This is a genomic window from Pseudomonas sp. LM13, from assembly GCF_041381355.1.
Taxonomy (GTDB): domain Bacteria; phylum Pseudomonadota; class Gammaproteobacteria; order Pseudomonadales; family Pseudomonadaceae; genus Stutzerimonas; species Stutzerimonas frequens.
Map to the genome: position 1 here is coordinate 52,780 of NZ_JACBXH010000002.1, position 55,326 is coordinate 108,105.

Annotated in this window: 53 protein-coding genes (2 of these 53 cut by a window edge); 25 read left to right on the forward strand and 28 right to left on the reverse strand. The window is 65.9% G+C overall.

What is annotated here, in order from left to right:
• Together HZR81_RS03005 and HZR81_RS03010 are read right to left on the reverse strand one after the other, a co-directional pair.
• A protein-coding gene (locus HZR81_RS03005) for an exonuclease SbcCD subunit D C-terminal domain-containing protein (protein ID WP_500127281.1) crosses the window boundary here: on the reverse strand, window positions 1-887 show its 5' portion. It extends 349 nt beyond the left edge of the window; only the first 887 of its 1,236 coding nucleotides appear in the window; the start codon lies at window positions 885-887; its stop codon lies off the left edge, out of view.
• Window positions 888-1,698: 811 nt separating this feature from the next.
• On the reverse strand, window positions 1,699-2,571 hold the full coding sequence (locus tag HZR81_RS03010; protein WP_500127282.1) for a helix-turn-helix transcriptional regulator: 873 nt from the start codon (window positions 2,569-2,571) through the stop codon (window positions 1,699-1,701).
• Between the two features lie 315 nt (window positions 2,572-2,886).
• Here HZR81_RS03010 and HZR81_RS03015 point away from each other — a divergent pair, with 315 nt between their 5' ends.
• The gene (locus HZR81_RS03015; protein WP_014595808.1) at window positions 2,887-3,102 is read left to right on the forward strand and encodes a hypothetical protein; all 216 of its coding nucleotides are present in this window, start codon (window positions 2,887-2,889) and stop codon (window positions 3,100-3,102) included.
• A 6-nt stretch (window positions 3,103-3,108) separates the two neighbouring features.
• Here the strand turns inward: HZR81_RS03015 and HZR81_RS03020 are convergent, their stop codons facing one another.
• From HZR81_RS03020 to HZR81_RS03035, 4 genes are read right to left on the reverse strand one after another with little or no spacing between them, the layout of a single operon-like run.
• A complete protein-coding gene (locus tag HZR81_RS03020) occupies window positions 3,109-4,425 on the reverse strand; it encodes a sensor histidine kinase (RefSeq protein ID WP_500127283.1) in 1,317 nt (438 codons plus the stop codon).
• Window positions 4,422-5,087 carry a response regulator transcription factor gene (locus HZR81_RS03025; protein WP_500127284.1) on the reverse strand — a complete coding sequence of 222 codons (666 nt, stop codon included), beginning with the start codon at window positions 5,085-5,087 and terminating at the stop codon, window positions 4,422-4,424. The genes HZR81_RS03020 and HZR81_RS03025 overlap by 4 nt, the downstream gene beginning before the upstream one ends.
• The gene (locus HZR81_RS03030) at window positions 5,087-5,392 is read right to left on the reverse strand and encodes a PepSY domain-containing protein (RefSeq protein ID WP_500127285.1); all 306 of its coding nucleotides are present in this window, start codon (window positions 5,390-5,392) and stop codon (window positions 5,087-5,089) included. Before HZR81_RS03030 ends, HZR81_RS03025 begins: the two co-directional genes overlap by 1 nt.
• A gap of 9 nt (window positions 5,393-5,401) precedes the next feature.
• The gene (locus tag HZR81_RS03035) at window positions 5,402-5,710 is read right to left on the reverse strand and encodes a PepSY domain-containing protein (RefSeq protein WP_063544129.1); all 309 of its coding nucleotides are present in this window, start codon (window positions 5,708-5,710) and stop codon (window positions 5,402-5,404) included.
• A 162-nt stretch (window positions 5,711-5,872) separates the two neighbouring features.
• Here HZR81_RS03035 and HZR81_RS03040 point away from each other — a divergent pair, with 162 nt between their 5' ends.
• Entirely contained in the window at window positions 5,873-6,232 is a 360-nt protein-coding gene (locus HZR81_RS03040) for a copper-binding protein (RefSeq protein ID WP_500127286.1), read from the forward strand.
• A 1-nt stretch (window position 6,233) separates the two neighbouring features.
• Here the strand turns inward: HZR81_RS03040 and HZR81_RS03045 are convergent, their stop codons facing one another.
• Entirely contained in the window at window positions 6,234-7,013 is a 780-nt protein-coding gene (locus HZR81_RS03045) for a DUF899 domain-containing protein (RefSeq protein WP_500127287.1), read from the reverse strand.
• 217 nt (window positions 7,014-7,230) lie between these two features.
• Here HZR81_RS03045 and HZR81_RS03050 point away from each other — a divergent pair, with 217 nt between their 5' ends.
• The 3 genes from HZR81_RS03050 (at window position 7,231) to HZR81_RS03060 (ending at window position 9,387) form a co-directional block, all read left to right on the forward strand.
• Window positions 7,231-7,494, forward strand: coding sequence for a PepSY domain-containing protein (locus HZR81_RS03050; protein ID WP_500127288.1), 264 nt, complete (start codon window positions 7,231-7,233; stop codon window positions 7,492-7,494).
• A 163-nt stretch (window positions 7,495-7,657) separates the two neighbouring features.
• Complete coding sequence (locus HZR81_RS03055; protein ID WP_500127289.1) at window positions 7,658-8,542, forward strand: RluA family pseudouridine synthase; 885 nt, start codon at window positions 7,658-7,660, stop codon at window positions 8,540-8,542.
• A gap of 65 nt (window positions 8,543-8,607) precedes the next feature.
• Window positions 8,608-9,387, forward strand: a complete 780-nt coding sequence (locus tag HZR81_RS03060) for a DNA-formamidopyrimidine glycosylase family protein (protein ID WP_500127290.1) — start codon at window positions 8,608-8,610, stop codon at window positions 9,385-9,387.
• A gap of 248 nt (window positions 9,388-9,635) precedes the next feature.
• Here the strand turns inward: HZR81_RS03060 and HZR81_RS03065 are convergent, their stop codons facing one another.
• The 5 genes from HZR81_RS03065 to HZR81_RS03085 all read right to left on the reverse strand — a co-directional run bounded on the left by HZR81_RS03065 (window position 9,636) and on the right by HZR81_RS03085 (window position 16,105).
• Window positions 9,636-10,532, reverse strand: coding sequence for a ribose-phosphate pyrophosphokinase (locus HZR81_RS03065; protein WP_500127291.1), 897 nt, complete (start codon window positions 10,530-10,532; stop codon window positions 9,636-9,638).
• Complete coding sequence (locus tag HZR81_RS03070) at window positions 10,532-12,112, reverse strand: thymidine phosphorylase family protein (RefSeq protein ID WP_500127292.1); 1,581 nt, start codon at window positions 12,110-12,112, stop codon at window positions 10,532-10,534. The genes HZR81_RS03065 and HZR81_RS03070 overlap by 1 nt, the downstream gene beginning before the upstream one ends.
• Window positions 12,113-12,220: 108 nt before the next feature.
• Window positions 12,221-12,991, reverse strand: a complete 771-nt coding sequence (locus tag HZR81_RS03075; RefSeq protein ID WP_500127293.1) for a 3-hydroxybutyrate dehydrogenase — start codon at window positions 12,989-12,991, stop codon at window positions 12,221-12,223.
• Window positions 12,992-13,101: 110 nt separating this feature from the next.
• Window positions 13,102-14,493: a GntP family permease gene (locus tag HZR81_RS03080; protein WP_500127294.1), complete on the reverse strand. Its 1,392-nt coding sequence runs from the start codon at window positions 14,491-14,493 to the stop codon at window positions 13,102-13,104.
• Between the two features lie 271 nt (window positions 14,494-14,764).
• Window positions 14,765-16,105, reverse strand: coding sequence for a short-chain fatty acid transporter (locus HZR81_RS03085; protein ID WP_161611465.1), 1,341 nt, complete (start codon window positions 16,103-16,105; stop codon window positions 14,765-14,767).
• Window positions 16,106-16,212: 107 nt separating this feature from the next.
• Here HZR81_RS03085 and HZR81_RS03090 point away from each other — a divergent pair, with 107 nt between their 5' ends.
• Entirely contained in the window at window positions 16,213-16,647 is a 435-nt protein-coding gene (locus HZR81_RS03090; protein WP_500127295.1) for a DUF192 domain-containing protein, read from the forward strand.
• A gap of 38 nt (window positions 16,648-16,685) precedes the next feature.
• On the opposite strand, the gene HZR81_RS03095 is transcribed toward HZR81_RS03090, so the two are convergent.
• The 3 genes from HZR81_RS03095 to HZR81_RS03105 all read right to left on the reverse strand — a co-directional run bounded on the left by HZR81_RS03095 (window position 16,686) and on the right by HZR81_RS03105 (window position 19,225).
• Window positions 16,686-17,801 (reverse strand): methyl-accepting chemotaxis protein, encoded by a 1,116-nt coding sequence (locus HZR81_RS03095; protein WP_500127296.1) that lies wholly within the window; start codon window positions 17,799-17,801, stop codon window positions 16,686-16,688.
• Window positions 17,696-18,604, reverse strand: a complete 909-nt coding sequence (locus tag HZR81_RS03100) for a cache domain-containing protein (protein ID WP_500127297.1) — start codon at window positions 18,602-18,604, stop codon at window positions 17,696-17,698. Before HZR81_RS03100 ends, HZR81_RS03095 begins: the two co-directional genes overlap by 106 nt.
• A 150-nt stretch (window positions 18,605-18,754) precedes the next feature.
• Entirely contained in the window at window positions 18,755-19,225 is a 471-nt protein-coding gene (locus HZR81_RS03105) for an Lrp/AsnC family transcriptional regulator (RefSeq protein ID WP_125869407.1), read from the reverse strand.
• 241 nt (window positions 19,226-19,466) lie between these two features.
• On the opposite strand from HZR81_RS03105, the gene HZR81_RS03110 reads away from it, so the two are divergent.
• The 10 genes from HZR81_RS03110 (at window position 19,467) to HZR81_RS03155 (ending at window position 34,706) form a co-directional block, all read left to right on the forward strand.
• Window positions 19,467-22,937, forward strand: a complete 3,471-nt coding sequence (locus tag HZR81_RS03110) for an indolepyruvate ferredoxin oxidoreductase family protein (protein ID WP_500127298.1) — start codon at window positions 19,467-19,469, stop codon at window positions 22,935-22,937.
• 254 nt (window positions 22,938-23,191) lie between these two features.
• Entirely contained in the window at window positions 23,192-24,286 is a 1,095-nt protein-coding gene (locus HZR81_RS03115; protein ID WP_500127299.1) for a Glu/Leu/Phe/Val dehydrogenase dimerization domain-containing protein, read from the forward strand.
• 128 nt (window positions 24,287-24,414) lie between these two features.
• Complete coding sequence (locus tag HZR81_RS03120; protein WP_500127300.1) at window positions 24,415-25,824, forward strand: sodium-dependent transporter; 1,410 nt, start codon at window positions 24,415-24,417, stop codon at window positions 25,822-25,824.
• A gap of 405 nt (window positions 25,825-26,229) precedes the next feature.
• Window positions 26,230-27,315 (forward strand): 4-hydroxyphenylpyruvate dioxygenase, encoded by a 1,086-nt coding sequence (gene hppD, locus HZR81_RS03125; protein ID WP_500127301.1) that lies wholly within the window; start codon window positions 26,230-26,232, stop codon window positions 27,313-27,315.
• A 197-nt stretch (window positions 27,316-27,512) separates the two neighbouring features.
• Entirely contained in the window at window positions 27,513-28,652 is a 1,140-nt protein-coding gene (locus tag HZR81_RS03130; protein WP_500127302.1) for a homogentisate 1,2-dioxygenase, read from the forward strand.
• Window positions 28,652-29,635 carry a fumarylacetoacetate hydrolase family protein gene (locus HZR81_RS03135; protein ID WP_500127303.1) on the forward strand — a complete coding sequence of 328 codons (984 nt, stop codon included), beginning with the start codon at window positions 28,652-28,654 and terminating at the stop codon, window positions 29,633-29,635. The genes HZR81_RS03130 and HZR81_RS03135 overlap by 1 nt, the downstream gene beginning before the upstream one ends.
• Window positions 29,625-30,284 (forward strand): maleylacetoacetate isomerase, encoded by a 660-nt coding sequence (maiA, locus tag HZR81_RS03140; RefSeq protein WP_042924629.1) that lies wholly within the window; start codon window positions 29,625-29,627, stop codon window positions 30,282-30,284. The genes HZR81_RS03135 and maiA overlap by 11 nt, the downstream gene beginning before the upstream one ends.
• A gap of 81 nt (window positions 30,285-30,365) precedes the next feature.
• A complete protein-coding gene (locus tag HZR81_RS03145) occupies window positions 30,366-31,826 on the forward strand; it encodes a sodium-dependent transporter (RefSeq protein ID WP_500127304.1) in 1,461 nt (486 codons plus the stop codon).
• Window positions 31,827-32,011: 185 nt separating this feature from the next.
• Complete coding sequence (locus tag HZR81_RS03150; protein WP_500127305.1) at window positions 32,012-33,901, forward strand: methyl-accepting chemotaxis protein; 1,890 nt, start codon at window positions 32,012-32,014, stop codon at window positions 33,899-33,901.
• Between the two features lie 121 nt (window positions 33,902-34,022).
• On the forward strand, window positions 34,023-34,706 hold the full coding sequence (locus HZR81_RS03155) for a type 1 glutamine amidotransferase domain-containing protein (protein WP_500127306.1): 684 nt from the start codon (window positions 34,023-34,025) through the stop codon (window positions 34,704-34,706).
• Between the two features lie 3 nt (window positions 34,707-34,709).
• Here HZR81_RS03155 and rimA read toward each other — a convergent pair whose 3' ends face one another.
• The 3 genes from rimA to HZR81_RS03170 form a co-directional block, all read right to left on the reverse strand.
• Window positions 34,710-35,522, reverse strand: coding sequence for a S6 modification regulatory phosphodiesterase RimA (gene rimA, locus HZR81_RS03160; RefSeq protein ID WP_500127307.1), 813 nt, complete (start codon window positions 35,520-35,522; stop codon window positions 34,710-34,712).
• Window positions 35,523-35,591: 69 nt separating this feature from the next.
• Window positions 35,592-36,500, reverse strand: a complete 909-nt coding sequence (locus tag HZR81_RS03165) for an NAD-binding protein (RefSeq protein WP_500127308.1) — start codon at window positions 36,498-36,500, stop codon at window positions 35,592-35,594.
• Complete coding sequence (locus tag HZR81_RS03170; protein WP_500127309.1) at window positions 36,497-37,285, reverse strand: cation:proton antiporter domain-containing protein; 789 nt, start codon at window positions 37,283-37,285, stop codon at window positions 36,497-36,499. Before HZR81_RS03170 ends, HZR81_RS03165 begins: the two co-directional genes overlap by 4 nt.
• A gap of 207 nt (window positions 37,286-37,492) precedes the next feature.
• On the opposite strand from HZR81_RS03170, the gene rhlE1 reads away from it, so the two are divergent.
• On the forward strand, window positions 37,493-38,818 hold the full coding sequence (gene rhlE1 / locus HZR81_RS03175) for an RNA helicase RhlE1 (protein ID WP_500127310.1): 1,326 nt from the start codon (window positions 37,493-37,495) through the stop codon (window positions 38,816-38,818).
• Between the two features lie 49 nt (window positions 38,819-38,867).
• Here the strand turns inward: rhlE1 and HZR81_RS03180 are convergent, their stop codons facing one another.
• Window positions 38,868-39,455: a LysE family translocator gene (locus HZR81_RS03180; RefSeq protein ID WP_500127311.1), complete on the reverse strand. Its 588-nt coding sequence runs from the start codon at window positions 39,453-39,455 to the stop codon at window positions 38,868-38,870.
• A 108-nt stretch (window positions 39,456-39,563) separates the two neighbouring features.
• On the reverse strand, window positions 39,564-40,403 hold the full coding sequence (locus HZR81_RS03185) for an AraC family ligand binding domain-containing protein (RefSeq protein ID WP_500127312.1): 840 nt from the start codon (window positions 40,401-40,403) through the stop codon (window positions 39,564-39,566).
• Between the two features lie 215 nt (window positions 40,404-40,618).
• Here HZR81_RS03185 and adhP point away from each other — a divergent pair, with 215 nt between their 5' ends.
• The gene (gene adhP / locus HZR81_RS03190; protein WP_500127313.1) at window positions 40,619-41,641 is read left to right on the forward strand and encodes an alcohol dehydrogenase AdhP; all 1,023 of its coding nucleotides are present in this window, start codon (window positions 40,619-40,621) and stop codon (window positions 41,639-41,641) included.
• Window positions 41,642-41,669: 28 nt separating this feature from the next.
• On the opposite strand, the gene HZR81_RS03195 is transcribed toward adhP, so the two are convergent.
• Window positions 41,670-42,920, reverse strand: a complete 1,251-nt coding sequence (locus HZR81_RS03195) for a BaiN/RdsA family NAD(P)/FAD-dependent oxidoreductase (protein WP_500127314.1) — start codon at window positions 42,918-42,920, stop codon at window positions 41,670-41,672.
• A gap of 52 nt (window positions 42,921-42,972) precedes the next feature.
• Window positions 42,973-43,893 carry a histone deacetylase family protein gene (locus HZR81_RS03200; RefSeq protein WP_500127315.1) on the reverse strand — a complete coding sequence of 307 codons (921 nt, stop codon included), beginning with the start codon at window positions 43,891-43,893 and terminating at the stop codon, window positions 42,973-42,975.
• A 70-nt stretch (window positions 43,894-43,963) separates the two neighbouring features.
• Between HZR81_RS03200 and HZR81_RS03205 the strand changes: the two genes are divergently transcribed.
• The 3 genes from HZR81_RS03205 (at window position 43,964) to HZR81_RS03215 (ending at window position 46,051) form a co-directional block, all read left to right on the forward strand.
• Window positions 43,964-44,518 carry a GNAT family N-acetyltransferase gene (locus tag HZR81_RS03205; protein ID WP_500127316.1) on the forward strand — a complete coding sequence of 185 codons (555 nt, stop codon included), beginning with the start codon at window positions 43,964-43,966 and terminating at the stop codon, window positions 44,516-44,518.
• A gap of 76 nt (window positions 44,519-44,594) precedes the next feature.
• Window positions 44,595-45,464: an acyl-CoA thioesterase II gene (gene tesB / locus HZR81_RS03210; RefSeq protein WP_102840480.1), complete on the forward strand. Its 870-nt coding sequence runs from the start codon at window positions 44,595-44,597 to the stop codon at window positions 45,462-45,464.
• The gene (locus HZR81_RS03215; protein WP_063544190.1) at window positions 45,461-46,051 is read left to right on the forward strand and encodes an HAD family hydrolase; all 591 of its coding nucleotides are present in this window, start codon (window positions 45,461-45,463) and stop codon (window positions 46,049-46,051) included. Before tesB ends, HZR81_RS03215 begins: the two co-directional genes overlap by 4 nt.
• A 231-nt stretch (window positions 46,052-46,282) precedes the next feature.
• Here the strand turns inward: HZR81_RS03215 and ypfJ are convergent, their stop codons facing one another.
• Together ypfJ and HZR81_RS03225 are read right to left on the reverse strand one after the other, a co-directional pair.
• Window positions 46,283-47,137 (reverse strand): KPN_02809 family neutral zinc metallopeptidase, encoded by an 855-nt coding sequence (ypfJ, locus tag HZR81_RS03220; protein ID WP_500127317.1) that lies wholly within the window; start codon window positions 47,135-47,137, stop codon window positions 46,283-46,285.
• A gap of 127 nt (window positions 47,138-47,264) precedes the next feature.
• Complete coding sequence (locus HZR81_RS03225; RefSeq protein ID WP_125869424.1) at window positions 47,265-47,699, reverse strand: DUF411 domain-containing protein; 435 nt, start codon at window positions 47,697-47,699, stop codon at window positions 47,265-47,267.
• 193 nt (window positions 47,700-47,892) lie between these two features.
• On the opposite strand from HZR81_RS03225, the gene HZR81_RS03230 reads away from it, so the two are divergent.
• Window positions 47,893-48,432: a DUF4345 domain-containing protein gene (locus tag HZR81_RS03230; protein ID WP_253747384.1), complete on the forward strand. Its 540-nt coding sequence runs from the start codon at window positions 47,893-47,895 to the stop codon at window positions 48,430-48,432.
• Between the two features lie 6 nt (window positions 48,433-48,438).
• Here the strand turns inward: HZR81_RS03230 and HZR81_RS03235 are convergent, their stop codons facing one another.
• The 4 genes from HZR81_RS03235 to HZR81_RS03250 form a co-directional block, all read right to left on the reverse strand.
• Window positions 48,439-49,134: a Crp/Fnr family transcriptional regulator gene (locus HZR81_RS03235; protein WP_500127318.1), complete on the reverse strand. Its 696-nt coding sequence runs from the start codon at window positions 49,132-49,134 to the stop codon at window positions 48,439-48,441.
• A gap of 98 nt (window positions 49,135-49,232) precedes the next feature.
• A complete protein-coding gene (locus tag HZR81_RS03240; RefSeq protein ID WP_500127319.1) occupies window positions 49,233-50,018 on the reverse strand; it encodes a type IV pili methyl-accepting chemotaxis transducer N-terminal domain-containing protein in 786 nt (261 codons plus the stop codon).
• Between the two features lie 162 nt (window positions 50,019-50,180).
• Window positions 50,181-50,789, reverse strand: coding sequence for a two-component system response regulator NarL (narL, locus tag HZR81_RS03245; protein WP_230725413.1), 609 nt, complete (start codon window positions 50,787-50,789; stop codon window positions 50,181-50,183).
• On the reverse strand, window positions 50,767-52,743 hold the full coding sequence (locus HZR81_RS03250; protein WP_500127320.1) for a histidine kinase: 1,977 nt from the start codon (window positions 52,741-52,743) through the stop codon (window positions 50,767-50,769). The genes narL and HZR81_RS03250 overlap by 23 nt, the downstream gene beginning before the upstream one ends.
• Window positions 52,744-53,010: 267 nt before the next feature.
• On the opposite strand from HZR81_RS03250, the gene HZR81_RS03255 reads away from it, so the two are divergent.
• The 3 genes in view from HZR81_RS03255 to HZR81_RS03265 are tightly spaced (at most 15 nt apart) and all read left to right on the forward strand, a layout consistent with a single transcriptional unit that may run on beyond the window.
• Window positions 53,011-54,612: an MFS transporter gene (locus HZR81_RS03255; protein WP_063544204.1), complete on the forward strand. Its 1,602-nt coding sequence runs from the start codon at window positions 53,011-53,013 to the stop codon at window positions 54,610-54,612.
• Between the two features lie 15 nt (window positions 54,613-54,627).
• Window positions 54,628-55,086, forward strand: coding sequence for a universal stress protein (locus HZR81_RS03260; protein ID WP_011912084.1), 459 nt, complete (start codon window positions 54,628-54,630; stop codon window positions 55,084-55,086).
• 14 nt (window positions 55,087-55,100) lie between these two features.
• Window positions 55,101-55,326, forward strand: the 5' portion of a protein-coding gene (locus tag HZR81_RS03265) for an MFS transporter (RefSeq protein WP_063544206.1). Its footprint extends 1,262 nt past the window's final position; the window shows 226 of its 1,488 coding nt (coding positions 1-226); its start codon is at window positions 55,101-55,103; the stop codon falls past the right edge of the window.

The following is a 55,326-nucleotide window of genomic DNA, read 5'->3' on the forward strand; positions in this document are numbered from 1 at the left end:
ATTTCGGCCAGGGGCGCGCGGCCGATGCGGATCATTTCCACCGCACGCGGCACCGCCAGGCTGTCGACCTGTTTCAGGGCCTCGCCATCGAGCTCGACGAGCAGCACCTGATGCGGGTAATTGACCTCGGCGAAGGACAGCGGCAGCGGCGAGCCGCTATAGCGGATGCGCGCCTGCCCGGCGACCTGCTGCGGCTTGTGCAGATGGCCGAGGGCGACATAGGCGACGGACTCGGGAAACAGGCTGGCCGGCAGGGCCTCGGCATTGCCGATGACGATATTGCGCTCGGACTCCCCCGACACCGCGCCGCCGGCCATGTGCGCATGGCTCATGGCAACCAGCGCCTGGCCGGGCTGGCGCACGGCCTCGGCGGCGGCGATGAGGCGTTCATGCACCTGGCGAATGCCGGCCATGTAGTCGTCGCCCAGTTCCAAGCCAGTGACCTCGGCCGGGCGCAGGAAGGGCAGGGTGAGACACCAGGCGGCGGTATTGCCATTGGCGTCGTGCAGCGGCACCAGCAGCCGCTGATGGTCGAGCTGGCCCTCGGCGACCCAGCTGATGCGGCCAACGGCATGGGTATTGAGGCGTTTCATCAGCGGCGCCGGCAGCTCGATGCGCCCGCCCGAGTCGTGGTTGCCGGCGATCATCACGATGTCCAGCTGCGGGAGCTTTTCGTGGGCGTGGACGATGAAGTCGTAGAGGCGCTCCTGGGCCTTGAGTGGCGGGTTGACTGTGTCGAACACGTCGCCGGCGATTAACAGGGCGTCGGCGCGGTGGGCTACCAGCTGGTCGAGCAGCCAGGCCAGGAACTGCGCGTGCTCGTGGTCGCGGTCCTGGCCGTGGAGGGTCTGGCCGAGGTGCCAGTCGGAGGTGTGGATCAGGCGCATGCGAGGGAGTTTTCTTCGTAGGTGTCGCGACGGGCCGCGGCTGGGTGGAGGAGGCTGGGCGCAGCGTTTGTGCAGCGTATCCGTAGGCGCGGAGGAGCGTGTCGAGTCTCTGCTGGCGAAGCTTTTGGACGTTGGCTTCGCGGGATACAGCCTATCGCGGTGATGGGAAGGTGCATTGGTTTCGCCCTGCTGGGCGAGTCCCTTTTGGCAGTCGCCCCAAAAGGAACCAAAAAGTCTTGCCCCTGCATCCGGGTCTCGCTGCGCTCGACTTCCCTCATTCCATCCACGTTCCGGGGGCCGGCGTACAAGGGCCATCCATGGCCCTTTACGCCTCTCGCGGCATCCATGCCGCTCACTCCTCTCCACGCGGATTCCATTCGGCCTCCTGAAAGGGGCGTTCGGCGTCGCCTGGCAGATTTTTGACTGGTAAACGAGCGAAGCGGCCTCCCGCTATTAATAAACTTACAGACGGCTCGGTCTCGAATCCCCTTCAGGAGGCCGAGCGTAGGTGCTGCGCAGGGGGGCGCGAGGCATGGATGCCGAGCGAGGAGCGATGGGCCAGGGATGGCCCTTCGCGACGACCCCCGGAGCAGCGCCGGAGCGAGGGAAGTTTTGCGAAGCAAAACCCGTATGTAGGGGTGGCCTTCTTTTTGGTTACTTTTTCTTGGCCAGACAAGAAAAAGTGACGCGCCGTGCAAGGCGCAACCTGCAGGTCGGGCCGAGGAAAGCGCGGCGTCGTACGCATAGGTCTGCGCCGGCAACAGTTCGTGAGCAAGCTCGCTCCTGCAAGTGGCCACGTTACGCCTAACCCTCACGAGTACAACCACCCCTTCAACGCCTGCAGATTCCCCACCTGCAGCTGCTGCGCCGCCGCATTCGCCTGCACGGTATTCGGGTCGATGCCGAAGCGCTGCAGCACGTACTGCACCAGCGCCCCGCGCGTCTCCACCGGCAGCTGGCCCTCGACCATGCCGAAGTCCACCTCGATGATCGCCTTCTGCGCCGGGCTCAGTCGTGCATCCGGCTCGATCAGCACGGTTACCGGTGTGTTCCACGCCTCGTCCTGCTCGCGGGTGTGTTCGCTTTCGTCCATCAGGTCCGGCTCGCCACGGAAGCGGCTGAGCACGAAGTCGCGGTACGCGCGGTTCTTTTCGCAGTAGGCCCGCACGTGCCAGCGCATGCCGGTGAAGACCAGTGTGTGGGGGGCCATCACGCGGATTTCCACCTCCGGGTTGGCCAGCGAGACGTACTCGCTCTCCAGCCGCAGCCCCTCGCGGCAGGCCTGCAGGATCGGCCGCAGCACCTCGGGGCGGATGCTGCGGTCCGGCACCTGCAGCACTTCCGTATGTGCATAGGCCAGCGCCAGGCCTTCGATGTGCGGGGCGCGCACGCGGTTCTGGTCGAGCAGGTGCAGGTAGGCGCTGGCGCTGCCGTCGATGAACAGCGGCTGGAAGGTCTTGCTCGGCTTGTAGCCCTTCAGGTGGCGGTCATATGTCAGGTTTTTCGGCGCATGTTCGTTCAGGTAGGTATTGATGTCCTTCGAGGCCTGCTGGCGGCTGATGCCGAAACTCTGCATCAGGTGGCCCGTGGTCAGGCGGCCTTCCCACCAGGCAATGGTCTCGATCAACCGGTAGCGCAGCGCCAGGTCCCAGCGTATCTGACTGATCGATTGCTTCCTTTTCATCGCCGTTGCACCTGTACCAAAGGTTTACATGCCTATGTCGAGCGGGTCGACGTGTCGCGCAACGCTACATATATTCAAGGCGTGTTTCAACTCGATACGGGTGACCGACATGAATCTGCTGATCGCTGCACTGACATGGTCCGGCGTGGCGTTCGTCGCGATGGCATTGCTGGCCTGGCTGGCGTACGCCGACGGCGAACGAAAGGGCTGAGACAGGTTGCAGTTTGTTGAAGGCTGAACGCTTCCCGATGGACGGCTGGAATCTCCGAGCCTGGTACAGGGTCTTTGTGTCAGGCTCACCTGTAGAGATGCTCCATGAAGACTTTGTCCCGTCACCTGGCCGAAACCTTCACTTCGCAATACCGCACCCGTGTCGAACCGAAGGCGGATGGCCGTCTGGAGGTCCATGTCGGCTACCCGATCAACGGCACCCACGCCACGCGCATCGTCGCCGGGCACCAGGTTCAGAACACGCTGCTGGTGGAAACCATCCTCGAAGACATGCGCAACGAACTGGCCCGCCCGCAATAGTCCCGCTTAGCGCATCGCGGGCAGTGCGATACGCACGCGCAGCCCGCCCAGCGGACTTTCCTCCAGGCTCCACTCGCCACGCCACGCCGTCAGGATATCGCTGACGATCCCCAGCCCCAGGCCGTGGCCTTCTGCGCGCTCGTCCAGCCGCACGCCGCGGTTGATGACCATCTCCCGTTGTTGGGTTGGAATGCCCGGCCCGTCATCGTCCACCAGCAGCACGAAGCCGTCGCGCGATCGCTCGATGGTCAGCTCGACGCGGCTGTTCGCCCACTTGCAGGCGTTGTCCAGCAGGTTGCCCAGCAGCTCGAGCATGTCCTCGCGATCACGCGGCAGGCGGCAGCCAGCCGGGGCGTGCCAGCGCAGCTCGAGGTCGGAGCGGTGGATCATCGCCAGGGTGTCGAACAGCGCCGGCAGTTCGGCGTCGCAGTCGAAATGGGCACCGGGCAGCACATCGACCGACAGCCGCGCGCGACCCAGCTCGCGGCTGACCCGTTGCTGGATCTGCTCCAGCTGCTCCTGCAGGCTGGCCTGCAGTTCGGGGTGGGCGGCCAGTTCGTCGCGTTGCACCAGGCTGCCGAGCACCGCCAGTGGCGTCTTCAGCGCATGGCCGAGGTTGCCCAGTGCGTGCCGTGAACGTTGCAGGGTCTCCTCGGTGTGGCTGAGCAGATGATTGATCTGCTCCACCAGCGGCTGCAGTTCGACCGGCGCCTGCTGATCCAGTTGCTGGCGCTGGCCCTGTTGCAGCTGGGCGATCTGCTGCCGGGCACGCTCCAGCGGGCGCAGCGCCAGGCCCATGGCGTAGCGCTGCAAGAGCAGCAGGGCGAGCAGCGCGAAGCCGACCAGTCCCAGGCCGCTCAGCCGCACGCGGGCGAAGCTGTCGAGAATCGGCGTGTAGTCCTGCGCCACGCTGATGACGATTGGCTGTCCGTCGCGGCGGTACTCGGCGCGGTAACCCAGCAGGCGCTGGCCTTGCGGGCCATCCATGAGCTGCTCGGTCAGCCCCGGGCGCTCCGGCCATTGCGGCGTGGCGTCCCAAAGCGAGCGTGAGCGCCAGGTGCGGCCGGGCAGTTCGATCTTGAAGTAGTGACCGGAAAACGGCCGCTGATAACGTGGGTTGAGGCGCTGCACATCCAGCTGGTCGCCGTTCGGTCCTTTCACCAGAGCGATCAGCAGCCCCTCGGTTTCCTCGCGCAGGTCGGTTTCCAGGCTGCGCCGGAGGCCTGACTCGAACAGCCAGAGGCTGGTCTGCACCAGCACCAGCGCCACCAGCAGCAGGGTGGCGATCAGCGCCAGGCTGAGGCTGCGCTGGATCGACTTCACGGCTGGCCGCCGAAGCGATAGCCCTGGCCGCGGCGCGTTTCGATCAGCTCGCGGCCGAGCTTGCCGCGCAGCCGGTTGATGTGCACCTCGATGACGTTGGAGTCGCGTTCGGTTTCGCCGTCGTAGAGGTGTTCGGTGAGCTGGGTCTTCGACAGCAGCTGGCCGGGGTGCAGCATGAAGTAGCGCAGCAGGCGGAACTCGCCGGCGGTCAGTTCGATGTCCTTGCCGTCCTTGCGGCAACACTGGCGCGATTCGTCCAGTTCCAGGCCGCCAGCCTGCAGCAGCGGCTGGTTGGCCAGGCCGTGGGCACGGCGCAGCAGCGCCTGGATGCGCAGCAGCAGCTCCTCGGGATGAAAGGGTTTGGTCAGGTAGTCGTCGGCACCGGCCTTGAGGCCGTCGATTCGTTCGGCCCAGGAGCCGCGGGCGGTGAGGATCAGCACCGGCGTGGTAACGGCGGCGGCGCGCCAGGCCCGCAGCACCTCCAGCCCCGGCTTGCCGGGCAATCCGAGGTCGAGAATGATCAGGTCGTAGGGCTCGCTGGCGCCCTGGTATTCGGCGTCTCGGCCATCGGCGAGCCAGTCGGTGGCGTAGCCCTGGCGGTTGAGACTGGCGATCAGTTCATCGGCCAGCGGCACGCTGTCTTCGACCAGCAGCAGGCGCATCAGTCTTCCTCATCCTTGATCAGGCGACCGTCGCGAGCATCGAATTCCAGCTCGCGGGCAGCGCCCTGGGTGGTGAGCAGTTCGATTTCGTAGACGTACCGGCCGTCTTCCTCTTCCAGCTCCGCTTCCAGCAGGCTGGCCCCCGGATGGTGCTCAAGGGCGCGCTGGAGCAAGGCTTCCAGCGGCATGATGAGGCCTTCGCGGCGCAGCCGCAGGGCTTCGTCCTGATCCAGGTCGCGGCTCACCGCCGGGGCGGCGGCGAGCAGCAGAACCAGTGGCAGCGTTACAAGAAGAGGGGCACGCATGGGTGGCCTTTAGTCGTCCTGGTGGTCCTTCAGCACTTCGCCGGTCTTGGCGTCGAGCTCGACGTCCCATTGCACACCTTTGTCGTCGCGCAATTCAAGCTGGTAGACGTAGCGGCCGTACTCTTCTTCCAGCTCGGTTTCCTCGACGGTGGCGCCGGGGTGCTTGGCCAGGGCCGCTTCGTTGAGCTTCTCGAAGGACTGGATGGTGCCGGCGTCGCGCAGCTTGAGCGCTTCGTCCGGACCGATGTCCTTGGCCAGTGCCAGGTTGGCGCCCAGGGCGAGGGTGGCGGCGGTGAACAGAGTAGTCAGTGTTTTCATGGTGTTGATTCCTGTGGTTGGTTTCGACGGTTCACAGGTTACGAGCGCTGGCTTAAATGAAACTGAATGTCATCCGCCGGCTACGAATGCACCGTTCGAGCGAGGGCACCGAGCGCCCCGGCGACTACGCTTGCAGTGGTTCATCAGATGACGGGTAGCGCCATGAAACCTCTGTCGTTCGCGCTGTTGGCGGCGCTCTGGCTGAGCAGCGGCCACGCCTTGGCAGAAGACCTGCTCAAGCCCTCCACGGCTGCGCCAGCGGTAGACGATGTTCTGCCCGGTGACGGTCTGGAAGCCGCCGCCACTCACCTGGCCTACGGCGTGATCCGCGAGCTGGACCGGCACCAGGGCAGTGTCACCATCGCCCACGAGGCGATACCGGAGCTGAAGTGGCTGGCGATGGTGATGCCGTTCAAGGCCAGCGCCGCTCAGCTGCAGGGGCTGGGCGTGGGCGATGCGGTGGAGTTTCGCTTCACCGACGGCGAGATGGACCCGCAGATCGTCAGCATCCGGCGGCGTTAGCTCAGCGCCGCGTCTGCTCGTGGCAGCAACCGGCGGCCGGCTCCGTTCGCCCGTCAGCGGCGACGCGATCATCGCTGTCGTAGCGGTCATGCAGACGGACCCAGTCGGTAAGGTCGTGTCGCGGGCCGGTCTCGTTGCGGCCGTTCGGCGTCATGTCCAGCAGCACGTAGGTACCGAGCAGCTCTTCGGCGCCGCGACCAAAGGCCGAAAAGGTGTGGAAGATCTCGCCCTGTGTGTCCCGGTAGAAGACGCTGAAACCCGACAGCTCCTCGCAGACGAAGGGCTGCCAGGCATAGTTGTAGAAAACCTTGCCCTCGACGATGTCCTCGTCATCGAAGGAGACGTGAAAGTCGCGGTTGAACGAGTTGCCGGCCGACGACAGCCAGCGGAACTGCCAGCCCATACGACGGCGGAACGCCTCCAGCCGCTCGAATGGCGCGCGGGAGATGGCGGCGAAGCTGACGTCATGATGCAGCAAGTGCAGCAGCGCGCCGCCGATGTGATCGGCCTCGAAGGAGCAGCCGACGCAGCCCTCGCTCCAGTCCGGGCCGAACATGAAGTGCTTGATCACCAGCTGGCTGCGGCCCTCGAACAGCTCGCTCAGGCGAACCGCGCCGCTGGCGTCGTGAAAGCGGTAGTCCTGGGTGATGCGCCGCCAGGGCAATTGCCGGCGCTTCTCGAAGAGTGCGTCGCGTTGGCGGGTGAGCTGCTTCTCCTCGCGTAGATGGGCGCTGTGGGCGGCGAGCCAGTCCTGGTCGGATACGACCTTGTGCGTTGTCATGGCAAAAACCTCGTGCATGGATATCGGGGGTGGGAGGGGGCCCGCGTCGCGCGGCGATGGCCCTGTGAAGGAGTCGTCTGGCGCTCGCTGAAATCGACACAGCGCCGGCGAATGCACACCGCGGCGGTTGAACTTAGCGGCCGCCGCTGGGCTCGTAATTCAGGCAGGGGCCATCCACGTGGCCCGATCCGATTCCGTACGCAGAAGGAAAAACGAGATGTACAACAAGACACTGACCGCCGCGTTCGCTGTCGCCGTCCTGGGTTCCGGTGCGGCTTTCGCTGCCGACAAGCCCGGCGCCGACTGGATCACCCTCGAGCAGGCCGTGGAGAAGGCCAACGCCGCCGGCTACACCGAACTGCACGGCATCGAGGCCGATGATGATGGCTGGGAAGGCGAGGGCATGAAGCAGGACGGCAAGAAGTACGAGTTCAAGATCGATGGCCGTACCGGCGAAGTGACCAAGGACAAGGAAGACTGAGCCTGCGCGTTCATCTCGCCTGGCGTCTTCGCTGAGCGCATCGCCTGCCCCCTGGCGGCGCTGCGCTCAGCAGCCACTTGCCACAGCGCTCCCGCAACGGGAGGCCGCTACTGACAGAGCAGGTATCATCCACCTCCCTCGTCGCTACCGTGTAGCTGCATTCATGTCCGCTTCCAGTTCCCGCCCCAGCACCCTGCATCTGCCGCCAGGCGATTGGCCTACGGTGCTCGACTGCCTGTGCGCGCACTTCCCTGCGATCAGTCGCGCTACCTGGCTCGATCGCATCGCCCGCGGCCGCGTGCTTGATGCGCAGATGCAGCCGATCGATGCCGCGCAGGCCTATCGGGTCGGCATGCGCATTCATTACTTTCGCGAAGTGCCGAATGAGACCCCGGTGCCGTTCGAAGAACGCATCCTGCATGTCGACGAGCATCTGGTGGTAGCCGACAAACCGCACTTTCTCTCGGTGATGCCGGCCGGCGAATACGTCAACGAAACCCTGCTGGCGCGGCTCAGCAAACGGCTGGGTAACGCCGATCTGGTGCCGATTCATCGTATCGATCGGCTCACCGCCGGTCTGGTGCTGTTCTCGGCCAACTGGAAAAGCCGTGGTGCCTACCAGGCGCTGTTCCGTGAGCGGGAGATCAGCAAGCGCTACGAGGCAATCTGCCCGGCGCTGCCACATCTCGAATTTCCCCTGCGCCGACGCCTGTGCATGGTGCCGGGCGACCCCTTCTTCCTGATGCGCGAAGGCGAGGGTGAGCCGAACAGCGAAACGCTGATCGAGGTGCTCGAACGGCGCGGCGACCTCTGGCGCTACGGGCTCTCCCCCATCAGCGGCAAAAAGCACCAGCTGCGCCTGCACATGGCCACGCTCGGCGCCGGTATCTGCAATGACCCGTTCTATCCCGAGCTGCTCGAGCGCAGCGAGCGTGAGGCCGACGACTATGTGCGGCCACTGAAGCTGCTGGCGCGTGGATTGCGCTTTAGCGATCCGCTGAGCGGAGCGCTGCGCGAATTCGAGAGCACGTTGCAACTGGACTGGTAACGGCGGTGCACCTTCGCGGCATTGGCGAGTCTCAAATCCAAGACAGCCCAGCCACTGGTGCAGCCATGCCCGAAGGTCCTTCCATCGTCATCCTGCGTGAAGAAGTCGCGGCATTCGCCGGGCGCACCATCGAACGTGACGAGGGCAGCGCCAAGATCGACATGGCCCGGCTGGCCGGTCAGGTGGTGCGTGGCTTCCATAGCTGGGGCAAGCATTTCCTGATCGAGCTGGACGACGTCTCCGTCCGCATCCACCTGCTGCTGTTCGGCAGCTATCGCATCAACGAGCGCAAGGACGCCGTAGCACGGCTGAGCTTGGGCTTTGCCAACGGCGAGCTGAACTTCTACGCCTGCTCGGTGCAGTTGATCGACGGGCCGCTGGATGCGATGTACGACTGGAGCATGGACCTGATGAGCGACGCCTGGAGCCCGCGCGCCACGCTCAAGCGGCTGCGCGCACGTCCGCGGCTATTGGCCTGCGATGCGCTGCTCGACCAGACGCTGTTCGCCGGCTCCGGCAACATCATCAAGAACGAGGTGCTCTATCGCATCCGCGTGCACCCGCTGTCGCTGATCGGCGAACTGCCCCCGGCCAAGCTGCGCGAGCTGGTGCGCGAGGCGCGCACCTACAGCTTCCAGTTTCTCGACTGGAAACGGGCCGGCGTGCTCAAGGCCAACTGGCTGGCGCACGGCAAGAACACCTGCGTGCGCTGCCGGATTCCGCTGATGAAGGCCAAAGAACTGGGGCGCAGCCGGCGCCGGGCGTTCTTCTGTGAGCGCTGCCAGAAGCGCTACGGCGATTCAGCGCAGGTGGCGCTTGATGAGCCGAGCGTGGGTGAGGGGTAGGGTGGACAACGGCACAGCCTTGTCCACGCGGCTGATCCGTCCCACCGAGTTGGTTCGCAGGGTTTCGGTGGAAAAGCTGCGCGTTTTCCACCCTACGGTGGGCGCGGCGTTGGGGTGCAGTCGGTCGGGCCAGGCAGGGTGCTCGTAGGGTGGACAACGGCAGCGCCTTGTCCACGCGGTTGATCCGTCGCCACCGAGGTGGCTCGCCGGGTATCGGTGGAAAAGCTACGCGTTTTCTACCCTACCTGTCAGCGCAGCAGCGGCCTGAGCGCCTCGGCCAGCTGCGGCGCCATGCTCACGGCGTTGCTTTCATGGGCGATGCAGTCGGTGCTCCAGACGTGCCCGACGCCGGCGGCGCGGATCACCTGCAGGGCATCACCGGCGAACAGCGCGTGGGTCACGGCCACGTCCACCGAGGCGGCGCCAGCGGCCAGCAGTTTCTGCGCGGCCTCGGCAAGGGTGCGCCCGGAGCTGGCGACGTCATCGAGCAGCACCACGTGGCGCCCGGCGAATTGCAGGTCCGGCAGGGCGATCTCCACTTGATGGTCGCCATGGCGCAGCTTGTTGCACACGCCATGTTCGAAACCATGCTCGGCGGCGGCCGCCTCGATCCATTGCAGCGCCTCGGCATCCGGGCCGATCAGCAGGGCATCGGGATGCCGCTCGGCGATCAGTCGCGCCAGCGCCGGGGCCGCGCAGAGGGTGATGGCATCGGCCAGCGGCACCGCTTCCTGCAGGGTGGCGACGCGGTGCAGGTGCGGGTCGACGGTGATCAGACCATCGAACTGGCCGGCCAGCAGCTGGCCGATCACCCGCTGGCTGACCACCTCGCCCGGGTTGAAGGCGATGTCCTGGCGCATGTAGGCCAGATAGGGCGTGACCAGGATCAGTCGCTTGGCGCCCAGGCGCCTCGCTTCGCCGGCCACCAGCAGCAGCTCGACCAGCTTTTCGTTGGGGTGGTCGAGGCCGCGGTAGAGCACCAGCTGTTCGGCGATCGCTTCGCCTTCGGCCAGCGGCAGGCGCAGGCGCAGCTCGTCATCGGGAAAACGGTGGCGCTCGACTGAGGCGGCGGGCAGGCCGGAGGCTTCGGCCAGGCGCAGGGCGGCGGCGCGCTCGTCATCGAAATACAGCAGCTGGCTTTGCATCAGAACTCCACGAATACGGTTGGGACCTGCTCGGGGCTGCCGAGGCTGACGCCGCTGGCGCGTTCGGTGGCCTGGCGGGCGAAGGCGAGGTCGGCGGGAAAGTCCGCGTAAACGCGATACAGACAGTCGCCGGCCCGCACCGGTTCGCCGAGCTTGCGCAGGATGTCCACGCCGGCGCCCTGCACCTTGGGTGCGCCGGCCAGCCGGGCGATGCGTGCCAGCTGCAGGTTGTCGATGCCGGTGACCACCGCGTCGCAGTCGGCCAGTACATCGAAGCTGAGCCGTGCCAGCGGCGGATGGTTGTGATCGAACGGCTTGCCGCCCTGGGCGGCGATGATCGAGCGCATCTTCTTCAGTGCCCGCCCGGAGTCGAGGATGTCACGGGCGATGGCATAACCGTCGCCGCCGCGCACATCCGGATCGAACTCGAGCATGCGCCCAGCCAGGCGCAGGGCCTTCTGACGCAGGTCGATCGGCGCCGCCGGGTCGTTCTGCAGCACCTGCATCACGTCGCGCGCCTCCAGTACCGGGCCGATGCCATTGCCGATCGGCTGACGACCGTCGGTTATGACCACGTCCAGGGTCAGGCCCAGGCGCGTGGCGACGAACTCGAACAGCTTGCGCAAACGTTGCGCCTCGGCCATCGAACGCACCTTGGCGGTCGGGCCGATGGGGATGTCCAGCAGCAGGTGGGTGGAGCCGGCGGCGATCTTCTTCGACAGGATCGAAGCGACCATCTGCCCCGGCGAGTCGATCGACAGCGGGCGCTCGACAGCAATCAGCACGTCGTCAGCAGGCGATAGCTCGCTGCTGCCGCCCCAGGCCAGGCAGCCGCGTTCCTCGCGGACCATTTCGCAGAGTCGCTCGAACGGCAGTTCGACGTTGGCCAGCACCTCCATGGTGTCGGCGGTGCCGGCCGGCGAGGTGATCGCCCGCGAGCTGGTCTTCGGGCAGAGCATGCCGTGGGCGGCGACGATCGGTACCACCAGCATCGAGGTGCGGTTGCCCGGGATGCCGCCGATGCAGTGCTTGTCCACCACCGGGTGCTCGCGCCAGTCGAGCCGGCGGCCGACGCGGATCATCGCGTCGGTGAGAAAGAAGACCTCCTCGCGATCCAGCTCGCCCTGGTTGCAGGCGACCACGAAGGCGGTCAGCTCGATCTTCGAGTAACGGTGCTCGGCGATGTCGCGCATGATCGCCAGGAAGTCATCGCGGCTCAGACGTTCGCCGGCGATCTTGCGGTGCAGCGCCGGGATCGATGCGGCCGGCTCGGCCTGGGCGATCGCCGCGGGTACACCGGCTTCGGCGCCGAGCTGGGCGAAGGCATCTTCGGACAGGCCCAGCTCGTCGCAGCCGACGATGCTCGGGTCGTCCACCAGGTTGAGGCTGGCGAGGATGCGCCGGCCGTTGACGCGTATCTCCACCTTGGCCAGCGCCTGAAAGCCTTCGGCGCGGCAGGCGGCGCAGTCGCGGTGCAGATAAGCGACGTTCTCGCGGTAGGTGTCGATGGCGACCCGTCGCAGCGCCAGGTGCATCGGGGCTTTGCCGTTGAGCGACGTGTCGCTGGAAATGCTGGTCATGCGGGCGGTTTCGCTGGGAGGGTAGTTGCTATCTAGCCCCAGCGCTGCGGGCTTGCCAAGCGGCCGCGCAAGTTTTGCTCGTGCGCTTTGCCGCAGGTCAATCCACGGTTAGCGTGCGGCCCAGCCACCATCCATGTTCCATGCCGCGCCGCGTACCTGATCGCCGGCTTCGCTGCAGAGAAACAGCGCCATGGCGCCCAATTGGGCAGGGGTGACGAAATCCAGCGACGGTTGCTTCTCGGCCAGCAAGTCGTGGCGGGCGCGTTGCTCGTCGCCGCTCTCCCGCGCGCGCTCGTCGATCTGCTGCTGCACCAAGGGGGTCAGCACCCAGCCGGGGCAGATGGCATTGCAGGTGATCGGCGTGGTGGCGGTTTCCAGCGCGACGACCTTGGTCAGCCCGACCAGCCCGTGCTTGGCGGCGACGTAGGCGGCTTTCTGCTCGGACCCCACCAGTCCATGCACCGAGGCAATATTGATGATCCTCCCCCAGCCGCGCTGGCGCATGCCGGGCAGGGCCAGGCGTGTGGTGTGGAACGCCGAGGACAGGTTGATGGCGATGATGGCGTCCCAGCGCTCCACCGGAAACTCCTCCACCGGTGCCACGTGCTGGATGCCGGCATTGTTAACCAGGATATCGACGCCGCCGAAGTCGCGCTCGGCATAGGCGAACAGCTCGACGATCTGTGCCGGATCAGCCACGTCCGCACCGTGGTGGCCGACCTTGTGGCCATGGCGGCCGACTTCAGCCAGCGCCGCCGAGGCATCGCCGAAGCCGTTGAGGATCAGATCGGCGCCGGCCTCGGCCAGCTTCAGCGCAATGCCCAGCCCGATGCCGCTGGTGGAGCCGGTGACCAGTGCGGTCTTGCCTGTGAGGTTCATGGTTTCTCCCGCTTGGTGGCGACCGCACGGGGCGGCGCCTTTGTTTTTCTTGTTGTCGGAAGGCAATCGCAGATGTCGTGGTGCTCGCCGATATCGGCGAAGCGCCGCGATCAGACGATGCCGGTAGCGTAGTACACGCCGATCACGAAGAAGGCCGCAGTCGTGGCGATCAGGGTGATGGCGAAGATGTCCTTGTAGGATTCGCGGTGGGTCAGTCCGGTGACCGCCAGCAAGGTGATCACCGCGCCGTTGTGCGGCAGGGTGTCGAGCCCGCCGGAGGCCATCGAGGCGACCCGGTGCAGCACCTCCAGCGGAATCTGCGCGGCGTTGGCGGCGGCCACGAAGCTGTCGGCCATCGCGGCCAGGGCGATGCTCATGCCGCCTGAGGCCGAACCGGTGATGCCGGCGAGCAGGTTGACGGTGATCGCTTCGTTGATCAGCGGATTAGGAATCGCCGAGAGCGCATCGGCCACCACGATGAAGCCCGGCAGCGAGGCGATCACCGCGCCGAAGCCGAATTCCGACGCGGTGTTCATCGCCGCCAGCAGCGAACCACCGACCGCCGTGCGACTGCCCTCGGCGAGCTTGCCGCGCAGGGTGCCGAAGCTGGTCGCCAGTACCAGAGCGATGCCCAGCAGCAGCGCGGCCTCCACCGCCCAGATCGCGGTGAGCTTGCCCACCTCGGTGACCAGCGGAGCGCTCATGCCGGGCAGCTGCAGCGTGTGGCTGGCGCCGTAGAACTCGGGAATCCAGCGGGTGAACAGGAGGTTGGCGACCAGCACCAGCAGCAGCGGCGACAGCGCCAGCCAGGGGGTGGGCAGGGCGATGTCGGCGGGGGTCTCCGGCTCGTTGCGCAGGTTGGTGCCGTAGCCTTCGCCGGCGGCAATGGCCTTGCCGAGCTGCCACTTGAGATAGAGCATGCCCAGGCCGAACACGAAGACCGTGCCGATCAGGCCGAGCCAGGGTGCGGCCCAGGTGTTGGTATTGAAGAAGGTGGTGGGGATGATGTTCTGGATCTGCGGCGTGCCGGGAATGGCGGTCATGGTGAAGGTGAACGCGCCGAGGGCAATGGTCGCCGGGATCAGCCGCTTGGGCATGTTGCTCTGGCGGAACATCTCGGCAGCGAACGGGTACACCGCGAACACCACGACGAACAGCGACACGCCGCCGTAGGTCAGCAGCGCGCACACCAGCACGATCACCAGCATGGCCTGGCTGGTGCCGAGCAGGCGGATCGCCGCGGCGACGATGGAACGCGAGAAGCCGGACATCTCGATCAGCTTGCCGAACACCGCACCGAGCAGGAACACCGGGAAGTACAGCTTGATGAAGCCGACCATCTTCTCCATGAAGATGCCGGTGAAGGCCGGCGCCACGGCGGACGGGTCGGTGAGCAGCACCGCGCCCATGGCGGCGATGGGGGCGAAGAGGATGACGCTGTAGCCGCGGTAGGCGGCGAGCATCAGCAGGGCCAATGCAGCAAGGGCGATGATGACGCTCATCGGGGACGATCTCCTGGCCCCGTGCGGCACGACCGAACGCTGCCGAGGGCATTCGGGGACTCGCTGCTGCACGGCAGGCGCATTGTTTTTCTTGTTTCGGCTGCGGACAGGCCGCACGGTGATTTAGCGAGTTCCGTGCCAGATACGCAACTCGCTGATTTGCATGGTGTTTATCTTGAGTGTCCAGATAGTTGGACGGCGCTTGTGTCTTGCATCCTGGACAGCGCGGTCCAGCATTCCGGACAGCGTCGCCGTCCGGAATGCTCTGGCCTCAGGTCAGGAAATAGAGCCCGCCGGCGATCACCACGCCGGAGAACACCAGGCAGAGCAGGCAGTAGCCCATTATGTCGCGCGCACCGAGCCCGGCGATGCCGAGCAGCGGCAGGGCCCAGAACGGCTGGATCATGTTGGTCCAGGCATCGCCCCAGGCGATCGCCATGGCCGTGACTTCCGGCGCCACGCCCAGCGCCGCGCCGGCCGGCAGCATGATCGGCCCCTGCACCGCCCATTGGCCGCCGCCGGAGGGCACGAAGACGTTGACCAGGCCGGCACTGAGAAAGGCCAGCACCGGGAAGCTCTCGGTCGTCGACCAGGTGACGAAGGTGTCGGTGACCTGGCGGCCGAGCGATACGCCGGCCGCATTGGCGCCGACCATCATGCCCATGATCCCGGCGTAGAAGGGGAACTGCACGACGATGCCGGCGATGCCGCGGATGCTTTCCTCGATGGCGCGCATGTAGCGCTCCGGCGTGCCGTGCATCAGCAGGCCGGCGAAGAGGAAGATCGAGATCACGATGTTCAGGCTCAGCGCCAGGCCGTTCTCGCTGAAGTGCCGGTAGAAGAACAGCACCGCCAGCGCGACCATGATCAGACCGAGGATGCGGCTGTCGTCCAAACGCTGGGTAGCGGTTTCCCGTGGGATGTCGCTCGGCTGGGGCTCCTCCAGCAGCGCCGGGTCGACCACTTTCGGCGTCTTCGGCTGCATCGCCCAGTTCAGCAGCGGCAGGCCCACCACCAGCACGGCGATGATGATCAGGTTGTAGGAAGCGAACAGCGTCTGGCCAACGCCGATGGCCTCGGTCAGCGCGCCGCCGGTCATCTTCTGCAGATCGGCCCCGCCGCTGGCCAGCGACAGCGGAATCGAGCCGGAAAAGCCGCCGTGCCAGATCAGAAAGCCTGAATAGGCCGAGGCCACCAGCAGCGGGTAGTCGACGCCGCGCACCTGGCGGGCCAGCGCGCGGGCGAACACCGCGCCGATCACCAGGCCGAAGCCCCAGTTGATCCAGGAACCGGCCAGCGCCACCAGGGTCACCAGGATGATGGCCTGGCCCGGAGACTGCGGGATGCGCGCCATGCGGTCGAGCAGGTGGTTGATTGCCGGCGCCCGTGCCAGGGCATGGCCGGTGACCAGGATCAGCGACATCTGCATGGTGAAGGCCAGCAGGTTCCAGAAGCCGTTGCCCCAGTGCTGCGCCATCGCCGGCAGGCCCTGACCGGTGCTGAGCATGGCGGCGATCAGCACGATCAGCGTGAGCAGGATGGCGAAGACGAAGGGCGAGGGCAGGAAGCGTTGCACCAGGTAGACGCTGGCGGCGGTTATTCTGTTGAGCACGTGGGGTTCTCCCTTGTTGTCGTTATGGGCCGCGACGGGCGGCGCTTCGCTTATGAGTGCGGCCGGGGCTGGCTGTTCCGCCGTACCCGGTCTCAGGAGATTGCTTTATGCGTATTGCGTTGCTGCTATCGCTGATGGCCGTCGCGACCACCGCCCAGCCCGCCGAGCCGTTGCGGCTGGAGGTTGGCGGGCATCAAGTGCAGGCCGAATATGCGGATACCTTCCTGCAGCGCCAGCGTGGCCTGATGGGGCGCACCGAACTCGCTGCGGACAGCGGCATGCTGTTTCGCTTCGACGAGGTGCGGCGGCACTGTCTATGGATGAAGGACACGCCGTTGCCGTTGTCGGCGGCGTTTCTCGATGAGGACGGGGCGATCGTCGATGTGATCGATCTGGAACCGCTGAGCACGGACGTGCGCTGCTCCAAGAAGCCGGCACGCTATGCTCTGGAAATGCATCAGGGCTGGTTCGAAGCGCAGGGTATTCGCGTGGGGGATCGGCTGACAGGGTTGCCCGAAGCCTGGCCGCCTGCTGACGGCTGACCCCGGGTCAGTCGTGACCCGGGTTGCGCCTCTGGTGTTCAGTATCGGAATTGTCCGACCAGTGTTTGCAGGCCCGCCGCCAGATGAGCGAGCTGGCTGCTGGCCTGGGCGGTTTGACCGGCGGACTCGGTCACGCGGTCAGCTACCTGATTGATGTTCACCACGTTCTGGCTGATTTCGTCGGCCACCACACTCTGCTGTTCCGCGGCGCTGGCGATCTGGGTGTTCATGTCATTGATGCTGGTGACCGCCCCGGTGATGCCGGTCAGCGATACACCAGCCTGCTGGGCCTGGCGCACGCTGGTCTCGACCTGAGCGCGGCCCTGCAGCATCACCGCGGAGGAGTCGCGCGCACCGGCCTGCAGCCGTTCGATCACCTGCTGGATTTCAACCGTCGACTGCTGGGTGCGCGAGGCGAGCGTGCGAACCTCGTCCGCCACCACGGCGAAGCCGCGGCCCTGTTCGCCGGCTCGGGCCGCCTCGATGGCAGCGTTCAGCGCCAGCAGGTTGGTCTGCTCGGCGACGCCGCGAATCACGTCCAGCACGGCGCTGATGCTCTGGCTGTCGGCCTCCAGGCGCTGGATGGCGGCAGCGGTACGCTCGACCTCGGCCGAGACGTTTTCGATCGAGCTGACCGTCTGCTGCACCACCTGCTGGCCCTGCTGGCCCTGCTGGGCCTGCTCATCGGCTGCCTGGGCCGATTCGGCCGCTAGTGCGGCGTTACGCGCGACGTCCTGCACGGTGGCGGTCATCTCGTTCATTGCCGTGGCCACCAGCTCGATCTCGTGGCGCTGCTGCGCGACGTCGCGGTTGAATTCTTCGGTGATCGCCGACATTTCCTCGGCCGCGGCGGCCACTTGCGTCGTCGAGCCGGCCACCTCGCTGACCAGCCGGCGCACCTTCTCGGCGAACTGATTGAAGGCTCCGGCCAGTTCGGCAACCTCGTTGCGCCCGCGCTGTTCCAAGCGGCGGGTCAGGTCGCCTTCACCGGCGGCGATGTCGCGCATCGCATCGACCGCGACCCGGATCGGGCTGACGATGCCGCGGGCTACCAGGGCCGCGACCAGCAGGCCGATGGCCAGCGCGATGCCGGCGACGACCAGTGCGGTGTTGCGCATCGAGGCCAGTGCATCGGCATAGCGGGTGCGATCCATCGCCACTTCCAGCACGCCAGCGGCTTGCCGGAGAAGTCCTCGACCGCCGATACCAGGACCGCCACCGGCTGGCCGTCGGCCTCGGCCTGGAAGATGACGTCATTGCCGGCGAGCGCCTGGGCGCGCTGGCCGTCACTGACCAGGGCGCTGCCAAATGTGGTGGCGAAGGGCTTGAAGCTGCCGCTGGCCTCGCGCAGCACCAGGCCGACGTCGACGTGGTAGCGCGCCTTGAAGGCGTCGAAGAACGCCTGGCCAAAGGACAGGCCGAACTCCACCGAGCCGACTGGTCGACCCTGATGGCTGATCGGCACCAGCCCGCGAATGCCCAGGCCGGCGACGCCGGACTCGACGCCACGCACCGGCGTCTGGCGGGCGTTGGTGTCGACGATGGTCTGGCGGATCGCGGAAAGATCGTCACCGAACTGCGCCGGCTTGTGCACGCGCAGGAAGGACGTTGCCGGTGCCTTGTGGAACTGGAATTGGGTCAGGCCATAGTCGTTCGCCAGCTTCATATAGCCCGGCACGAACAGCGCCGAGAGCCGTTCACGGTCATCGTCGGCCATCGCCTGCTGCACCTCGGGAATGCTCGCCACCAGGGCGGCGAGGCGCTCGGCGGTGAGGCTTTCCGCGGCGATCGTGGTGCTGACGTTGTCGAAGATGCCACGCAGTTCGCGGCGCTCGGCGTCGGCCAGCAGGCTCTCGAAGCGGCTGAAGAACAGGGCGGTAAGAATCGTCACGGTGGCGATCAGCAGCAGCACGATACTGATCGCGATGCGCTGTCCGATGCGGATATTGGCGAGCATGCTCTGGAACTCCCGGCAGTAGGAATGGCTGCCGATGGGCAATGGATGGTGGGGGCGTCGACGAGAATGCCTGGTGCGATAGGCACCGCCCGTAATATCGACCGGCGGGGCCTGGTTCTTAAATCTTTCCTGCAAGCGGGAGCGGGGCGCTCAATCCAGCGGCAACTCCGTGGTCCGCTTCACCTCGCTCATGGCGATGTGCGAGTGCGCCTCCTGCACATGCGGCCGCTGCAGCAGCTGGTCACGCAGGAAGCGCTCGTAGCTGTCGATGTCCCGAGCCACCACCTTGAGCAGGTAATCCGATTCACCGGCCATGGTGTGGCACTCCAGCACCTCGGGGTAACCCACCACGGCCTGCTCGAACTCGTCGAGGTTGCTGCGCCCGTGGGCCGAGAGCTTGATGTTGACGAACACCGTCATGTTCAACCCGAGCTTCTTCGGGTTGAGCAGGGCGACCTTGCGCTCGATCAGCCCTTCCTCCTGCATGCGATGGATGCGTCGCCAGCAGGGCGATTGCGACAGCTCGACCTTCTCGGCTATTTCCGCGGCGGACAGATCGGCGTTGTGCTGCAGCAGCAGGAGGATCTTGCGATCGATGCTGCTCAGAGGTGTGGACTGCATGGTCGTTCCTGTTTTGTTGTTGTTTGCGAATGGGTCATGCACAGAACCGCTGTTCTACCGCAAAAGTAGAAAGAAAATCTCTGCGCGTCACGGCCAGACTGTTAATCGACACGCGACGGTGGGGTGATCCCCTGCCGATTGCCGGCGTGGAGAGACAACCGTGCGGTTTCTCCATGACTGCGTCAGGCGGGTAGCGAACAACGCTGCCCTGACTCCGATAACAACAAATTAGGAGCGCCCCATGTCTCTGGCCGAGATCCGTCTGGACGACAAGTACCGGCTTGCTACCGGTCATCTGTACCTCACCGGCACCCAGGCGCTGACCCGCTTGCCGATGCTGCAGCATCAGCGTGATCAGGCCCGTGGTTTGAACACCGGTGGCTTCATCTCCGGCTATCGCGGCTCGCCACTGGGCGGGCTGGACAAGAGCCTCTGGGAGGCCCGCGACTACCTCAAGCAACACGCCATCCATTTCCAGCCGGGCGTCAACGAAGAGCTGGCCGCCACCGCGGTGTGGGGCAGCCAGCAGACCAATCTGTTCCCCGGCGCCAAGTACGACGGCGTGTTCGCCATGTGGTACGGCAAGGGCCCGGGCGTCGACCGCGCCGGCGACGTGTTCAAGCACGGCAATGCGGCAGGTGTTGCACCCAACGGCGGCGTGCTGCTGCTGGCGGGTGACGACCATGGCTGCAAGTCCTCGACGCTGCCGCACCAGAGCGAGCATGCCTTCATCGCCGCCTCGATTCCGGTGCTGAATCCGGCCAACGTTCAGGAAATCCTCGACTACGGCATTATTGGCTGGGAACTGTCGCGCTACTCCGCCTGCTGGGTGGCGCTGAAGACCATCGCCGAGAACGTCGATTCCTCCGCCGTGGTGGAAGTCGACCCGCTGCGCGTGCAGACGCGTATCCCGGACGATTTCGAGCTGCCCGAGGACGGCGTGCACATCCGCTGGCCGGACCCGCCGCTGGCTCAGGAAAAGCGCCTGAACCTGTACAAGATCTACGCCGCACGCGCCTTCGCCCGGGCCAACAACCTGAACCGGGTGATGCTCGATTCGCCGAACCCGCGGCTTGGCATCATCACCACCGGCAAGTCCTATCTCGACGTGCGTCAGGCGCTGGACGACCTGGGCCTGGACGAAGCGCTGTGCGCCTCGGTCGGCCTGCGGGTGCTCAAGGTCGGCATGAGCTGGCCGCTGGAACCGGTCTCGGTGCACGAGTTCGCCCAGGGGCTGGACGAGATTCTGGTGGTCGAGGAGAAGCGCAGCATCATCGAGGACCAGCTCACCGGGCAGCTCTACAACTGGCCCGTGAGCAAGCGTCCGCGGGTGGTTGGCGAGTTCGACGAGCAGGGCAACTCGCTGCTGCCGAACCTCTCCGAGCTGACCCCGGCGATGATCGCCCGGGTGATCGCCAAGCGCCTCGCGCCGATCTACACCAGCGACAGCATCCAGACCCGCCTGGCCTTCCTCGATGCCAAGGAAAAGGCCCTGGCCGCGCGCAGCTACAGCACCGTGCGCGCGCCGCACTACTGCTCCGGCTGCCCGCACAACACCTCCACCAAGGTGCCCGAGGGCAGTCGCGCTTCGGCCGGCATCGGCTGTCACTACATGGTGCAGTGGATGGACCGGCGCACCGAGACCTTTACCCAGATGGGCGGCGAGGGAGTCAACTGGATCGGCCAGGCGCCGTTCACCGACACCCCGCACATGTTCCAGAACCTCGGCGACGGCACCTACTTCCACTCCGGCAGCCTGGCGGTGCGTGCGGCAGTGGCGGCCGGTGTCAACGTTACCTTCAAGATTCTCTACAACGACGCCGTGGCCATGACCGGTGGCCAGCCCATCGACGGCGAGCTGCGCGTCGACCAGCTCAGCCGGCAGATCTTCCACGAGGGCGTCAAGCGCATCGCCCTGGTCAGCGACGAGCCGGACAAGTACCCGACCCGCGATAGCTTCGCGCCGATCACCAGCTTCCACCATCGCCGCGAACTGGATGCGGTGCAGCGTGAGCTGCGCGAATTCAAGGGCGTCTCGGTGATCATCTACGACCAGACCTGTGCCACCGAGAAGCGTCGTCGGCGCAAGCGCGGCAAGCTGGAAGACCCGGCCAAGCGCGTGTTCATCAATCCCGCCGTGTGCGAGGGTTGCGGCGACTGCGGCGAGAAGTCCAACTGCCTGTCGGTGCTGCCGAAGGAAACCGAGCTGGGCCGCAAGCGCGAGATCGACCAGAACGCCTGCAACAAGGACTACTCCTGCGTCGAAGGCTTCTGCCCGAGCTTCGTCACCGTGCATGGCGGCGGGTTGCGCAAGCCCGAAGCCGTGGCTGGCGGTATCGAGGCGGCGACCTTGCCCGAGCCGCAGCACCCGTCGCTGGAGCGGCCATGGAACGTGCTGATCCCCGGCGTTGGCGGCAGCGGCGTGACCACCCTTGGCGCGCTGCTCGGCATGGCCGCGCACCTGGAAGGCAAGGGCTGCACCGTGCTCGACCAGGCCGGTCTGGCGCAGAAATTCGGCCCGGTGACCACTCACGTGCGCATCGCCGCGAAGCAGAGCGACATCTACGCGGTGCGTATCGCCGCCGGTGAAGCCGACCTGCTGCTGGGCTGCGACCTGATCGTCGCGGCGGGCGATGAATCGCTGACCCGCCTCAACGAGCAGATCAGCAATGCCGTAGTGAACAGCCACGAGTCCGCCACCGCCGAGTTCACTCGCAACCCGGACGCCCAGGTGCCCGGCGCGGCCATGCGCCAGGCGATCAGCGACGCGGTCGGCGCCGACAAGACCCACTTCGTCGATGCCACCCGCCTGGCCACGCGGCTCTTGGGCGACAGCATCGCCACCAACCTGTTCCTGCTCGGCTTCGCCTATCAGCAGGGACTGCTGCCGATCAGCGCCGAGGCCATCGAGAAGGCCATCGAACTCAATGGCGTTGCCGCCAAGCTGAATCTGCAGGCCTTCCGCTGGGGCCGCCGTGCGGTGCTCGAACGCGAAGCGGTGGAAGGTCTGGCGCGCCCAGTCGAAGCCGCCGAACCACTCTGTAAAACCCTGGAAGAGATCGTCGACTGGCGCGTGGACTTCCTTACCCGCTACCAGAACGCCGGGCTGGCGCGCCGCTATCGCCAGCTGGTCGAGCGCGTGCGCGATGCCGATACGGCGGACGATCTGGCGCTGTCCAAGGCCGTCGCCCGCTACTACTTCAAGCTCCTGGCCTACAAGGACGAGTACGAGGTGGCGCGGCTCTACAGCGAGCCGGAATTCCGCCAGCAGCTCCAGGCGCAGTTCGAGGGCGACTACAAGCTGCAGTTCCACCTCGCCCCGGCCTGGCTGGCCAAGCGTGACGCGGTTACCGGCGAGCCGCGCAAGCGCGAGCTGGGGCCGTGGATGCTCAATGTGTTCGGCGTGCTGGCCAAGTTCCGCTTCCTGCGTGGCACGCCCCTGGACCCGTTCGGCTATGGCCACGACCGCCGCGTCGAACGCCAGTTGATCAGCGAGTACGAGAAGACCGTGGACGAGCTGCTGGTCCAGCTCAAGCCGACCAACTACCGCACCGCCGTGGCCATCGCCGCGCTGCCGGAGCAGATCCGCGGCTATGGCCCGGTGAAGGAGCGTTCCATTGCCAAGGCCCGCCAGCAGGAGAAGTTGCTCCGCGAGCAGATGGCCAAAGGCGACGAGGTGCAGAGCGTACGGCTGTTCCAGCCGGCGGCCTGAGCGCCCCGGCGCTGGGTGCTCGTCGAGTCGGGCAGCGTTGTTCGGTGGGCTAAAGCCCACCCTACAGAACCGCCCGCGGCGACGAAGAGGCACTCGTAGGGTGGGCTTCAGCCCACCGGCAGGGCACGCAGCAGCGGCCCGTCACCCTGTTCGCCCAGGGCTAGATGAACCCGCCGGGCCCATCGCCCAGTGATATCGAACAAGCAGGCCCTGTCCGTGACAGGCCACCAGACAAACAAGAACGAGGTAACCAAATGTCCGTCTTCGCTCACCCCGACTTCGACCGCCACGAGCAAGTGGTCTTCTGCCATGACCAGGCGTCGGGTCTGAAAGCCATCATCGCCATCCACGACACGCGCCTCGGGCCGGCGCTGGGTGGCTGCCGGATGTTCCCCTATGCCAGTGACGACGAGGCCCTGCGCGATGTGCTGCGGCTGTCGCGCGGGATGACGCTGAAATCCTCACTCGCCGGGCTCAAGCTCGGCGGCGGCAAGGCGGTGATCATCGGCGACCCGCATACCGGCAAGAGCCAGGCGCTGCTGCACGCCATGGGCGACTTCGTCGACAGCCTCGGCGGGCGCTACATCACCGCCGCCGACTCCGGCACCGGCGATGCCGAAATGCAGTCCTTCGCCCAGCGCACCCGCCATGTGGTCGGCGCCACGCCACGCACCCTGCTCGACGGCAGCGTCGCCAGCGGCGACCCGTCGCCGTCTACCGCCTACGGCGTCTTCGTCGGCCTCAAGGAAGCGGTGCGCCAGCGCCTCGGTCGCGACGAGCTGACCGGGCTGAAGGTGGCGATCCAGGGCGTCGGCCATGTCGGCCTGGGGCTGGCGCGGCACCTGAAAGCGGCGGGCGCCGAACTGTGGGTGGCGGACATCTTCGATGCCAACGTCAAGCAGGCAATGGACGAGCTGGGAGCCAACGTGGTGCGCCCGCAGGACATCTACGGTCTCGATGTTGACGTCTTCGCGCCCTGCGCCATGGGCGGCATCCTCAACGAGCAGACCCTGGAGGTGCTGCGTGCCCCGGTGATCGCCGGTGCGGCCAACAACCAGCTGGCCAGCGCCGAGATCGGCGTCGAACTGCAGCGGCGCAACCAGCTCTACGCGCCGGACTACGCAATCAACGCCGGCGGCATCATCGACGTCTACTACCAGCGCAACGGCGGCAGCGCCGCACAGATCGATGCCCATGTGAACGCCATCGCCGGCACGCTGCGCGAGATTTTCGAGCGGGCCGCCGCCAGTGGCGAGTGCACCTCGGTGATCGCTGACCGCCTGGCGCTCGAGCGCTTGCAGGCCGGCGGCGCGCCGCAGGTCGCGACGCTGCAGCGGCAGGCTTCATGACGGCACATGGCCGGTCGCCCGAGCGCGCCGGCCTTCGCTGAGCGGGGCGGCGGGCTCTGATCGCCAGCGCCGTGCCCGCTCCGTTCGTTCGCACCATCCCTGACAAAAACAACAAGCAGGAATCCGCAATGACCGATAAAACCAGCCTCGCGGCCGGCACCTTCGCCGGCGCGCGCGCACGCATCCAGGACAACGCCAGCCGAGGCCTGTGGTCCTCCCGCTGGGTGTTCTTCCTCGCCGCCACCGGCTCCGCTGTGGGCCTGGGTAATATCTGGAAATTCCCCTACGTGACCGGGCAGAACGGCGGCGGCGCCTTCGTGCTGGTCTATCTCGCCTGCATTCTCCTGATCGGCATTCCGCTGCTGATGACCGAAGTGATGATCGGCCGTCGCGGCCGGGCGAACCCCGATGGCGCCGTGGCGCGGCTGGCGCGCGAGGCCGGGGCCAGTTCGCGCTGGCGCGTGGTGGGCTGGCTCGGCGGGCTGACCGGCTTTCTGATTCTGAGTTTCTATCTGGTGGTGGCCGGCTGGGCGCTGGCCTATGTGCCGGCGACCTTCAGCGGCGGCTTCACCGGGGTCAGCGGCGAGGCCAGTGGTGAGCTGTTTGGTGCGCTATTGGCGGACCCGCTGCGTCTGGTGGTCTGTGCCACGTTGGTGCTGGCGGCGACCATGCTGATCGTCGGTTTCGGCGTGCGCGGCGGGCTGGAGCGATCGCTGCGCTTTCTGATGCCCGGGCTGTTCGTGCTGATGCTGGTGCTGGTGGTCTACGCCGCCATTGAGGGCGAGTTCGCCCAGGCGCTGCAGTTCCTCTTCGTGCCGGACTTCTCCGCGCTGACCGCGCAGAGCGTGCTGGTCGCGCTCGGCCATGCCTTCTTCACCCTGAGCCTGGGCTGCGGCGCGATGATGGTTTACGGCTCCTATCTGCCGGAAGGCACCTCGATCGCCAAGACCTCGATTCTGGTGGCGCTGGCCGATACCGCGGTGGCGCTGCTGGCCGGCCTGGCGATCTTCCCGCTGGTGTTCGGCAACGCGCTGGAGCCGGGGGCCGGGCCGGGGTTGATCTTCGTCACCCTGCCGATCGCCTTTGGCCAGATGCCGCTGGGGCAGGTCGTGGGCGGGCTGTTCTTCGTGATGCTGGTGATTGCCGCGCTGACGTCGGCCATTTCGCTCTCCGAGCCGAGCATCGCCTGGCTCACCGAGCGCTTTCGCATCAGCCGGACCAAGGCCGTGCTGGGCAGCGGCCTGGTGCTCTGGCTGCTGAGCCTGGGCAGCGTGTTCTCGTTCAACCACTGGGCGGACTACCAGCTGTTCGGCAAGACCTTCTTCGACAGCCTGGACTACCTGACCACCAATTGGCTGATGCCGCTGGGCGGGCTGGGCACGGTGCTGTTCACCGGCTGGGTGCTGCAGCGTCACGTGGTCAGCGAGGCCATCGGCATTCGCAACGCCGGGCTGTTCCAGGCCTGGTGGAAGCTGCTGCGCTACGGCACGCCGGTGGCCATCGTGCTGGTATTCCTCAACCTGCTCGGGCTGATCTAGCGCGACCTCGGTCGTCCGTGCAGAACGCGCCGGTGGGCTGAAGCCCATCCCGCAAGCATGCTGCGGGCTTCTCAGGAAGTCCTTTTGGTGGGCTCAGGTCCATCCATCGAGGCCGACGCCGGCCTTGGTGGTGGGCTTCAGCTCACCTTTTTTATGCGCGATGCCATTGCGCCAGATGACATGTGCGGCAGGTTGTCGCACCAGGCTGTCAGCTTTTCGTTACGCCTGGCAAGCCGCCGAGCCAGGCTTTTCAGCGAAGAACGCACTGTAAGGAAAACCTGACAGCGGGGATGGCGCCAGCCGCTTTCCGTGCCCGTAAACAGCATTGTTCGCCGCCCTGGCCTGGGGTGTGATGGGGCCAGCCAAGCCGTGCAACGGCAGTCCTCACAACAATCAGGAGGCGATATGAACGCCGTGAACAAGATCGAACAGCACAACCCCATCGGCACCGACGGCTTCGAGTTCGTCGAATTCACCGCGCCGAATGCCGAGGGCATCGAGCAGCTGCGCACGCTGTTCACCCAGATGGGCTTTACCGAAACCGCCAAGCACCGCTCCAAGGAGGTCTGGCTGTTCCAGCAGCACGACATCAACATCGTGCTCAACGGCAGCCCCACCGGGCATGTGCGCGAGTTCGGCGAGAAGCACGGCCCGAGCGCCTGCGCCATGGCCTTCCGGGTGAAGAATGCCGAGCAGGCCGCTGCCTACGTCCAATCGCAGGGCGCCAAGCTGGTCGGCAGCCACGCCAACTTCGGCGAGCTGAACATCCCCTGCGTCGAAGGCATCGGCGGCTCGCTGCTGTATCTCGTCGACCGCTACGGCGACAAGAGCATCTACGACGTCGACTTCGAGTACATCGAAGGGCGCACGCCGAACGACAATGCCGTCGGCCTGATGTGTATCGATCACCTGACCCACAACGTCAAGCGCGGGCAGATGGATGTCTGGTCCGGTTTCTACGAGCGCATCGCCAATTTCCGCGAGATTCGCTACTTCGACATCGAGGGCAAGCTGACCGGCCTGTTCTCCCGTGCCATGACCGCGCCCTGCGGCAAGATCCGCATCCCGATCAACGAGTCGGCCGACGACAAGTCGCAGATCGAGGAATTCATCCGCGAGTACCACGGCGAGGGCATCCAGCACATCGCGCTGTCCACCGACGACATCTACGAGACCGTCCGCCGCCTGCGCGCCAACGGCGTGGACTTCATGACCACCCCGGACACCTACTACGAGAAGGTCGATACCCGCGTCGCCGGCCACGGCGAGCCGCTCGACCAACTGCGCGAGCTGAACCTGCTGATCGACGGTGCGCCCGGCGACGACGGCATCCTCCTGCAGATCTTCACCAACACGGTGATCGGCCCGATCTTCTTCGAAATCATCCAGCGCAAGGGCAACCAGGGCTTCGGCGAAGGCAATTTCAAGGCGCTGTTCGAATCCATCGAGGAAGACCAGCTGCGTCGGGGTGTGATCAAGGCGGGCGAGTAAGTCCGGCGTCAGGGTGGGCTGCGTAGGGTGGATGTCGCGAAGCACATCCACGCGTTTCGGTCGGCCGACATGAGCGCATGGCTGACACAGACGCGTGGAAGATGCTTCGCAGTCTTCCACCCTACGCGACATCCACCCTCCGCACTGGCACCCACCGCTTCGCCATTCAGATCACGCGGTATCACGAGGAGAGGCACATGAGCCGCAAATGGATCAGTTTCCCCATCCGCGAGGGTGAGAGTTCGCGTCAGGCGCACTGCGATTTTCCGCAGGGCACCTACGAGCGCGAAATGGGCCGCGAAGGCTTCTTCGGCCCGGCTTCGCACCTGCATCACAAGCATCCGCCGACCGGCTGGATCGACTGGGAAGGCCCGCTGCGCCCGCACGCCTTCAACTTCAATCACATCCCCAGCGAAGGCGACTGCCCGCTGCAGGCGCCGCTGGCGCTGCACAATGCCGACGTCAAGCTGCGCCTGTGGAAGACCAACGGCGCCATGCGCCACCTGGTGCGCAACGGTGACGGTGACGAACTGCTGTTCATCCATGAGGGCGCCGGGCATCTGTACTGCGACTTCGGCCACCTGGAATTCCGCGACGGCGATTACCTGATGATCCCGCGCGGCACCGCCTGGCGCATCGAGGCGACGCAGCCGGTGTTCATGCTGCTGATCGAGAACACCGACGGCGCCTACCAGCTGCCGGAAAAAGGCCTGGTCGGCCCGCATGCCATCTTCGACGCCGCGGTGCTCGACCATCCGCGGCTGGACGACGCCTTCCGCGCGCAGCAGGACGAGAACCCCTGGCAGATCCGCATCAAGCGGCGAGAGCAGATCACCACCGTGACCTACCCGTACAACCCGCTGGACGTGGTCGGCTGGCACGGCGACAACACCGTGGTACGGCTCAACTGGCGCGACATCCGCCCGCTGATGAGCCATCGCTACCACCTGCCGCCGTCGGCGCACACCACCTTCGTCGCCAACGGTTTCGTGGTCTGCACCTTCACGCCGCGGCCGGTGGAATCCGATCCGGGTGCGCTGAAGGTGCCGTTCTTCCACAACAACGATGACTATGACGAAGTGCTGTTCTACCACCGCGGCAACTTCTTCAGCCGCGACAACATCGAGCAGGGCATGGTGACCTTCCACCCCTGCGGCTTCCCCCACGGGCCGCACCCGAAGGCGCTGAACAAGGCCAGCACCGACCCGGCGACCTTTGCCGACGAGGTGGCGGTGATGATCGACACCCGCCGCGCGCTGGAAGTCGGCGAGGCCGCCGCAGCCGTCGATGTCCCCGAATACGTCAACTCCTGGCGTGCGCCGGGCAAGGAATCCTGATGAAACTCGCAACCCTCAACCAGGGCCGCGACGGCGTGCTCGTCGTCGTTTCCCGTGATCTCGCCCTGGCGGTGAAAGTGCCACAGATCGCCGCCACGCTGCAGGCCGCGCTGGATGACTGGAACTACTGCAAGCCGAAGCTGGAAGCGGTCTACCAGCGCCTCAACGACGGGCTGGAGGACGGCGCATTCGCCTTCGACCAGGCCGCCTGCCACAGCCCGCTGCCACGTGCCTATCACTGGGCGGACGGCAGCGCCTACGTCAACCACGTCGAGCTGGTGCGCAAGGCGCGTGGCGCCGAGATGCCGGAGTCCTTCTGGCACGATCCGCTGATGTACCAGGGCGGCGCCGATGCCTTTATCCCGCCGCACAGCCCGATCCGCCTGGCCGACGAGGCCTGGGGTATCGATCTGGAAGGCGAGCTGGCTGTGATCACCGACGACGTGCCGATGGGTGCGACGCCGGCCGAGGCTGGGTCGCACATCCAGCTGCTGATGCTGGTCAACGACGTGTCGCTGCGCAACCTGATTCCCGGCGAGCTGGCCAAGGGCTTCGGCTTCTACCAGAGCAAGCCGTCGTCGAGCTTCTCGCCGGTGGCGGTGACGCCGGACGAGCTGGGCGAAACCTGGCGCGACGGCAAGGTACACCGGCCTCTGGTCTCGCATATCAACGGTGAGCTGTTCGGCCAGCCGGATGCCGGCACCGACATGACCTTCAACTTCCCGACCCTGGTAGCCCACGCCGCGCGCACCCGTCCGCTGGGCGCCGGGACCATCATCGGCTCGGGCACGGTGTCGAACTACGATCGCAGTGCCGGCTCGTCCTGCCTGGCCGAGAAGCGCATGCTCGAGGTCATCGAGCACGGCGAGGCGAAGACGCCGTTCCTCAAGTTCGGCGACCGGGTGCGCATCGAGATGTTCGACGCCGCCGGGCAGAGCATCTTCGGCGCCATCGATCAGCAGGTCGAGCGCTATGAGCACTGAGCTGACGCTCTACGGCTACTGGCGCTCCAGTGCCGCCTACCGGGTGCGCATCGCGCTGAATCTGAAGGGCCTGGCCTATCGGCAGGTGCCGGTGCATCTGGTCAAGGATGGCGGTCAGCAGCGTGCGGCCGATTACCGCGCCCTCAACCCGCAGCAGCTGGTGCCGTTGCTGGTCGATGAAGCCAACGGTGGCGCGCGCATCAGTCAGTCGCTGGCGATTCTGGAATACCTCGAAGAAGTGTTCCCGGTGCCGGCGCTGCTGCCGGACGATCCGGTTCGCCGCGCCCAGGTGCGCGCACTGGCCATGCACATCGCCTGCGAGATCCATCCGCTGAACAACCTGCGTGTGTTGCAGTACCTCTCCGCCGAACTGGGTGTCGACGACGAGGCCAAGAACGCGTGGTATCAGCACTGGGTCGGTCAGGGGCTCGCCGCCGTGGAAGCGGGCCTGGAATGTTTCGATGGCAGGCTTTCCCTGAACGATCGGCCAGGTTACCTGGAGGCGTGCCTGGTGCCGCAGGTATACAATGCGCGCCGTTTTGCCTGTGACCTCGCGGCGTATCCACGCATTCTCGAGATCGTTGCACGCTGCGAGACGCTTCCGGCCTTCCAGCAGGCCGCGCCGGAGGTGCAGCCCGACGCTCAATGAACGACTGAATCCGCCTTGCACGCCGCCGCGCCCTGCGCGACGGTCCCGATCCCGTCACAGATAACAACAAACAGGTGACGTATGACTCGTGAAAAACCGAAGAACCTCTGGCTCTCGCGCTGGGGTTTCATCCTCGCGGCAACCGGCTCGGCCGTGGGCCTGGGCAACATCTGGAAATTCCCCTACATCACCGGTGAATTCGGCGGTGGTGCCTTCGTATTGATGTACCTGCTGTGCATCCTCGCCATCGGCGTACCGGTGATGATGTGCGAGATCGCCATCGGCCGCCGCGGCCGTGGCAGCCCGATCGACGCCATCGGTCGGGTGGTCCGCGAGAACAACGGCAATTTGTTGTGGAAGGCGGTCGGCGGCATGGCCATGACCGCCGGCTTCCTGATCCTCTGCTTCTATGTGGTGGTCGCCGGCTGGGCCTTCGCCTACACGGTGAAGATGCTCGACGGCTCGCTGGCCGCGACCAGCGTCGAGGCATTGGGCGGCGTGTTCGAGGCACACAACTCCAACCCCTGGCAGCTCGGCGGCTGGAGCCTGCTGGTGGCATTGCTGACGCTGTGGATCGTCGCCAAGGGCGTGCAGAAGGGCATCGAGAACGCGGTGCGCTGGATGATGCCGGGGCTGGCCGTGCTGCTGCTGATCCTCGTGGGTTACGCGGTCACCAGCGGCGGCTTCGATCAGGGCTTCGCCTTCCTGTTCAGCTTCGACACCTCGAAGATCACCGGCGAAGCGCTGCTGGCGGCGCTTGGCCACGCGTTCTTCACCCTCAGCCTGGCTTCCGGTGCGATCCTCACCTACGGCTCGTACATTCCGGATGACCAGTCCATCGCCCGCACCACCTTCATGGTCGCCATCGCCGACACCTGCGTCGCGCTGCTGGCGGGTCTGGCGATCTTCCCGATCATCTTCGCCAACGGCATGGACCCGACTGCCGGCCCGGGCCTGATCTTCATGAGCCTGCCACTGGCCTTCCAGCAGATGCCGTTCGGCACCGCCTTCGGCGTGCTGTTCTTCGCCATGGTATCGATTGCCGCGCTGACCTCGGCGATCTCCATGATCGAGGCCACCGTCGCCTACCTCAACGAGAAGCACGGCATCTCGCGGATCAAGGCGGCAATGGGTTCCGGCGTGGTGCTGCTGGTGATCAGCCTGCTGGCGATGCTCTCGTTCAACCTGATGTCGGGCTGGACGCCGATGGGCAAGAACTTCTTCGACTGGCTGGATTACCTGACGTCGCGCTGGATGATGCCGCTGGGCGGGATCTTCACCGTGCTGCTGGCCGGCTACGCGCTGCGCAGCGAGATCATGCGCGACGAGCTGAACCTGCCGCCGCTGGGCTACGCGTTGTGGCTGTTCATGGTGCGCTACGTCTGCCCGGTGCTGATCCTCATGGTCTTCCTCCATGCCCTTGGCTGGCTGGGCTTCGACCCGCTGCAGCGCTGGTACTGGATCGCCGGAGCGATCGGTGCGCTGGCGGTGCTGGGCGAGATGTTGCGCCCGCGGGTGATGCCGGCGCTGGCCGGGCGCTGACCACGGCGCGGCCCCTTCGCGTGAAGAACGCCAGCCAGCAGGCTGGCGTTTTTTATGGGGAAACATCCGCATTGCGACTAGTAGGTCAAGTTTCTTTGGGAGCGGCCGAAAAAGTGATTGAGATCAAAGGAATGCACAGTGCGCAGGATGCCAGCACCCCGTTCAGTCATTCGGATGCGCCTCAAATGTCTAGTCATCTCAAGTTCAGCCACAAGATTCTGCTGGCCGCCTCGTTAGTGGTGATCGCAACTTTTGCGCTGTTTACCCTCTATAACGATTATCTGCAGCGGAGCGCCATTCGCGCCAACCTCGAAAGCTACCTGGGGGAAATGGGCGAGGTTACCGCCCACAACATTCAGAACTGGCTGTCAGGCCGTATCCTGCTGGTGGAAAGCGCTGCGCAGACCATCGGCCGGGATGACTCGGCAGAGTCTGTTGGCAGTCTGCTCGAACAACGTGCACTGACCTCTACGTTCATGTTCACCTATCTCGGCGGAGCCGATGGCAGCTATATCCTCCGCCCTTACGAGGCCATGCCGGACGACTACGATGCGAGAACTCGCCCCTGGTACAAGGATGCGCTGTCTGCAGATGGCACGACGCTGACCGAACCTTACCTGGATGCCACGCTGAACGAGCTGGTTGTGACAGTCGCAACCCCGGTCAAAAGCGGCCAGGGCGCGACGGGTGTAGTTGGTGGCGACCTAGGCCTGAAAACTCTGGTGGATATGCTCAACGCGCTGGATTTTGATGGCATGGGGTACGCCTTTCTTGTCAGCGGCGACGGCAAGGTGTTGGTCCATCCCGATCAGCAGATGGTCATGAAGTCGCTCCAGGATATTTACCCGCAGAATACGCCGTCGCTCAGTAGTGGCTATGTCGAGGCGCAGCTTGAGGGTAATCCGCGCATCCTCGGCTTCAGCCCAGTCAAGGGCCTGCCTTCGGTGCAGTGGTACGTGGGTATTTCGCTGGATCGTGACAAGGCCTATGCCGCGCTGACCAGTTTCCGCACCACTGCGCTGGTCGCCACGGTTGCCGCCGTGGCGTTCATCCTGCTGCTGCTGGGCATGTTGATTCGTGTGCTGATGCGTCCGCTCACCGACATGGGCCGCGCCATGGCCAACATTGCCGAGGGCGAGGGTGACCTGACCCGGCGCCTCGCCGTGCAGTCCAGAGATGAGTTCGGTCAGCTGGCGACCGCCTTCAACCGCTTCGTCGAGCGTATCCATGAATCGATCCGCGAGGTGTCCTCGGCCACGCTGCAGGTCAACGAAGTGGCACAACGCGTGCTCGGCGCTTCGAACGCATCGATGGCCAACTCCGACGAGCAGGCCAGTCGCACCAACAGCGTGGCGGCTGCGATCAACGAACTTGGCGCCGCCGCCCAGGAGATCGCCCGCAACGCGGCGGATGCCTCGCAGCAGGCCAGCGGCGCGCGGCATCAGTCCGAGGACGGTCGTCAGGTGGTGGAGCAGAACATCGCCGCCATGCGCGAGCTGTCGGCGAAGATCAGTGCTTCCTGTTCGCAGATCGAGGCGCTCAACGCCAAGACCGTGGACATTGGCCAGATTCTCGAGGTGATCAAGGGCATTTCCGAGCAGACCAACCTGCTCGCGCTGAACGCCGCCATCGAAGCCGCACGGGCCGGCGAGGCAGGCCGCGGTTTCGCCGTGGTCGCCGATGAGGTGCGCAACCTGGCGCATCGCACCCAGAGTTCGGCGCAGGAAATCCAGCAGATGATCGAGCAGCTGCAGGTTGGCGCCGGCGCTTCGGTGCAGACCATGACCGAAAGCCAGCGGCAGAGTGAGTCCAGCGTCTCCATCGCCGACCGCGCCGGCGAGCGCCTCGGCGAGGTGACCCAACGCATCGGCGAGATCGACGGCATGAACCAGTCGGTGGCCACCGCCACCGAGGAGCAGACCGCGGTGATCGAGTCGCTGAACATGGACATCACCGAGATCAACACGCTGAACCAGCAAGGTGTTGAGAACCTGCAGTCGACCCTGCGGGCTTGTGGTGACCTGGACCAGCAGGCGCGCCGGCTGAAGCAACTGGTGGACAGCTTCCGTATCTGACCAGAACGGGTTTTTAGAGGGCGCTTCGGCGCCCTTTTTCATGGATGTGTTTTGGCAGCGGAGCAATGTGCCCGCGGCGGCAGTCTCACCTGTTCACGTCGCGCTTCACCAAGGAGGCTCCATGAAAATTCTCATCGTGCTTACGTCCCACGCCCAGCTGGGTGACACCGGCAAAAAGACCGGCTTCTGGCTGGAGGAGTTCGCCGCGCCGTACTACGTCTTCAAGGATGCCGGAGCGCAGGTGGTGCTCGCCTCGCCCGAGGGTGGCGAGCCGCCGCTCGACCCGAAGAGCGACCAGCCCGACGCCCAGACCGAAGCCACCGAGCGCTTCAACGGGGACGGCGAGGCGCAGACGCTGCTGGCCAACACCTATCGGCTGGATCAGGTCTCGGCCGAGGATTTCGATGCGGTGTTCTACCCCGGTGGCCATGGCCCGCTGTGGGACCTGGTGAACAACCCGACGTCCATCGCCCTGCTCGAGTCCTTCGTCAAGTCAGACAAGCCGATAGGCGCGGTCTGCCACGCACCGGCGGCGCTGACCGAGGTGCGCGGCAAGGATGGCGAGTATCTGGTCAAGGGCAAGCGCGTCACCGGCTTTACCAATGGCGAGGAAGCGGCGGTGGAACTCACCAAGGTGGTGCCGTTCCTGCTCGAGGACCGCCTGCGCGAGCGCGGCGGGCAGTACAGCAAGGGCGCCGACTGGACACCCTATGTGCAGGTCGATGGGCTGCTGGTGACGGGGCAGAATCCGGCGTCATCCGAGGCGGCCGCGCAGGAGCTGCTCAAGCTGCTGCGCGCGGGTTAGACGTCAGCGCGGCCAGGCGAGCCGTTCCGCCTGGCCGCAACTTTCGAACAGCGGCCGGCTGAACAGGTAGCCCTGCATCAGATGGATGCCCAGATCGAACAGCGCGCTGCATTCGTCGGCGGTCTCGACGCCTTCGCCGATCACCTTGATACCCAATTCCTCACACATCCCCACCGTCGCCCGGACGATGGCCTGACGCGTGCGGCTCTGGTCGATGCCGCGGATCAGGTCCATGTCCAGCTTGATGATGTCCGGCTGAAAATCGGCCAGCAGGTTGAGCCCGGCGAAGCCCGCACCGAAGTCGTCGATGGCAGTGAGAAAGCCGATGCGCTGGTATTCGCGGAAGACTTCGGTCAGCCACTTGCCATCGTTGACGCGCTCGCCTTCGACGGTCTCGAAGATGATCTGCTCGACCGGAAAGTCGTGGGCGCGGGCGGCTTCCAGCGTCGAGCGTATGCACAGCTCGGGGCGGTAGATCGCGTTGGGCATGAAATTGATCGACAGCTTGCTCTGCATGCCTAGCCTGGACGCGGTCTTGATCGCCTTGACCCGGCCGGCCTGATCGAAACGGAAGCGATTCTGCTCGGTGACCTGCGACAGCACGGTGGGGGCTGGTTCGCCGCCGACGCCGCGGACCAACGCCTCATGGGCGAAGATCTGCCGGTCGTGCAGATCGATGATCGGCTGGAAGGCGTAGCTGAAGCCGAAGCCCAGACGTTCGCCACTGGCGCAACTGGGGCAGGCGCCGTGCTCGGCGGCGCCGTGGCATGGATAGGCGTCTGGGGCAGGGTTGTCGCTGGTGTTGCTCGAACTCATGGGCGCACTCGATTGGGGCCGGTGGATAGCAGGTTAACGGCTGCGCTGGCGGCGGCTGAAGTCCGCCGGTCAGACAGGGTGCGTGGGCGCCGGGTCCGTCGGCGGTCTGGGCGTCGCACCCAACTCGTCGATCAGGCTGCGCGTGGCGAAGTCAGCCGCATCGGTGAAGGGGTTCAGCACGCGGGCGACGCCGGCCGCGTCCAGCGCCCTGCCATGCTGGTCGTCGCGCACCACGCCAGCGATCTTCCCTTTGAAACCAGCATGCTTGAGCGCGTGCAGGAAGGCACGGTTGGATTCCCACTGCGGGAAGCTGGTGACCACCCATTCGGCATGCTGCAGCGGCAGTGATTCGAGAAAGCTCGGGTCCTCGCCATCGCCGAAACGCACCGGCGGCTTGCTGCGGCGCAGCGTGCGCACCGCCTCGGGGTCGAAATCCACACCGAGCACCGGCATCCGCGCCGCCGCCAGCTGTTGCAACAGGCGCGAGCCATAACGGCCCAGGCCGAAGACGATGATGCGCGGATGGCCCTGTGGCCTGCCCTGGGCCTCCACTTCCAGTTCGCGATAGGGACGCTTGCGCTCGAACAGGCCGAGCCAGGGCGCCAGGTGTTCATAGAGCGGCTGCGAGAAGAGGATCATGTAGGTCGAGAGCATGATGGTCACCAAGCCGACCAGCGTGGTGAGCCCCAGCGCCTCCGGCCCGATATGGCCGAGGGTGATGCCCATGGCGACGAAGACGATGGAGAACTCGCTGATCTGCGCCACGGTCAGCCCGGCGAGAAAGCCGGTGCGCTTGCGATAACCCATGTAGCCCATGATCGCCATGACGATCAGCGGATTGCCGATCAGTACGAACAGCGCCAGTACGATGGCCGGCAGGATCTCGTTGCCGAGGGTAGAAAAGTCCAGCTTGCCGCCCAGATCGATGAAGAAGAACAGCAGCATGAAGTCGCGGATGCCGGTCAGGCGCGCGTTCATCGCCTCGCGGTAGGCCGTCGAGGCCAGCTAAAATCCGGCGACGAAGGCGCCGGCCTCCTTGCTGAAACCGCTGTACTCGCCCAGCGCGGCCAGCCCGGTGCCCCGGCGATGGCGAAGATCAGCAGCAGCTCCTGCGAGCGCGCCATGCGGCTGACCAGGGTCGGCAGTACGTAGCGCATCAGCACGTACATCAGCACGGCCGCAGCCGCCAGACGCAGCAGCAACGAGCCGGAGACCTCAGCCCAGCCTGCATCACCGGCACCGCGCAGGGCGCTCATGGTCATCATCGCCAGCACCACGGCGAGGTCCTGAACGATCAGGAAGCCGACGGCGATGCGCCCGTGCAGCGAGTCCAGTTCGTGTTTGTCCGAGAGCAGCTTGACGATGATGATGGTACTGGAAAAGGTCAACGCAACCGCGATGTAGAGCGCCTCCATCGCGCTCTTGCCCATCAGCAGCGTGAGCGCGAAGCCGAAGATGATGGTGAAGGTCGGCTGGCCCAGCCCTGTGGCCAGCGCCACCGGCCCGATATTGCGGATATGCGCGAGGTCCAGCTTGAGCCCGACCACGAACAGCAGCACCGCGACGCCGATCTCGGCCAGCAGATGGATCTGATCCTCGGCGTTGACCGGGCCGAATACCGCCGGACCAAGCAGGATGCCGACCACGATATAGGAAATCAGCAGCGGCTGGCGCAGGCTCAGGGCAATGGCGCCGACCGCTGCCGAGATGATCAGCAGCAGGGCGAATTCGGCGAAGGGGCCGTGGGCGAGCAGCGCTTCCATCAGGGTCTCCGTGCGGTTGAGTGCCGGCGCCGCGGCGCTGTGCCTATCCTGCGGCAGGCGTTGCCCAGCTACCAGCGCGGCAGCGTATGAAACTGTGACAGCAAGGCATCGCATGGCGCGCCTGCAATCGGCTGGTGAGCCGATGTGCCCGGCCTGCTGCTAGAATCCGCCCTTTTTCACCCGCCGAAACGGCGCCGCGAGCCTGCCATGACCTTCGCCTCCCTTGGCCTGATCGATCCGCTGCTGCGGACCCTGGAAACCCTCGACTACCGCAAGCCGACGCCGGTGCAGGCCGAAGCCATTCCCGCCGTGCTCAAGGGCCGCGACCTCATGGCGGCGGCGCAGACCGGTACCGGCAAGACCGCCGGTTTCGCCCTGCCATTGCTGCAGCGCCTGACCATGGAAGGCGCCAAGGTGGCGAGCAATTCGGTGCGCGCGCTGGTGCTGGTACCGACCCGCGAGCTGGCTGAGCAGGTCCACGAGAGCTTTCGTGTCTACGGCCAGAACCTGCCGCTGCGCACTTACGCGGTGTACGGCGGGGTCAGTATCAATCCGCAGATGATGGCGCTGCGCAAGGGCATCGACGTGCTGGTGGCGACGCCCGGTCGCCTGCTCGATCTCTACCGGCAGAATGCCGTGGGCTTCAATCAGCTGCAGGCGCTGGTGCTCGACGAGGCCGATCGCATGCTCGACCTCGGTTTCGCCGACGAGCTGGACCAGCTGTTTTCGGCGCTGCCGAAGAAACGCCAGACCCTGCTGTTCTCCGCGACCTTCTCCGAGGCGATCCGGCAGATGGCCCGCGAGCTGCTGCGCGACCCGCTGTCGGTCGAGGTGAGTCCACGCAACGCGGCGGCGAAGACGGTCAAGCAATGGCTGGTGCCGGTGGACAAGAAGCGCAAGAGCGAGCTGTTCCTGCATCTGCTGGCGGACAAGCGTTGGGGCCAGGTGCTGGTGTTCGTCAAGACGCGCAAGGGTGTCGACCAGCTGGTGGACGAGCTGCAGGCGCAGGGTATCGCCAGCGACTCGATTCACGGCGACAAGCCGCAGGCCTCGCGCCTGCGTGCGTTGGAGCGCTTCAAGGCGGGTGAGGTGCGTATCCTGGTGGCGACCGACGTGGCGGCGCGCGGGCTGGACATCCATGACCTGCCGCAGGTGGTCAACTTCGACCTGCCCACCGTCGCCGAGGACTACGTGCACCGCATCGGCCGTACCGGCCGCGCCGGTGCTAGCGGCGAGGCGATCTCGCTGGTCAGTGCCGATGAGGTCGGTCAGCTCGCGGCCATCGAAACCCTGATCAACCAGGTGCTGCCGCGGCATGACGAGCCGGGCTTCGTACCCGATCATCGCGTGCCGGCCACGGCGCTCGGCGGGCAGATCATCAAGAAGCCGAAGAAACCGAAAAAGCCCAAGGACGGTGGCGGCAAGGGCAAGATTCACCTCGGCAACTGGTTCGACGAGAACGAGAAGCCCAACGCCAAACCCATTCGCAAGGTACCGAGCCTGGGCGGCAGCAAGCCGACGAAGAAGCGCTGAGCCGTCCGTAAGGTGGAAAACGGCGCAGCCTTTCCACTGGTAACGCGGGTCACAGACTCAGCAGTGCCGACACCACCAAGAGCAGCGCCATGGCGTAGTTGAACCGGCGCAGGTGCGCGGCCGAGTGCAGCAGCTTCGCCGCCCCGGCACCGAGCAGGGCCCAGGCCGCCAGGCAGGGCAGGGCGATCAGAAAGAACAGCAGGGCATGAATGGCGTAACGCCCCGCGTCGGCAGCGGCGCCGCTGAACACGCCGACCACCGCCAGCGCCATCATCCACACCTTCGGATTGACCAGTTGCAGACCGGCGGCGCCCAGCGCGCCAAGCCGGCGCGGCGCGGCGGCGGCTTCGACCGGTTCGACCGGGCTGCGGGCGATCTGCCAGGCCAGGTAGAACAGCCAGGCCAGACCGAGCCAGCTCATCAGCTGCTGCAACTGCGGATGGCGCAGCAACCATTCGCCGGCACCCAGGCCCACCAGCAGCACGATGAGGGCTGCCGCCGAACAGGCGCCGAGAATGATCGGCACGGCTGCGCCCAGACCGAAGCGCGAGCTGTTGCTCAGCACCAGAATATTGGTCGGCCCCGGCGTGATCGAGGCGACGAAGGCGAACAGCATGAAGGGCAGCAGCTGGCTCATGACGGCTGCTCCGCGATGTGCGTGGCGAGTGCTCCGGGGGTGGCGGCGAGGTGAGGCATGGTTTTCGGCTCCGGGGTGGCGGACGACCGAATACTCGCGCCTGTCGGCTCAGTGGTCTGGAAGATTCGAGCAGCGCCTGCGGTAGTGCGCCGGCGTCAGCCCGTAGGCGCGGCGGAACCAGCGGCCCATGTGGCTCTGGTCGGCAAAACCGAGGCTCATCGCCACCAGCGCCGGTGGCTGGCCGGCTGCAAGCAGGCGCCGGGCCTTGGCCAGGCGCAGCTGGACCAAATAGGCATGCGGCGCCAGCCCGAAGGCCGCCTTGAACGCCCGCGACAGCCTGAAGCGATCGACGCCGGTGGCGCGCGCCAGATCGTCCAGTCCCAGATCCTGATCCATGTGTGCATGCAGATAGTCCCGCGCCCGCAGCGCCACGGCCGGCAGGCGCGGGTCGGCAGTCAGCCGCGGTCGCCATGACAGGTGCCGCGCCAGCGTGCCCAGCAGCGCGTCCAGCGCGGCCTGGCGAACGATGCGCAGGTCCTGGCTTTGCAAGGCCTGGCAGGCGTCGGCAATCACCGTCACCAGCTCTGGTTCGCTTTCCAGCGTCTTGGCGAATGCCGGCTGGCACTGGTTGGGCGCGTCCTCGAACAGCGCGCGCAGTTCGCGTTCGATCCAGTGCGGATCGAGGTAGAGCATCGAGTAGGTGAAGCCGCCGGCTGTCGGCGCGTGGCCGTCGTGCAACTCGCCGGGTTCGAGCAGAAACACCTGCCCCGGCGTGCTGCTGTGCAGCGTCCGGCGGCAGTGAAACTGCTGCACGCCCTGTTCGGTGAAGCCGATCAGGTAGCTGTCATGGAGGTGCGGGTCGTAGGCGTGACCTTCGAAATGCGCACGGATCGTCTCGATGCCGGTTTCGGCATCCTTCTTCAGATCGATCCAGTCATCGGTACCCATGATGGCTCCATGAATGCTGCGTCGTGGCGTGGCCCGGCCAGTATCGCTCGCTGCAGGCAGGCCGTCTGGAACATTCGTGCAGCGCCGCTCACGGTCGGACGAACGCGATGCGCTCGACGGACGGTCGCTGACCGCCTGCTGTAATTGATCTGGGTCTAGGCTTGATCCGGTCTGCCAGGCGCAGACTCGAACGTCCCTACTCAAGGAGCAAGCCCATGACCCAGACCATGAAAGCGGCAGTGGTGCACGCCTTCGGCGAGCCGCTGCGCCTCGAGGAAGTCAAGGTGCCGATGCCCGGCCCCGGCCAGATACTGGTGAAGATCGCCGCCTCCGGCGTCTGTCACACCGACCTGCATGCGGCCGAGGGCGATTGGCCGGTCAAGCCCACACTGCCATTCATCCCCGGCCATGAAGGCGTTGGCCACGTCGCCGCTGTGGGTGCCGGCGTGACCCGGGTGAAGGAGGGCGACCGGGTCGGAGTGCCCTGGCTGTACACCGCCTGCGGCTGTTGCGAACACTGCCTGACCGGCTGGGAAACCCTCTGCGAAGGCCAGCAGAACACCGGCTACTCGGTCAACGGTGCCTATGCCGAATATGTGCTGGCGGACCCGAACTACGTCGGCATCCTGCCGAAGAACGTCGAATTCGACGAGATCGCGCCGATCCTGTGTGCCGGGGTCACCGTCTACAAGGGCCTCAAGGTCACCGAAGCGCGGCCCGGTCAGTGGGTGGCGATCTCCGGTATCGGCGGTCTGGGGCACGTCGCGGTGCAGTACGCCAAGGCCATGGGCCTGCACGTGGTGGCGGTGGATGTGGATGACGCCAAGCTGGAACTGGCCAAGCGCCTGGGCGCCGACCTGACCGTCAATGCGCGCAAGGAAAATCCGGTGGAAGTGGTGCAGCGCGACATCGGCGGCGCGCATGGCGTGCTGGTCACGGCGGTGTCCAACAGTGCCTTCGGTCAGGCCATCGGCATGGCCCGGCGGCGCGGTACCGTGGCGCTGGTCGGCCTGCCGCCGGGAGATTTCCCGACGCCGATCTTCGACGTGGTGCTCAAGGCGATCAGCATCACCGGCTCCATCGTCGGCACCCGCGCCGATCTGCAGGAGGCGCTGGATTTCGCCGGCGAGGGCCTGGTCAAGGCGACCATCCATACCGACAACCTCGACAACATCAACCAGATCTTCGACGACATGCGCGCCGGGCGCATCGAAGGCCGTATCGTGATGAAGATGTAGCAGGGCCGTGCGGCCGGCAGCGCACCGTTCAGCGCGGCGCGTTTGCCGGCACGTTGGCACGCAGCCAGCGCAGCATGCCTTCGGCCGCGGCGCGCCCGCTGGCAAAGCAGGCGGTCAGCAGATAGCCACCGGTCGGCGCTTCCCAGTCGAGCATTTCGCCGGCGCAGAACACGCCGGGTAGCCGGCGCAGCATCAGACCCTCGTCCAGTTCCTCGAAGGGCACGCCGCCGGCGCTGCTGATCGCCTCGTCCAGCGGACGCGGGCGGACCAGGCGGATGGGCAGCGCCTTGATCGCGGCGGCCAGGGCCTGCGGGGCCTGGAAGGTCGTGGCATCGGTCAGCTCGCGCAACAGCGCCGCCTTGACGCCATCGAGCTTCAGCTGGCGGTGCAGGTGCTTGGCCATGGACTGCGAACCTCGCGGTCTGGCCAGGGCGCTGGCGATCTGCGTCAGGGTGCGATCCGGCAGCAGGTCGAGCAGTACCGTGGCAGCGCCGTCACGGTTGATCGTGTTGCGGATCGGCGCCGAGAGCGCGTAGACCAGGCTGCCCTCGATGCCCGTGGCGGTGAGCACGAACTCGCCCTTGCGCGGTGCTTCGCCGGGCAGCGCCAGGCTGACCGTCTTCAGCGGCGCGCCGGCGAATTTCTCCCGCAGGTGCTCGCTCCAGCCGGCCACTTCGAAGCCGCAGTTGGCCGGCTGCAGCGGCGCGATGGCGATCCCGCGGTTCTGCAGCAAGGGCACCCAGGCGCCATCCGAACCCAGTCTGGCCCAACTGCCGCCGCCGAGGGCGAGCAGGGTGGCGTCCGCCTCGAACAGGCTTTCGCCTTGTGGCCCGGCGATACGCAGCGCGCCATGCTCGTCCCAGCCCAGCCAGCGCTGGCGGGTACGCAGCTGCACGCCGCTTTCACGCAGGCGCTTGAGCCAGGCGCGCAGCAGGGGCGCGGCCTTCATGTCGGTGGGAAACACCCGGCCCGAACTGCCGACAAAGGTGTCGATGCCCAGCCCGTGAATCCATTCGCGCAGCGCATCCGGGGTGAAGGCATCGAGCAGCGGTCGCAGGTCGCCGGCGCGCTTGGCGTAGCGGCTGACGAACGCGGCGTAGTCCTCGGCGTGGGTGATGTTCATGCCGCCAACGCCGGCCAGCAGGAACTTGCGCCCCACCGAGGGCATGGCGTCATACAGGTCGACATTCACGCCTGCCTGGCCGAGCACCTCGGCGGCCATCAGGCCGGCCGGACCACCACCGATGATGGCGACGCGAAAAGAGGAGGGCTGGGGCATGGCGGCAACCGGGCAGGCGAGCGGGGCGGGAATTGTAGCCGCTGACGGTTGCTCAGCCGAGCCCGTGGCGCTGCCAGGCCGAGTGGGCGCTGACATGCAGGGTCGCATGACGACGGGCGAGCAGGGCGCGGTCCTTGTCGTAGCCGCCGCCGATCAGCCCTACCACGGGAATGTCTCGACCCAGGCAGTGATCGAGCACCGCGCTGTCGCGCGCGGCGAGTCCGGCGTCGGTCAGCGAGAGCAGGCCCAGGGCGTCGTCGCGGTGGACGTCGACACCGGCGTCATAGAGCACCAGATCCGGCTGATAGATCGGCAGCAGGTAGTTCAGGGTGTCGTGCACGACCTTGAGGTAAGCCTCGTCGCCCATGCCCGGTGGCAGCGGAATATCCCAGTCGCTATGGGCCTTGCGGGTGGGGAAGTTCTTCTCGCAGTGCAGCGAGACGGTCACCGCATCCGGCACGTTCTCCAGGATGCGCGCGGTGCCGTCGCCCTGGTGCACGTCACAGTCGAAGATCAGCACGCGGCCGACACGTCCGCTCTCCAGCAGATACAGCGCGATCACCGCCAGATCGTTGAAGATGCAGAAGCCGGAGGCGTGATCGCGATGCGCATGGTGCGTGCCGCCGGCCAGGTGGCAGGCCAGGCCATGCTGCAGTGCCTGCTCGGCGGCCAGCAGCGAGCCGCCGACCGCCCGCACGGTGCGCTGCGCCAGCTCCGGGCTCCAGGGCAGGCCAAGGCGGCGTAGCTCGTCGCGGCCCATCTCGCCGCTGCAGTAGCGCGCGACATAATCGGCGTCATGAGCCAGAGTGAGGATATCGCTGCTGCACAGTTGCGGGCGCAACAGGCCCGCGTCCGTGGTCATACCCAGGGTGACCAGGTGGTCACGCAGCAAGCGAAACTTCTCCATGGGAAAACGATGGCCCGGCGGCAGCGGCGGGCTGTAATCGTCGTGATAGACCAGGGGAAGGGACATGAACCACGCGCGTTCGACAGATGTGCGCCGCAGTATGCAGGCTGCCCGTCGACGCGCTCAAGGAGCAAGGATGGTCGATCGAATCGCCCTCGAAACCTCGCGTCTGCGGCTGCGCAGCTGGCACGACGACGATCTTGAAGCGTTGACGCAGCTGTGCGCCGATGCGGAGGTCATGCGCTACGAGCCGGCGCCTCTGACGCGGGACGAGTGTGCCGCGATGATGGTGCGCAGCCGCCTGCATCTGTTGCGCCACGGCTTCGGTCTGTGGGCGCTGGAGCGCAAGGACAATGGAGCGTTTGTCGGCTACTGCGGGCTCGGCTGGGCGCCGCCGTCGCTGCCAGAGTCAGCGGTGGAATTGCGCTGGGGCGTGGCCTGCGAACAATGGGGCCAGGGCCTGGTGCTTGAGGCGGCACGGGCCGTCCTGCAGCATGCCTTCGTCACCCTCGAATTGCCCGAGGTGGTCGCCTGCATGGCGCAGATCAACGAGCCGGCCAAGCAGCTGGTGGCGGAGCTGGGCATGCGCGCCGATCAGGCTGCGTCCTTTGCCCACCCGGAGCTGGCGGCGGGGCACCCGTTGCACGAGCAGCTGCTCTACCGGCTGCAGCGGGGCGATTGGCGACAATAAGCCCTGTTGCTGGAGCGTTGCCGGCGAAATCCGTAACATGGCGCGCCTGTCCGCCCCCCTTATCAAGGATGCCGAAATGACCCAGATACTCGACGCCCTGGTCAATCTGCTGACCCTGGAACGCATCGAGGAAAACCTGTTCCGTGGCGCCAGCCAGGACCTCGGCTTTCCCCAGCTGTTCGGCGGGCAGGTGCTCGGCCAGGTGATCTCCGCCGCCAGCCAGACGGTGACACCGGAGCGCCATGTGCATTCGCTGCACGGTTACTTCCTGCGTCCCGGCGACTCGCACCAGCCGGTGGTGTACGACGTCGATCGCGTGCGCGATGGCGGCAGCTTCACCACGCGGCGGGTCAGCGCGATCCAGAAGGGGCAGACCATCTTCACCGGCATCGCCTCGTTCCAGGCCCAGGAGAGCGGCTACGAGCACCAGTTGCCGATGCCGGACGTGGTCGGGCCGGACGACCTACCCAACGAGTGGGAGCTGCTGCACAAGCTGTCGCCGATGGTGCCCGAGCGGGTGATGGAGAAGCTGCGCCGACCCAAGCCCATCGAAATCCGCCCGGTCACCCTGGTCGACCCGGCCAACCCGCAGCCGATCGAACCGGTGCGCCACCTGTGGTTCCGTGCCGACGGCTCGCTGCCCGACAGCCCGGCGCTGCACAAGTACCTGCTCGCCTACGCCTCGGACTTCAGCTTTATCGGCACCGCGTTGCAGCCCCACGGCGTCAGCTCGTGGAGCAAGTTCATCCAGCTGGCCAGCCTCGATCATGCCATCTGGTTCCACCGCGAAGTGAAGATGGACGACTGGCTGCTGTACTCCATCGACAGCCCCTGGGCCGGCAATGCCCGCGGCTTCGCCCGTGGCAGCATTTTCAACCGCCAGGGCGAGCTGGTCGCCTCGGTGGCGCAGGAAGGCCTGATCCGCGTACGCGAGGACTGGATGTGACGATCACCGAGGTACGGCACTGGGTGTTCGACATGGACGGCACCCTGACCATCGCCGTGCACGATTTCGCCGCGATCCGCCGCGCCCTGGAGATTCCCGAGGAGGACGACATCCTCCATCACCTGGCCGCGCTGCCGGCCGACGAAGCGGCGGCCAAGCGTGCCTGGCTGCTGGAGCACGAGCGCGAGCTGGCCTACGCCGCACGCCCGGCCGAAGGCGCCCGCGAGCTGCTGCATGCGCTGCGCGAGCGCGGCTGCCGCCTCGGCGTGCTGACCCGCAATGCCCATGAACTGGCGCTGGTGACCCTGCAGGCGGTGGGCATGGGTGACTGCTTTCTCGCCGAAGACATCCTCGGTCGCGACGAGGCGCCGCCCAAGCCGCATCCGGGCGGACTGCTGCAGCTGGCCGAGCGCTGGGGCGTGGCACCGGAGGCGATGCTGATGGTCGGCGATTACCGCTTCGACCTGGAATGCGCCCGTGCCGCCGGCGCGCGCGGGGTGCTGGTCAACGTCCCGCACAACGAATGGCCGGAACTGGCCGATCTGTACGCGCCTGATTGTCGTGCTCTGCACGGCATGCTGGGCTGAGAGCGGATTTCGGCCTTGCGACTATTTGCACTGGTCTTGCTGGTGGGCTGAAGCCCACCCTACGCCACGTGGCACGTGCCACGTGCCAGGTTCCATGTGCCGGGTGTCGTGTCGGAGAGGGCAGCGGCGCTGGAAAGTCATTGTAGGGTGGGCTTCAGCCCACCAGTCATCGCAACGACCCTCCCATGCGTGCCCGCAGCCGCGTAAGGGTAGGGGCACGCCTGGAAGTGCCTACAGCCGCGCCGCCTTGAAGGTGTCGCAGCGCGCCGGATCGCCATGTTCGAAGCCATCGCGGAACCAGCGCACCCGCTGCGCCGAGGTACCGTGGGTAAAGGCATCCGGCACCACGCGGCCCTGGCTGCGTTTCTGCAGGTTGTCGTCGCCGATGGCGTTGGCGGCGTTCAGCGCTTCTTCCAGATCGCCTTCTTCCAGCCAGTCGTGGCGTTGCTGCGCGTGATAGGCCCAGACGCCGGCATAGCAGTCGGCCTGCAATTCCTGGCGCACCAGCAGGCCGTTGTCGCCTTCCATCTGCGCACCGCGCTGGCGGGCCGCCTGCATCTGCCGGGAAACGCCGAGCAGCGTCTGCACGTGATGGCCAACTTCATGGGCGATCACATAGGCCTGGGCGAAGTCGCCCGCAGCGGAAAAGCGCCGGGCCATCTCGTCGAAGAACTGCAGGTCGAGGTAGACCTGCTGATCGCCGGGGCAGTAGAACGGGCCGACCGCTGAACTGGCGAAGCCGCAGGCCGAGTTCACGCCGCCGCGAAACAGCACCAGGGTCGGGTCGCGATACTGCACGCCGTTCTGCTGGAACAGCGCGCGCCAGGTGTCTTCGGTGTCGCCGAGCACAGCGCGGACGAATTCCACCTGTGGATCGTCGCCGGTCGTGCGCTGGCTTTGTTGGGAGACTGCAGGCCCGCCCTGGTTGGCCAGCTGGTCGAGGATCTGCAGCGGGTCCTGGCCGGAGAGCAGGCCGATCACCACCACGATGGCGATGCCGCCCAGACCCAGGCCGCCCAGGCGCATGCCACTGCGGCCCCTGGCGTCCACTACGTTGTCGCTGCGTCGGGCTCGTTTCCAGCGCATGAGTTGCCCCTCGGAAATGGTGGATGGGAGCGTCGCGGCCGCAGCGAAGCGGCCAACGCCTTCCACTCAGACCCGTGAGCGGGCAAAAAAGCTGCAGCGGGTGTGGGCTCGGGTCGCGCCGGCGCTATCAGTTGCCCGGGTACTCGGAGATCACCCGCTCCTGGCCCTGCTTGCTGACGCCGATCACCTGAAAGGCGTCCTTGCGCTCGCCCATCTCCATACCGGGCGAGCCGACCGGCATGCCCGGAACGGCGGCACCGATCAGGTCGGGTTGCGCGCGCAGCTTGAGGATGTCGGCCGCCGGTACGTGGCCTTCGACGAACTTGCCGTCGATCACGCCGGTGTGACAGGAACCGAGACGGTGTGGAATCCCATGTTCCATCTTCACCGAGGTCATGTCGTTGACCACATGATCGGCAACGGCGAAGCCGTTGTCTTCCAGATGCTCGATCCACGCCTTGCAGCAGCCGCAGTTGGGGTCGCGGTAGACGTCGATGGCGATGGGGTCGGCCGCCTGGGCGAAGCCGGCGAGCAGGACGGGTAGAAGCAGAAGGCGGCGCATGGGCATCTCCAATCAGCGAGGCGCCCAGAATACGCCGGCTCGCGACCATCCCCAAGCTGCGAGTCGTGTGCAATTGTCACCGCCGGCGTGGTGTTCGGACCGCCGGCCGTGTGCTCGGGCGCAGAACAAAAGGGCGGCGCGGCAGTCCCATGCCAACCGGAAGAGCGAGTCGCACCCATCAGGAGAGTTTTCGATGCGTTTTGCCCGTTTCGTTCTGCTCGCGCAGGCGCTGGTGATGGCCTGCCTGAGCCTGGCCTACTGGTTGCGCCCCTACGAGATGGCCAACCTGAACGGCATGCTGTTGATGGAAGAGGCCTCTGTCAGCCATATGCGGGTCTACTACGGTGGTCTGCAGCTGGGCCTGGCGGCCTTCCTGATCTGGGCCGCGCGTGCCCCCGAACGGGCGCGGCCGGCGCTGATGATGCTGATGATGACCCTGACGGCGCTGGTACTCGGCAGGCTGGTTTCGCTCTTGCTGGATGACAGCGCACTGGTTGGCTTCGACCTGGCCTCGTTGATCTACCGGGTGCTGGCTGCGGTTCTGGCAGGCGTCGCCTGGCAGGTCATCCGCGAACGTCCCGAGGCGGAACCCGAGCGCATCGAGCCGGCCACTCGCAGGCTGGTCAGCGAACCGCCGAAACCGTTTCAGCTCGGTGACGGCCCGCCGCCGGTCGAACCTGCTGCCAGTGAAGTCGCGCCGCAGCCGTTTCGGCGCGGCAGTCCCGATGACTGAGCCCGTTCAGGCCGCCGCTTCCAGATAGGCCGAGAGACTGTGCTGGTCGAGTATTTCGATACGCCGCCGCTGCACGGCGATCAGGCCCGCGTCGGTCAGCCGGTGCAGGATGCGCGAGAGGGTTTCCGGCTGGATGCCGAGCTGCGAGGCGATCAGGCGCTTGGGCAGATCCAGATCGATGACGTCGCTGTGCGCAGCCTGCAGCTCCTGGAACAGATAGCGCACCACGCGCTGGCAGACATTGGATGAGGTCAGGTTGTCGATCTGATGCAGGCGCTGGTTGAGCCGGGCGCTCAGACTGCTGAGCAGCTGCATGCACAGCTTCGGCTGATTCTCCAGCAGGCGCAGGTAGTGGCTGTTCTGCACGTTGAGCACCAGGCTCTCCTTGAGCGTGGTGGCGCTCAGCGGATGTTCGGGCAGCTTGTCGAACAGCATGGTTTCGGCGAATGCCTCGCCGGGCCGGATCACTTCGATCACCTTTTCCTGGCCATCGCTGGTGACCCGGTGCAGTTTGACCTGACCGCTGATCAGCAGATGGAAATGCTCGGCGGCATCGCCCTGGTGGAACAGCGTGCATCCGGCGGGCAGGCGCTTGGCCGTGGTATGCGAGGCGATGGCGTGCAGCGATGTCTCGCTCAGGCCGCGGAACAGATGATGACGGCGCAATGTGTTGAGCACGGTGGAGCCTGTCAGCATGGCCATCCCCTTCCTTTCGATGTGGGCATGCTAGGTTGCAAGATGCCTCTATCCCATTGTCCCTAAGCCATACCTCTTTCTAGGCAGCCGGTGGCGGCCGGCGCTCAGCGTGCGCCGCCGGCCAGGCGTTCGTAGTCGAGGGTCAGTTGCTCGATCTTGCGCAGCAGCGAATCGCTGGTGGTGACGATCACCGTAGGCACGAAGCGCGAGTCATCCGCCAGGCTGAAGCCGGCCCGGGCGAAGCGCCACTGGGTGTCGATCTGCTCGAGCTGACGGCGGATCTCTTCGGTGTTCTGCGGCGCCTTCTGCAGTTCCGTCTGGCCGCGCTCGAACTCGCTGACCGCCGCATCGAAGTCGCTGCGCAGGCGCGGGTCCGGCAGCTTCCAGGCCATCGCCAGGTAAAGCATCGCGATGCGCTGGCTGAGCATGCGCTGGCGACCGCTGCGGTTGACCAGTTGCGCCGCCTGGCTGCCGCTGTGCCGCTCGATGGCCTGGACCAGGTTTTCGCTCTGGGCGAGGAAGCGTTCGGCCAGGCGCAGCAGTTCCGCCGACTGTTCGCGATCCGGCCGGCCCAGGGCGAGCTGGCGATACTCGGCCCAGGTCTGGGTTGCATCCTGTAGCGCCTTGCGCACGCTGTCGCTGGGCGCGTATTCGTCGAGCAGCTGGGTATTTTCCTCGATGCTGGCGATGCTGCTGTCGAGCTGGCGGGCGGCGAGGTCGACACGGGTTTCGCTGCCGATCATCAGATAGTTCTTGGCGATGCGCTGGCTGAGCATGCGCTGCATGCCGGCGCGGTTGACCGCCTCGGCGTCGCTGATGGCGGCCAGGCAGGGCGAGCTGGCGGCCAGCAGGCCGAGCAGCAGGGAAGTGGGCAGCAGGATCTTGAACATGGAGCGCTCCTTACATCCGGTCGGGCGCGATGCTGACCGGCTGGTCAGTTCGACGAGGACGAGACGATAGAGCGCTTCACCGCGTTGGCATTGATGATCGTCAAGGGCTGGGGAGCGTTATCAGGAGATGCGTGACAGCGCACAGAAACGCAGTCGGCACGATCAGCCCTTCGCTTCGTTCTCCAGCACCCAGACCGCCGCTTCGACCCGCGAGCGCAGGCCCAGCTTGTGCAGCAGGTTCTTCACATGGACCTTGACGGTGCCCTCGGTGATGCCGAGCTTGCGCGCGATCATCTTGTTGCTCTGGCCCTTGGCGATCTGCCGCAATACTTCCTTCTCACGCTTGGTCAGGCTGGAGAACTGCACCTGCCCGCTGGGCTTGGGGCGCACCCGGATGGCTTCGGCGAGCACCTGGGTCAGCTCCGGGCTCAGGGCCATGCGGCCAGTGGCGGCGATGCGGATCTGCTCGATCAGCTGTTCGGCATCCATGTCCTTGAGCAGGTAGCCGTCGGCGCCGTTGCGCAGCGCCTCGAGCACGTGGCCCTGTTCGTCGGAAACGGTGAACATGATGATCCGCGCGTCGATATCCGCGTCGCGCATGCGCCGAGTGGTCTCCAGGCCGTCGATGCCCGGCATGTTCAGGTCCATCAGGATCAGGTCCGGCTCCACTTCCTGGGCCAGGCGGATGGCGTCTTCGCCGTTGCCGGCCTCGCCGACCGTTTCCAGGTCGTCTTCCAGGTCCAGCAGATCACGTAGGCCCCGACGCATCATGGGATGGTCGTCCACCAGCAGGATTCGTGTGGTAGTTCCTTCGTTCATGCGTGACAGGCTCCTGTTTCACGGGAATGTTGCGATAGACGGGTGGAAACGCCAGATGCACGAGGGTGCCACCGCCGGGGCGCCGATCGATGCTGATCCTGCCGTTCAGGCTGCTGGCACGCTCCTGCAGGATGATCAGGCCATAGTGCCCGGCGCGTTGGCCTTCGGGTTCAATGCCGATGCCATCGTCCTCGATCCTGACGTGGATGGTGCCGCTGTCATCCTGGGTCAGGCGCAGCCAGCAATGCTCGGCCTCGGCATGCTTGACGACGTTGCTCAAGGCTTCGCGGATGATCTGCAGGCAATGCACCTCCTCGTTGGGCGTCAGCGGGCAGTGGTCGAGCTGATAGTCGTGCTCGATCAGCAGCCCGGAGTTGGCGCTGAACTCCTCGATGGTGGCCTGCAGGGCGGGTTTCAGCCCCGGCTCGTTGACCTTGATGCGAAAGGTGGTGAGCAGCTCGCGCAGCTGGCGGTAGGCCGCATTGAGCCCCTGATCGATCTGCTGCACGCTGTCGTCCAGCTGGGCCGGACTGCTGTCTTTGAGCATCAGCCGCTTGAGCCGCGCCAACTGCAGTTTCTGCGCCGAGAGCGCCTGGGCCAGCGAGTCGTGCAGCTCGCGGGCGATGACCGCGCGTTCCTCCATCAGCGCCAGGCGCGCCTGCTTCTGGCCCAGCTGCGCCAGGCTCAGGGAGGCGGCGAAGAGGTCGGCGAGGGTGGTCAGCAGCAGGGTCTGCCAGGCTTCCAGTGGCTGGCCTGGCGGGTGGGCGACGCGCAGCGAGCCGAGGTCATCCTGGCCGGAGCGCAATTCGAAGGACATCAGCTCCTCGCCGCTCGGCAGGCGACCGGTCTGGTTGACCAGACAGGTCCCGCATTGCGGCAGCTTGCAGTATTCCGGCGGGCGCAGATCGCGGGATGTCATGGCGGTATGGCTGCCGGCTTCGGCCGAGCGGTTCAGGCACAGCGAGATCGGCCCGGTGCCGAGGATCTGCTGCATCTTGGCGAGCAGCGAGCCCATCATCTGCGAAGGGTCGTCCGGCTGGCTGTAGAGCATGCGCGCACTGTTGAATAGCAGCTGCAGCGTGGCGTTGCTGCGGGTGAGGGCGGCGGTCTTGTCGTCGACCTTCTGCTCCATGTCGGCATAGAGGCTGGCCAGCTCCTTGCTCATCTGGTTGAGGGTGCGGGCCAGCAGGCTCAGCTCGGTTTCGCCGGGGATCTGTACCTCGCCGCTGAAGTCACCCTTGCCGATGTCGCGCGCCAGCTTGGTCAGGCTGCGCAGCGGCGTGGCCAGGTTGTTGTGCAGGCCGTAGATCAGCACGAAGGCGATCAGCACGATGACGAACAGCGTCCCCGCCTGCAGGGCACGGATGACGCCAAGCTTGCCTTCGGAGGCTTCCTGCAGGGAGCGCACGAAGACGTCCAGCTCCCTGACGAACTCCGGTACCTCCCGGCGATAGTCCTCCAGCTGCGGTGGCTGTGCGTCGAGCAGCGGGCGCATGCGCTCCTGCCAGTGTCGCAACACTCCGGCGTGCAGGGCAGGCAGCTCGGTGTTGCCATGACGATGCAGGGCCGAGCGCAGCGAGGCGGAGCGCAGGGTCCGTTCAAGGGTATCGATGCGTGCCTCCAGTGCCGCCTCCGGACCCTGCTCCGCGGTGAATGACAACCGGTAGGCCTGCATGCGCAGGCTGCCGGCCTGGTTGATGGCCTCGGCATCGCCTTCAAGCGCATCGGCCAGGTAGAGGCTGGCCAGCATGCTGACCAGGGAAAAGCCGATGATCACGACGAACGCTACCAGCGTATTGAAGACGATGGAGTGGCGGGTGGAGAGCTGGTCGCGGTCGAGTTGAGGCATGGTCGGATCGTCAGACGGTGATGCCGCATTCTGCGCGCAGCGGCGTCTGCTGGCCATGGTCGTGGAAGTACTCCCAATGCATTCCAGGCTGATTCAGGCCGTTTCATCGCTTGCGTGTTTGTTTAGTAACTATCTGATAAATAAGAATTTATTTTCGATAAACAGGAGTACTCCGTCGGAGGTAGAAAGGTGCCGCTGAGCAAAATGCCAGCAGGTGCGTGTTGACCTGAGTCAACTTCGGATCGATCCCTCGCCCTTAGCGTGCGAGCCATTCGTGGTCCCGCTTCGTTTGCAAGTGGGGCCCTGGCGCCAAGAGGATCGACCATGAGCAATATCGAAAAGTGGGACGTGGAGGACCTGGTCTTCTGGGACACCACCGGCAAGCGGGTCGCCAATCGCAACCTCTGGATCTCCATCCCGAGTCTGCTGATGGGCTTCGCCATCTGGCTGATGTGGGGCATCGTCACGGTGCAGATGCTCAACCTCGGCTTTCCATTCGCGCCCGCCGAGCTGTTCACCCTGACCGCCATCGCCGGTCTCACCGGCGCCACCTTGCGCATTCCGGCGTCGTTCATGATCCGCATCGCGGGTGGGCGCAACACCATCTTCCTCACCACGGCGCTGCTGATGATTCCCGCAGCCGGCGCCGGCATTGCCCTGCAGAGCCAGGACACCCCGCTGTGGGTATTCCAGCTGCTGGCCTTTCTCTCCGGCATCGGTGGCGGCAACTTCGCCTGCTCGATGAGCAACATCAGCACCTTCTTCCCGAAGAACCAGCAGGGCCTGGCCCTGGGCCTGAACGCGGGCCTCGGCAACTTCGGCGTGACCACCATGCAGATCCTGATTCCGCTGGTGATGACCGCCGGTGTGTTCGGTGCTGTAGCTGGTGCGCCGATGGAGCTGATCAAGGACAGCGGTACGCTGATCGGCAAGATCTCGGCCGGTACCGAAACCTGGATCCAGAACGCCGGCTGGGTCTGGCTGCTGTTCCTCGTCCCGCTGGCCTTCGCCGGCTGGTTCGGCATGAACAACCTGCTGGTGATCTCGCCGACCCCGGGCTACCCGCTGAACGCCTTTGGCAAGATTCTCGGCCTCTACGGCGTGGCCTTCGTCGCTGCCGCGCTTGGCCTGTACCTGTACCTGCCAGCGCCGACCGGTCTCGGCGTGCTGAACATGTGGGGCGTGATGCTGCTCACCATCGGCCTGACCCTCGGCATGCTGCGTATGCTGCCAGGCAGCATCAAGCCGAACATCAAGCGCCAGTTCACCATCTTCCGGGACAAGCACACCTGGTCGATGAGCATCCTCTATATCCTGACCTTCGGTTCCTTCATCGGCTTCTCCATGGCGCTGCCGCTGTCGATCACCGTGATCTTCGGCTTCATGAACGAAGTGGCGGCTGACGGCACCGTAACCCGCATTGCCAACCCGAATGCACCAAGCGCCCTGACCTACGCCTGGATCGGCCCGTTCATCGGCGCCCTGATCCGTCCGCTGGGTGGCTGGATCTCCGACAAGGTCGGCGGCTCGATCGTCACCCAGGTGATCTCGGTGGTCATGGTCGGTGCCTCGGTAGCCGCCGGCTATGTGATGCAGCAGGCCTACGGCTCGGCCCAGCCCGAAGAGTTCTTCTTCCTGTTCCTGGTGCTGTTCCTGGTGCTGTTCGCCGCCAGCGGCATCGGCAACGGATCGACCTTCCGCACCATCGGCGTCATCTACGACCGCGAAAAGGCCGGCCCTGTACTCGGCTGGACCTCCGCTGTCGCCGCCTACGGCTCCTTCGTTGCCCCGATCGTGATTGGCGAACAGGTCAAGGCCGGCACCCCGGAAGTGGCGATGTACGGCTTCGCGGTGTTCTACGCGCTGTGCCTGATCCTCAACTGGTGGTTCTACCTGCGCCCCAACGCCTACGTGAAGAACCCCTGAGTCCGGAGAGCTGCCATGAACATCATGATTGCCTACGACAACTCGCGTAACGCCAGGAAAGCCCTGGACGCCACCCTCGAGATGTTCGGTCCGCTGAAGCCGCTGATCATGCTGATCGGCGTGGTGGAAGAGACCCGCGACACCAGCGATTCGGCGGTCGAGCTGTACGAGCGCGAGCGTCGCGAATTCCAGGCCTTCCTGCAGGAGGCGGCGGCCAAGGTCAGCGCCTTCGGCCTGGACGTCGATGTGATCCTCGCCGAAGGCGACGCCCGCAAGATGATTCTCAAGGCCGCCGAGCACAAGAAGCCCGACCTGCTGGTCATCGCGCGGCATTCCAACGAACCGGACGGCGGCTTCATCTCCCGCTCGCTGAATCTGCTGGTCGACGAGCTCGACTACATGACCTTCGGCAGCGTCAGCGCCTTCCTGGCCCGCCGGGCGCCTTGCCCGGTCCTGATCCAAGCCTGCCCCTGAGTGAGGAGCTCATCATGAGAGTTTCTACGCTGTTCGAATGGAAGCGCCCCGAGATCCGGGCCCTGCACCTGACCTGGATCGCCTTCTACATCTGTTTCTTCGTCTGGTTCGGCATGGCGCCGCTGGCCTCGAGCATGCTGAAGAGCGTGAACTGGCTGACGCCCGAAGACCTCAAGCTATTCGCCATCGCCAACGTGGCGCTGACCATCCCGGCGCGCATCCTGGTCGGCATGGCGCTCG

Bases quoted from the DNA above. Each gene is read 5' to 3' on its own strand.
- HZR81_RS03035 (WP_063544129.1), bottom strand. From the start codon at position 5,710: ATGAAAACACTGACTACTCTGTTCACCGCCGCCACCCTCGCCCTGGGC.
- HZR81_RS03095 (WP_500127296.1), bottom strand. From the start codon at position 17,801: ATGGATCGCACCCGCTATGCCGATGCACTGGCCTCGATGCGCAACACC.
- HZR81_RS03015 (WP_014595808.1), top strand. From the start codon at position 2,887: ATGAAGACTTTGTCCCGTCACCTGGCCGAAACCTTCACTTCGCAATAC.
- hppD (WP_500127301.1), top strand. From the start codon at position 26,230: ATGAACGCCGTGAACAAGATCGAACAGCACAACCCCATCGGCACCGAC.
- HZR81_RS03055 (WP_500127289.1), top strand. From the start codon at position 7,658: ATGTCCGCTTCCAGTTCCCGCCCCAGCACCCTGCATCTGCCGCCAGGC.
- HZR81_RS03130 (WP_500127302.1), top strand. From the start codon at position 27,513: ATGAGCCGCAAATGGATCAGTTTCCCCATCCGCGAGGGTGAGAGTTCG.
- HZR81_RS03010 (WP_500127282.1), bottom strand. From the start codon at position 2,571: ATGAAAAGGAAGCAATCGATCAGTCAGATACGCTGGGACCTGGCGCTG.
- HZR81_RS03100 (WP_500127297.1), bottom strand. From the start codon at position 18,604: ATGCTCGCCAATATCCGCATCGGACAGCGCATCGCGATCAGTATCGTG.
- maiA (WP_042924629.1), top strand. From the start codon at position 29,625: ATGAGCACTGAGCTGACGCTCTACGGCTACTGGCGCTCCAGTGCCGCC.
- HZR81_RS03240 (WP_500127319.1), bottom strand. From the start codon at position 50,018: ATGTTCAAGATCCTGCTGCCCACTTCCCTGCTGCTCGGCCTGCTGGCC.
- HZR81_RS03135 (WP_500127303.1), top strand. From the start codon at position 28,652: ATGAAACTCGCAACCCTCAACCAGGGCCGCGACGGCGTGCTCGTCGTC.
- HZR81_RS03235 (WP_500127318.1), bottom strand. From the start codon at position 49,134: ATGGCCATGCTGACAGGCTCCACCGTGCTCAACACATTGCGCCGTCAT.
- HZR81_RS03195 (WP_500127314.1), bottom strand. From the start codon at position 42,920: ATGCCCCAGCCCTCCTCTTTTCGCGTCGCCATCATCGGTGGTGGTCCG.
- HZR81_RS03050 (WP_500127288.1), top strand. From the start codon at position 7,231: ATGTACAACAAGACACTGACCGCCGCGTTCGCTGTCGCCGTCCTGGGT.
- HZR81_RS03115 (WP_500127299.1), top strand. From the start codon at position 23,192: ATGTCCGTCTTCGCTCACCCCGACTTCGACCGCCACGAGCAAGTGGTC.
- HZR81_RS03255 (WP_063544204.1), top strand. From the start codon at position 53,011: ATGAGCAATATCGAAAAGTGGGACGTGGAGGACCTGGTCTTCTGGGAC.
- HZR81_RS03090 (WP_500127295.1), top strand. From the start codon at position 16,213: ATGCGTATTGCGTTGCTGCTATCGCTGATGGCCGTCGCGACCACCGCC.
- HZR81_RS03070 (WP_500127292.1), bottom strand. From the start codon at position 12,112: ATGACCAGCATTTCCAGCGACACGTCGCTCAACGGCAAAGCCCCGATG.
- rhlE1 (WP_500127310.1), top strand. From the start codon at position 37,493: ATGACCTTCGCCTCCCTTGGCCTGATCGATCCGCTGCTGCGGACCCTG.
- tesB (WP_102840480.1), top strand. From the start codon at position 44,595: ATGACCCAGATACTCGACGCCCTGGTCAATCTGCTGACCCTGGAACGC.
- HZR81_RS03045 (WP_500127287.1), bottom strand. From the start codon at position 7,013: ATGACAACGCACAAGGTCGTATCCGACCAGGACTGGCTCGCCGCCCAC.
- HZR81_RS03225 (WP_125869424.1), bottom strand. From the start codon at position 47,699: ATGCGCCGCCTTCTGCTTCTACCCGTCCTGCTCGCCGGCTTCGCCCAG.
- ypfJ (WP_500127317.1), bottom strand. From the start codon at position 47,137: ATGCGCTGGAAACGAGCCCGACGCAGCGACAACGTAGTGGACGCCAGG.
- adhP (WP_500127313.1), top strand. From the start codon at position 40,619: ATGACCCAGACCATGAAAGCGGCAGTGGTGCACGCCTTCGGCGAGCCG.
- HZR81_RS03105 (WP_125869407.1), bottom strand. From the start codon at position 19,225: ATGCAGTCCACACCTCTGAGCAGCATCGATCGCAAGATCCTCCTGCTG.
- HZR81_RS03030 (WP_500127285.1), bottom strand. From the start codon at position 5,392: ATGCGTGCCCCTCTTCTTGTAACGCTGCCACTGGTTCTGCTGCTCGCC.
- HZR81_RS03065 (WP_500127291.1), bottom strand. From the start codon at position 10,532: ATGCAAAGCCAGCTGCTGTATTTCGATGACGAGCGCGCCGCCGCCCTG.
- HZR81_RS03165 (WP_500127308.1), bottom strand. From the start codon at position 36,500: ATGAACGCGCGCCTGACCGGCATCCGCGACTTCATGCTGCTGTTCTTC.
- HZR81_RS03250 (WP_500127320.1), bottom strand. From the start codon at position 52,743: ATGGCCAGCAGACGCCGCTGCGCGCAGAATGCGGCATCACCGTCTGAC.
- HZR81_RS03080 (WP_500127294.1), bottom strand. From the start codon at position 14,493: ATGAGCGTCATCATCGCCCTTGCTGCATTGGCCCTGCTGATGCTCGCC.
- HZR81_RS03145 (WP_500127304.1), top strand. From the start codon at position 30,366: ATGACTCGTGAAAAACCGAAGAACCTCTGGCTCTCGCGCTGGGGTTTC.
- HZR81_RS03120 (WP_500127300.1), top strand. From the start codon at position 24,415: ATGACCGATAAAACCAGCCTCGCGGCCGGCACCTTCGCCGGCGCGCGC.
- HZR81_RS03180 (WP_500127311.1), bottom strand. From the start codon at position 39,455: ATGAGCCAGCTGCTGCCCTTCATGCTGTTCGCCTTCGTCGCCTCGATC.
- HZR81_RS03185 (WP_500127312.1), bottom strand. From the start codon at position 40,403: ATGGGTACCGATGACTGGATCGATCTGAAGAAGGATGCCGAAACCGGC.
- HZR81_RS03025 (WP_500127284.1), bottom strand. From the start codon at position 5,087: ATGCGCCTGCTGCTGGTCGAAGACAGCGTGCCGCTGGCCGATGAACTG.
- HZR81_RS03155 (WP_500127306.1), top strand. From the start codon at position 34,023: ATGAAAATTCTCATCGTGCTTACGTCCCACGCCCAGCTGGGTGACACC.
- HZR81_RS03075 (WP_500127293.1), bottom strand. From the start codon at position 12,991: ATGAACCTCACAGGCAAGACCGCACTGGTCACCGGCTCCACCAGCGGC.
- HZR81_RS03110 (WP_500127298.1), top strand. From the start codon at position 19,467: ATGTCTCTGGCCGAGATCCGTCTGGACGACAAGTACCGGCTTGCTACC.
- narL (WP_230725413.1), bottom strand. From the start codon at position 50,789: ATGATGCGTCGGGGCCTACGTGATCTGCTGGACCTGGAAGACGACCTG.
- HZR81_RS03260 (WP_011912084.1), top strand. From the start codon at position 54,628: ATGAACATCATGATTGCCTACGACAACTCGCGTAACGCCAGGAAAGCC.
- HZR81_RS03060 (WP_500127290.1), top strand. From the start codon at position 8,608: ATGCCCGAAGGTCCTTCCATCGTCATCCTGCGTGAAGAAGTCGCGGCA.
- HZR81_RS03040 (WP_500127286.1), top strand. From the start codon at position 5,873: ATGAAACCTCTGTCGTTCGCGCTGTTGGCGGCGCTCTGGCTGAGCAGC.
- HZR81_RS03230 (WP_253747384.1), top strand. From the start codon at position 47,893: ATGCGTTTTGCCCGTTTCGTTCTGCTCGCGCAGGCGCTGGTGATGGCC.
- HZR81_RS03205 (WP_500127316.1), top strand. From the start codon at position 43,964: ATGGTCGATCGAATCGCCCTCGAAACCTCGCGTCTGCGGCTGCGCAGC.
- HZR81_RS03170 (WP_500127309.1), bottom strand. From the start codon at position 37,285: ATGGAAGCGCTGCTCGCCCACGGCCCCTTCGCCGAATTCGCCCTGCTG.
- HZR81_RS03200 (WP_500127315.1), bottom strand. From the start codon at position 43,893: ATGTCCCTTCCCCTGGTCTATCACGACGATTACAGCCCGCCGCTGCCG.
- HZR81_RS03150 (WP_500127305.1), top strand. From the start codon at position 32,012: ATGTCTAGTCATCTCAAGTTCAGCCACAAGATTCTGCTGGCCGCCTCG.
- rimA (WP_500127307.1), bottom strand. From the start codon at position 35,522: ATGAGTTCGAGCAACACCAGCGACAACCCTGCCCCAGACGCCTATCCA.